General features: G+C 63.8%; 71 protein-coding genes and 1 pseudogene (2 of these 72 running past the window's edge). 38 read left to right on the top strand and 34 right to left on the bottom strand.

Translation table 11 applies throughout. The features are described 5' to 3' along the window. A protein-coding gene (locus FJW10_RS20290; RefSeq protein ID WP_140901376.1) for a DUF1127 domain-containing protein crosses the window boundary here: on the top strand, nt 1–51 show its 3' portion. It extends 108 nt beyond the left edge of the window; the window shows 51 of its 159 coding nt (coding positions 109–159); its start codon lies beyond the left edge, outside the window; the stop codon is at nt 49–51. A 40-nt stretch (nt 52–91) separates the two neighbouring features. Here the strand turns inward: FJW10_RS20290 and FJW10_RS20285 are convergent, their stop codons facing one another. Continuing rightward, entirely contained in the window at nt 92–832 is a 741-nt protein-coding gene (locus FJW10_RS20285; RefSeq protein WP_140901375.1) for a sulfotransferase family protein, read from the bottom strand. A 270-nt stretch (nt 833–1102) separates the two neighbouring features. Between FJW10_RS20285 and FJW10_RS20280 the strand changes: the two genes are divergently transcribed. Continuing rightward, a complete protein-coding gene (locus FJW10_RS20280) occupies nt 1103–2344 on the top strand; it encodes a PLP-dependent aminotransferase family protein (RefSeq protein WP_181177609.1) in 1242 nt (413 codons plus the stop codon). Between the two features lie 213 nt (nt 2345–2557). Continuing rightward, a complete protein-coding gene (locus FJW10_RS20275) occupies nt 2558–3106 on the top strand; it encodes a YbhB/YbcL family Raf kinase inhibitor-like protein (RefSeq protein WP_140901373.1) in 549 nt (182 codons plus the stop codon). A 59-nt stretch (nt 3107–3165) separates the two neighbouring features. On the opposite strand, the gene yghU is transcribed toward FJW10_RS20275, so the two are convergent. After that, nucleotides 3166–4035 (bottom strand): glutathione-dependent disulfide-bond oxidoreductase, encoded by an 870-nt coding sequence (gene yghU, locus FJW10_RS20270; protein WP_140901372.1) that lies wholly within the window; start codon nt 4033–4035, stop codon nt 3166–3168. 337 nt (nt 4036–4372) lie between these two features. On the opposite strand from yghU, the gene FJW10_RS20265 reads away from it, so the two are divergent. Then, complete coding sequence (locus FJW10_RS20265; RefSeq protein WP_140901371.1) at nt 4373–5275, top strand: S1C family serine protease; 903 nt, start codon at nt 4373–4375, stop codon at nt 5273–5275. Nucleotides 5276–5287: 12 nt separating this feature from the next. Here the strand turns inward: FJW10_RS20265 and FJW10_RS20260 are convergent, their stop codons facing one another. Beyond that, nucleotides 5288–5632, bottom strand: a complete 345-nt coding sequence (locus tag FJW10_RS20260; protein WP_140835951.1) for a VOC family protein — start codon at nt 5630–5632, stop codon at nt 5288–5290. Between the two features lie 149 nt (nt 5633–5781). Here FJW10_RS20260 and FJW10_RS20255 point away from each other — a divergent pair, with 149 nt between their 5' ends. Beyond that, complete coding sequence (locus tag FJW10_RS20255) at nt 5782–6384, top strand: YdeI/OmpD-associated family protein (RefSeq protein ID WP_140901390.1); 603 nt, start codon at nt 5782–5784, stop codon at nt 6382–6384. A 115-nt stretch (nt 6385–6499) separates the two neighbouring features. Here the strand turns inward: FJW10_RS20255 and FJW10_RS20250 are convergent, their stop codons facing one another. Next, nucleotides 6500–6829, bottom strand: coding sequence for a hypothetical protein (locus FJW10_RS20250; RefSeq protein WP_140835949.1), 330 nt, complete (start codon nt 6827–6829; stop codon nt 6500–6502). A 164-nt stretch (nt 6830–6993) separates the two neighbouring features. Here FJW10_RS20250 and FJW10_RS20245 point away from each other — a divergent pair, with 164 nt between their 5' ends. The 6 genes from FJW10_RS20245 (at nt 6994) to FJW10_RS20220 (ending at nt 12058) form a co-directional block, all read left to right on the top strand. Continuing rightward, nucleotides 6994–7170: a hypothetical protein gene (locus FJW10_RS20245; RefSeq protein WP_210239811.1), complete on the top strand. Its 177-nt coding sequence runs from the start codon at nt 6994–6996 to the stop codon at nt 7168–7170. A 289-nt stretch (nt 7171–7459) separates the two neighbouring features. Further along, the gene (locus FJW10_RS20240) at nt 7460–8668 is read left to right on the top strand and encodes an ABC transporter substrate-binding protein (RefSeq protein ID WP_140901370.1); all 1209 of its coding nucleotides are present in this window, start codon (nt 7460–7462) and stop codon (nt 8666–8668) included. Nucleotides 8669–8712: 44 nt separating this feature from the next. Then, nucleotides 8713–9477: an ABC transporter ATP-binding protein gene (locus FJW10_RS20235; protein WP_140901389.1), complete on the top strand. Its 765-nt coding sequence runs from the start codon at nt 8713–8715 to the stop codon at nt 9475–9477. Further along, on the top strand, nt 9474–10178 hold the full coding sequence (locus FJW10_RS20230; protein ID WP_140901369.1) for an ABC transporter ATP-binding protein: 705 nt from the start codon (nt 9474–9476) through the stop codon (nt 10176–10178). Before FJW10_RS20235 ends, FJW10_RS20230 begins: the two co-directional genes overlap by 4 nt. Before the next feature lie 7 nt (nt 10179–10185). Further along, nucleotides 10186–11073: a branched-chain amino acid ABC transporter permease gene (locus FJW10_RS20225; RefSeq protein WP_140901368.1), complete on the top strand. Its 888-nt coding sequence runs from the start codon at nt 10186–10188 to the stop codon at nt 11071–11073. A 1-nt stretch (nt 11074) separates the two neighbouring features. Continuing rightward, the gene (locus tag FJW10_RS20220) at nt 11075–12058 is read left to right on the top strand and encodes a branched-chain amino acid ABC transporter permease (RefSeq protein WP_140835945.1); all 984 of its coding nucleotides are present in this window, start codon (nt 11075–11077) and stop codon (nt 12056–12058) included. 32 nt (nt 12059–12090) lie between these two features. On the opposite strand, the gene FJW10_RS20215 is transcribed toward FJW10_RS20220, so the two are convergent. Further along, entirely contained in the window at nt 12091–12783 is a 693-nt protein-coding gene (locus FJW10_RS20215; RefSeq protein ID WP_140785385.1) for a helix-turn-helix domain-containing protein, read from the bottom strand. Nucleotides 12784–12959: 176 nt separating this feature from the next. Between FJW10_RS20215 and FJW10_RS20210 the strand changes: the two genes are divergently transcribed. Together FJW10_RS20210 and FJW10_RS20205 are read left to right on the top strand one after the other, a co-directional pair. Beyond that, complete coding sequence (locus tag FJW10_RS20210; protein ID WP_140835944.1) at nt 12960–13286, top strand: DUF1330 domain-containing protein; 327 nt, start codon at nt 12960–12962, stop codon at nt 13284–13286. Nucleotides 13287–13436: 150 nt separating this feature from the next. Further along, entirely contained in the window at nt 13437–13937 is a 501-nt protein-coding gene (locus tag FJW10_RS20205) for a hypothetical protein (protein ID WP_140901367.1), read from the top strand. 73 nt (nt 13938–14010) lie between these two features. On the opposite strand, the gene FJW10_RS20200 is transcribed toward FJW10_RS20205, so the two are convergent. Then, nucleotides 14011–14484: an Lrp/AsnC family transcriptional regulator gene (locus FJW10_RS20200; protein WP_140901366.1), complete on the bottom strand. Its 474-nt coding sequence runs from the start codon at nt 14482–14484 to the stop codon at nt 14011–14013. Between the two features lie 109 nt (nt 14485–14593). Between FJW10_RS20200 and FJW10_RS20195 the strand changes: the two genes are divergently transcribed. From FJW10_RS20195 to FJW10_RS20175, 5 genes are all read left to right on the top strand, one after another. Then, complete coding sequence (locus tag FJW10_RS20195) at nt 14594–15796, top strand: diaminopropionate ammonia-lyase (protein WP_140901365.1); 1203 nt, start codon at nt 14594–14596, stop codon at nt 15794–15796. Then, on the top strand, nt 15793–17028 hold the full coding sequence (locus FJW10_RS20190) for a Zn-dependent hydrolase (protein WP_140901364.1): 1236 nt from the start codon (nt 15793–15795) through the stop codon (nt 17026–17028). The genes FJW10_RS20195 and FJW10_RS20190 overlap by 4 nt, the downstream gene beginning before the upstream one ends. A gap of 210 nt (nt 17029–17238) precedes the next feature. Continuing rightward, nucleotides 17239–18435 (top strand): diaminopropionate ammonia-lyase, encoded by a 1197-nt coding sequence (locus tag FJW10_RS20185; protein WP_140901363.1) that lies wholly within the window; start codon nt 17239–17241, stop codon nt 18433–18435. 149 nt (nt 18436–18584) lie between these two features. Continuing rightward, nucleotides 18585–19739, top strand: coding sequence for an amidohydrolase (locus FJW10_RS20180; protein ID WP_140901362.1), 1155 nt, complete (start codon nt 18585–18587; stop codon nt 19737–19739). 255 nt (nt 19740–19994) lie between these two features. Beyond that, nucleotides 19995–22091, top strand: coding sequence for an EAL domain-containing protein (locus FJW10_RS20175; protein ID WP_140901361.1), 2097 nt, complete (start codon nt 19995–19997; stop codon nt 22089–22091). 24 nt (nt 22092–22115) lie between these two features. On the opposite strand, the gene FJW10_RS20170 is transcribed toward FJW10_RS20175, so the two are convergent. Together FJW10_RS20170 and FJW10_RS20165 are read right to left on the bottom strand one after the other, a co-directional pair. Next, entirely contained in the window at nt 22116–22418 is a 303-nt protein-coding gene (locus tag FJW10_RS20170; protein WP_140835936.1) for an AzlD family protein, read from the bottom strand. Continuing rightward, nucleotides 22415–23158, bottom strand: a complete 744-nt coding sequence (locus tag FJW10_RS20165; RefSeq protein WP_140901360.1) for an AzlC family ABC transporter permease — start codon at nt 23156–23158, stop codon at nt 22415–22417. Before FJW10_RS20165 ends, FJW10_RS20170 begins: the two co-directional genes overlap by 4 nt. A 169-nt stretch (nt 23159–23327) precedes the next feature. On the opposite strand from FJW10_RS20165, the gene FJW10_RS20160 reads away from it, so the two are divergent. Beyond that, a complete protein-coding gene (locus tag FJW10_RS20160; RefSeq protein ID WP_140901359.1) occupies nt 23328–23786 on the top strand; it encodes an Lrp/AsnC family transcriptional regulator in 459 nt (152 codons plus the stop codon). Between the two features lie 230 nt (nt 23787–24016). Here the strand turns inward: FJW10_RS20160 and FJW10_RS20155 are convergent, their stop codons facing one another. The 5 genes from FJW10_RS20155 to FJW10_RS31065 all read right to left on the bottom strand — a co-directional run bounded on the left by FJW10_RS20155 (nt 24017) and on the right by FJW10_RS31065 (nt 25708). Then, nucleotides 24017–24331: a plasmid stabilization protein gene (locus FJW10_RS20155; RefSeq protein WP_140835934.1), complete on the bottom strand. Its 315-nt coding sequence runs from the start codon at nt 24329–24331 to the stop codon at nt 24017–24019. Nucleotides 24332–24366: 35 nt separating this feature from the next. Continuing rightward, nucleotides 24367–24564 (bottom strand): hypothetical protein, encoded by a 198-nt coding sequence (locus tag FJW10_RS20150; RefSeq protein ID WP_140835933.1) that lies wholly within the window; start codon nt 24562–24564, stop codon nt 24367–24369. A 31-nt stretch (nt 24565–24595) separates the two neighbouring features. Further along, nucleotides 24596–24814, bottom strand: a complete 219-nt coding sequence (locus tag FJW10_RS20145) for a hypothetical protein (protein WP_140640886.1) — start codon at nt 24812–24814, stop codon at nt 24596–24598. A gap of 27 nt (nt 24815–24841) precedes the next feature. Next, on the bottom strand, nt 24842–25330 hold the full coding sequence (locus tag FJW10_RS31070; protein ID WP_140901358.1) for a hypothetical protein: 489 nt from the start codon (nt 25328–25330) through the stop codon (nt 24842–24844). A gap of 162 nt (nt 25331–25492) precedes the next feature. Next, nucleotides 25493–25708 (bottom strand): KGG domain-containing protein, encoded by a 216-nt coding sequence (locus tag FJW10_RS31065; protein WP_348639763.1) that lies wholly within the window; start codon nt 25706–25708, stop codon nt 25493–25495. A gap of 326 nt (nt 25709–26034) precedes the next feature. Between FJW10_RS31065 and FJW10_RS20130 the strand changes: the two genes are divergently transcribed. Beyond that, on the top strand, nt 26035–26259 hold the full coding sequence (locus FJW10_RS20130; RefSeq protein WP_140901357.1) for a hypothetical protein: 225 nt from the start codon (nt 26035–26037) through the stop codon (nt 26257–26259). Nucleotides 26260–26344: 85 nt separating this feature from the next. Here the strand turns inward: FJW10_RS20130 and FJW10_RS20125 are convergent, their stop codons facing one another. Both FJW10_RS20125 and FJW10_RS20120 read right to left on the bottom strand, forming a co-directional pair. Beyond that, the gene (locus FJW10_RS20125; protein ID WP_140901356.1) at nt 26345–27238 is read right to left on the bottom strand and encodes an alpha/beta hydrolase; all 894 of its coding nucleotides are present in this window, start codon (nt 27236–27238) and stop codon (nt 26345–26347) included. A 40-nt stretch (nt 27239–27278) separates the two neighbouring features. After that, nucleotides 27279–27509, bottom strand: a complete 231-nt coding sequence (locus FJW10_RS20120; RefSeq protein ID WP_140835929.1) for a hypothetical protein — start codon at nt 27507–27509, stop codon at nt 27279–27281. 164 nt (nt 27510–27673) lie between these two features. Between FJW10_RS20120 and FJW10_RS20115 the strand changes: the two genes are divergently transcribed. After that, nucleotides 27674–28393, top strand: coding sequence for a Crp/Fnr family transcriptional regulator (locus tag FJW10_RS20115; protein WP_140901355.1), 720 nt, complete (start codon nt 27674–27676; stop codon nt 28391–28393). 4 nt (nt 28394–28397) lie between these two features. On the opposite strand, the gene FJW10_RS20110 is transcribed toward FJW10_RS20115, so the two are convergent. Together FJW10_RS20110 and FJW10_RS30530 are read right to left on the bottom strand one after the other, a co-directional pair. Next, nucleotides 28398–28697: a DUF982 domain-containing protein gene (locus FJW10_RS20110; RefSeq protein ID WP_140901354.1), complete on the bottom strand. Its 300-nt coding sequence runs from the start codon at nt 28695–28697 to the stop codon at nt 28398–28400. 209 nt (nt 28698–28906) lie between these two features. After that, nucleotides 28907–29083 carry a hypothetical protein gene (locus FJW10_RS30530; RefSeq protein WP_181177605.1) on the bottom strand — a complete coding sequence of 59 codons (177 nt, stop codon included), beginning with the start codon at nt 29081–29083 and terminating at the stop codon, nt 28907–28909. Nucleotides 29084–29229: 146 nt separating this feature from the next. Here FJW10_RS30530 and FJW10_RS20105 point away from each other — a divergent pair, with 146 nt between their 5' ends. Together FJW10_RS20105 and FJW10_RS20100 are read left to right on the top strand one after the other, a co-directional pair. After that, a complete protein-coding gene (locus tag FJW10_RS20105; RefSeq protein WP_140901353.1) occupies nt 29230–30249 on the top strand; it encodes an SDR family oxidoreductase in 1020 nt (339 codons plus the stop codon). Between the two features lie 16 nt (nt 30250–30265). Beyond that, complete coding sequence (locus FJW10_RS20100) at nt 30266–30571, top strand: hypothetical protein (protein ID WP_140835925.1); 306 nt, start codon at nt 30266–30268, stop codon at nt 30569–30571. A 261-nt stretch (nt 30572–30832) separates the two neighbouring features. On the opposite strand, the gene FJW10_RS20095 is transcribed toward FJW10_RS20100, so the two are convergent. Beyond that, nucleotides 30833–31423 carry an NAD(P)H-dependent oxidoreductase gene (locus tag FJW10_RS20095; RefSeq protein ID WP_181177604.1) on the bottom strand — a complete coding sequence of 197 codons (591 nt, stop codon included), beginning with the start codon at nt 31421–31423 and terminating at the stop codon, nt 30833–30835. Nucleotides 31424–31693: 270 nt separating this feature from the next. Here FJW10_RS20095 and FJW10_RS20090 point away from each other — a divergent pair, with 270 nt between their 5' ends. Both FJW10_RS20090 and FJW10_RS20085 read left to right on the top strand, forming a co-directional pair. Beyond that, nucleotides 31694–32797: a flavodoxin family protein gene (locus FJW10_RS20090; protein ID WP_140901351.1), complete on the top strand. Its 1104-nt coding sequence runs from the start codon at nt 31694–31696 to the stop codon at nt 32795–32797. 7 nt (nt 32798–32804) lie between these two features. Further along, nucleotides 32805–33860 carry a YihY/virulence factor BrkB family protein gene (locus FJW10_RS20085; protein WP_140901350.1) on the top strand — a complete coding sequence of 352 codons (1056 nt, stop codon included), beginning with the start codon at nt 32805–32807 and terminating at the stop codon, nt 33858–33860. A gap of 33 nt (nt 33861–33893) precedes the next feature. Here the strand turns inward: FJW10_RS20085 and FJW10_RS20080 are convergent, their stop codons facing one another. Further along, nucleotides 33894–34106: a hypothetical protein gene (locus FJW10_RS20080; protein WP_140835921.1), complete on the bottom strand. Its 213-nt coding sequence runs from the start codon at nt 34104–34106 to the stop codon at nt 33894–33896. Nucleotides 34107–34365: 259 nt separating this feature from the next. On the opposite strand from FJW10_RS20080, the gene FJW10_RS20075 reads away from it, so the two are divergent. Next, nucleotides 34366–34686: a hypothetical protein gene (locus FJW10_RS20075; RefSeq protein WP_140901349.1), complete on the top strand. Its 321-nt coding sequence runs from the start codon at nt 34366–34368 to the stop codon at nt 34684–34686. 440 nt (nt 34687–35126) lie between these two features. Here FJW10_RS20075 and FJW10_RS20065 read toward each other — a convergent pair whose 3' ends face one another. From FJW10_RS20065 to FJW10_RS20025, 9 genes and pseudogenes are all read right to left on the bottom strand, one after another. After that, the gene (locus tag FJW10_RS20065; RefSeq protein ID WP_140785403.1) at nt 35127–35414 is read right to left on the bottom strand and encodes a DUF982 domain-containing protein; all 288 of its coding nucleotides are present in this window, start codon (nt 35412–35414) and stop codon (nt 35127–35129) included. 28 nt (nt 35415–35442) lie between these two features. Next, nucleotides 35443–35745 (bottom strand): DUF982 domain-containing protein, encoded by a 303-nt coding sequence (locus FJW10_RS20060; protein ID WP_140835919.1) that lies wholly within the window; start codon nt 35743–35745, stop codon nt 35443–35445. A 319-nt stretch (nt 35746–36064) separates the two neighbouring features. Further along, nucleotides 36065–36577 (bottom strand): ferritin-like domain-containing protein, encoded by a 513-nt coding sequence (locus tag FJW10_RS20055; RefSeq protein WP_140835918.1) that lies wholly within the window; start codon nt 36575–36577, stop codon nt 36065–36067. A 150-nt stretch (nt 36578–36727) separates the two neighbouring features. Then, entirely contained in the window at nt 36728–38038 is a 1311-nt protein-coding gene (locus FJW10_RS20050) for an Nramp family divalent metal transporter (protein WP_140901348.1), read from the bottom strand. Between the two features lie 229 nt (nt 38039–38267). After that, nucleotides 38268–38807: an inorganic diphosphatase gene (locus tag FJW10_RS20045; RefSeq protein ID WP_140835916.1), complete on the bottom strand. Its 540-nt coding sequence runs from the start codon at nt 38805–38807 to the stop codon at nt 38268–38270. Nucleotides 38808–39349: 542 nt separating this feature from the next. Then, on the bottom strand, nt 39350–39643 hold the full coding sequence (locus tag FJW10_RS20040; RefSeq protein WP_140835914.1) for a hypothetical protein: 294 nt from the start codon (nt 39641–39643) through the stop codon (nt 39350–39352). A gap of 199 nt (nt 39644–39842) precedes the next feature. Then, nucleotides 39843–40286, bottom strand: a pseudogene (locus tag FJW10_RS20035) (Crp/Fnr family transcriptional regulator); the annotation flags it as partial. 107 nt (nt 40287–40393) lie between these two features. Then, the gene (locus tag FJW10_RS20030) at nt 40394–40597 is read right to left on the bottom strand and encodes a CsbD family protein (protein ID WP_140835913.1); all 204 of its coding nucleotides are present in this window, start codon (nt 40595–40597) and stop codon (nt 40394–40396) included. 212 nt (nt 40598–40809) lie between these two features. Continuing rightward, nucleotides 40810–41010 carry a hypothetical protein gene (locus FJW10_RS20025; RefSeq protein ID WP_140901347.1) on the bottom strand — a complete coding sequence of 67 codons (201 nt, stop codon included), beginning with the start codon at nt 41008–41010 and terminating at the stop codon, nt 40810–40812. 266 nt (nt 41011–41276) lie between these two features. On the opposite strand from FJW10_RS20025, the gene FJW10_RS20020 reads away from it, so the two are divergent. Then, nucleotides 41277–41690: an HD domain-containing protein gene (locus tag FJW10_RS20020; RefSeq protein WP_140835911.1), complete on the top strand. Its 414-nt coding sequence runs from the start codon at nt 41277–41279 to the stop codon at nt 41688–41690. A 3-nt stretch (nt 41691–41693) separates the two neighbouring features. On the opposite strand, the gene FJW10_RS30525 is transcribed toward FJW10_RS20020, so the two are convergent. Beyond that, on the bottom strand, nt 41694–41870 hold the full coding sequence (locus FJW10_RS30525) for a hypothetical protein (protein ID WP_181177603.1): 177 nt from the start codon (nt 41868–41870) through the stop codon (nt 41694–41696). A gap of 273 nt (nt 41871–42143) precedes the next feature. On the opposite strand from FJW10_RS30525, the gene FJW10_RS20015 reads away from it, so the two are divergent. Together FJW10_RS20015 and FJW10_RS20010 are read left to right on the top strand one after the other, a co-directional pair. Next, nucleotides 42144–42353 carry a cold-shock protein gene (locus FJW10_RS20015; RefSeq protein WP_140681745.1) on the top strand — a complete coding sequence of 70 codons (210 nt, stop codon included), beginning with the start codon at nt 42144–42146 and terminating at the stop codon, nt 42351–42353. Between the two features lie 261 nt (nt 42354–42614). After that, the gene (locus FJW10_RS20010) at nt 42615–42824 is read left to right on the top strand and encodes a hypothetical protein (protein ID WP_140901346.1); all 210 of its coding nucleotides are present in this window, start codon (nt 42615–42617) and stop codon (nt 42822–42824) included. Between the two features lie 138 nt (nt 42825–42962). Here the strand turns inward: FJW10_RS20010 and FJW10_RS20005 are convergent, their stop codons facing one another. Beyond that, nucleotides 42963–43304: a hypothetical protein gene (locus FJW10_RS20005; RefSeq protein ID WP_140835910.1), complete on the bottom strand. Its 342-nt coding sequence runs from the start codon at nt 43302–43304 to the stop codon at nt 42963–42965. 274 nt (nt 43305–43578) lie between these two features. On the opposite strand from FJW10_RS20005, the gene FJW10_RS20000 reads away from it, so the two are divergent. The 7 genes from FJW10_RS20000 to FJW10_RS19975 all read left to right on the top strand — a co-directional run bounded on the left by FJW10_RS20000 (nt 43579) and on the right by FJW10_RS19975 (nt 48468). Continuing rightward, nucleotides 43579–43824, top strand: coding sequence for a hypothetical protein (locus FJW10_RS20000; RefSeq protein WP_140835909.1), 246 nt, complete (start codon nt 43579–43581; stop codon nt 43822–43824). Nucleotides 43825–43913: 89 nt separating this feature from the next. After that, a complete protein-coding gene (locus FJW10_RS19995) occupies nt 43914–44936 on the top strand; it encodes a PAS domain S-box protein (RefSeq protein WP_246674324.1) in 1023 nt (340 codons plus the stop codon). Between the two features lie 143 nt (nt 44937–45079). Further along, entirely contained in the window at nt 45080–45439 is a 360-nt protein-coding gene (locus tag FJW10_RS19990; RefSeq protein WP_140901344.1) for an SPW repeat protein, read from the top strand. Nucleotides 45440–45583: 144 nt separating this feature from the next. Continuing rightward, nucleotides 45584–45751, top strand: coding sequence for a hypothetical protein (locus FJW10_RS30520; RefSeq protein WP_181177602.1), 168 nt, complete (start codon nt 45584–45586; stop codon nt 45749–45751). 224 nt (nt 45752–45975) lie between these two features. After that, nucleotides 45976–46416 carry a hypothetical protein gene (locus tag FJW10_RS19985; RefSeq protein WP_140901343.1) on the top strand — a complete coding sequence of 147 codons (441 nt, stop codon included), beginning with the start codon at nt 45976–45978 and terminating at the stop codon, nt 46414–46416. Beyond that, nucleotides 46400–47305: an HTTM domain-containing protein gene (locus tag FJW10_RS19980; RefSeq protein WP_181177601.1), complete on the top strand. Its 906-nt coding sequence runs from the start codon at nt 46400–46402 to the stop codon at nt 47303–47305. The genes FJW10_RS19985 and FJW10_RS19980 overlap by 17 nt, the downstream gene beginning before the upstream one ends. Next, complete coding sequence (locus tag FJW10_RS19975; protein WP_140901341.1) at nt 47302–48468, top strand: hypothetical protein; 1167 nt, start codon at nt 47302–47304, stop codon at nt 48466–48468. Before FJW10_RS19980 ends, FJW10_RS19975 begins: the two co-directional genes overlap by 4 nt. 109 nt (nt 48469–48577) lie before the next feature. Here FJW10_RS19975 and FJW10_RS30515 read toward each other — a convergent pair whose 3' ends face one another. Together FJW10_RS30515 and FJW10_RS19965 are read right to left on the bottom strand one after the other, a co-directional pair. Continuing rightward, nucleotides 48578–49177: a hypothetical protein gene (locus FJW10_RS30515; RefSeq protein WP_181177600.1), complete on the bottom strand. Its 600-nt coding sequence runs from the start codon at nt 49175–49177 to the stop codon at nt 48578–48580. 184 nt (nt 49178–49361) lie between these two features. Then, nucleotides 49362–49829 carry an Lrp/AsnC family transcriptional regulator gene (locus FJW10_RS19965; protein WP_140901340.1) on the bottom strand — a complete coding sequence of 156 codons (468 nt, stop codon included), beginning with the start codon at nt 49827–49829 and terminating at the stop codon, nt 49362–49364. A 141-nt stretch (nt 49830–49970) separates the two neighbouring features. Between FJW10_RS19965 and FJW10_RS19960 the strand changes: the two genes are divergently transcribed. Together FJW10_RS19960 and FJW10_RS19955 are read left to right on the top strand one after the other, a co-directional pair. Continuing rightward, on the top strand, nt 49971–50711 hold the full coding sequence (locus FJW10_RS19960) for a tryptophan 2,3-dioxygenase family protein (RefSeq protein WP_140901339.1): 741 nt from the start codon (nt 49971–49973) through the stop codon (nt 50709–50711). A gap of 131 nt (nt 50712–50842) precedes the next feature. Next, on the top strand, nt 50843–51265 hold the full coding sequence (locus FJW10_RS19955; protein ID WP_140901338.1) for a DoxX family protein: 423 nt from the start codon (nt 50843–50845) through the stop codon (nt 51263–51265). Between the two features lie 91 nt (nt 51266–51356). On the opposite strand, the gene FJW10_RS19950 is transcribed toward FJW10_RS19955, so the two are convergent. Continuing rightward, entirely contained in the window at nt 51357–51662 is a 306-nt protein-coding gene (locus FJW10_RS19950; RefSeq protein WP_140651970.1) for a hypothetical protein, read from the bottom strand. Nucleotides 51663–51738: 76 nt separating this feature from the next. Continuing rightward, nucleotides 51739–51831, bottom strand: partial view of a hypothetical protein gene (locus FJW10_RS19945; protein ID WP_140901337.1) — the end only. The gene runs 177 nt beyond the window's last position; only the last 93 of its 270 coding nucleotides appear in the window; its start codon lies off the right edge, out of view; it ends in the stop codon at nt 51739–51741.

Here is a 51831-nt window from a genome sequence, read left to right as displayed (position 1 = left end):
GGCTGGCCGGAACAGTCTAACCACCTCGACGAGATCCGGTTGCCGTTCTGATCGCGGCCGCCTGCGGCACTGGCAGACGAATAGGGGGTTGCTATCCCAGCCACCACCATAAACCGCCGACCGCCAGCGCGATCAGGGCCGCAACGCCGGCAAGCATCAGATAGGATCCCATGATCATCTCGTTGATGATCTTCTTGATGCTGGCGCGGTCGTTGAGATTGGGAAAGGGCTCGTTGGGCAGCGCGACCCCGAGGAAACCGCAGAGCGGCGCCCAGCCGTCGCTGACCTTGAACACCAAAAGCTTCTCCGGCGGCACCGCCGCCTTCACCTCTTCGATATAGGAATTGTAGCGCGCCACCGCCTTATCGCGGTCGTTCATCACGCCCTTCAGCGTTCGGCCCCAGATCAGCTTGCGCGACATATCGCCGAACTTGCGGCCGAAGGGTGTGAGCCATTCCAGCACTTTGAATTGCCAGACATTCTCGGTGAAATAGATCGTGTCGATTGTGCTGTCATACCAGGCTTCGCCTCCGCGCGGATGCAGCGTCAACAGCACTTTAGCGTCGGGATAAGCGGCCATCAGCTCACGCCACACACAGCAGCCCGGATTGTCGACGGTTGCCCGGTAGTTGGAAAAGACCCGGTTCCAGTCGTGCTGGCTGCCCGGCGGGCTGTTAGCAACGTTGCGCCAGAAGTCGAGGTGGCCCTTGTTGGCCTTGTTGATGATGACTTCCTGCATGTGGTAGCTCGGAAAGCCCAGCCGGTTCAGCGCGGCGAAAGTCGACCACGTGCCGGTGCGGCCGAAACCGGCCCCGATGACTTCGAGTGTCATGCGCGTCCCCCTTGGTCCGGATTGATTTTCTCTCGACGTCCGGTTCTTTGGTCATCATCGTGCGCGCGGCCGGCCGATCGTGCAATGGCTTTCCATTAGCATTTGCGAAAATCTGTGGGCCAAATGTCGCCTCGACGATGCGCCATGACCGTTTTGTGTATTCACGCGAAAGGCGCGGCCTGATAATAGGTCAACCAAGCTGACCTAAATAAGCACTGCGGGAGGTGCGCCTTGACCCTGTTGAACCTTCTGGCCTCGCGCTCCTCGCGCATGAAGGCTTCGGAAATCCGCGAGCTGTTGAAGTTGCTCGACCAGCCGGACATCATCTCCTTCGCCGGCGGCATTCCCGACCCGTCGCTGTTTCCGGCCGAAGCCATCGCCGATGCCTACCAGGCGGTGCTGGGCGGCAAGGAGGCGGGGGCCGCGCTGCAGTACCAGGTCAGCGAAGGTTTCCTGCCGCTGCGCAAATGGTTGGCAGCCTATATGGGCAAGCTCGGCGTTCAATGCGACGAGGGCAACATCTTCATCACCTCCGGCTCGCAGCAGGCGCTCGACTATCTCGGCAAGCTGTTCCTGTCGCCCGGCGACACGGCGCTTGTTACCTGGCCGACCTATCTCGGCGCGCTGCAGGCCTTCAACGCCTATGAGCCGCGTTATGACCGGCTGAACACAGCCGGCGGCAACATGACGCCGGAGGCTTATCGCGCCGCGGCGGCCGTCCCCTCTGTTTTTTCGAAAGGGGGCGGCAAGGTGAAGTTCGCCTATCTGGTGCCGGATTTCGCCAATCCGACCGGCAACACGCTGGACGCCAAGCAGCGCGAGGCGGTGCTCGACCTCGCCGGCGAGCTCGACATCGCCGTCATCGAGGACGCGGCCTACCGCGCGTTGCGCTATGACGGCGAAGGCATGCCGCCGATCCTGGCGCTCGACTGCGCCCGCTCCGGCGGCATCGATCATGCGCGCACGCTCTATTGCGGCTCCTTCTCGAAAATCCTGTCGCCCGGCATGCGTGTCGGCTGGGTGTGCGCGCCGCGCCATGTGGTGGAGAAGCTGGTGCTGATGAAGCAGGCTTCCGACCTCCACAGCCCCTCGATCAACCAGATGGTCATGCACCGCGTCGCCGAGACCATCTTCGACGCCCAGGTGGACAAGCTGATCGACGCCTACCGCAAGCGCCGCGACGCGCTGCTTTCCGCGCTGGAAGCCAACATGCCCGACGGCATTACCTGGAGCCGCCCGGACGGCGGCATGTTCGTCTGGCTGACGCTGCCGGATGGCGCTGACGCCACCGAGCTTTTGGCGCGCTCGGTCAAGGAGGCGCGCGTCGCCTTCGTGCCGGGCAACGCCTTCTACGCCGACGGCACCGGCCGCAACACGCTGCGCATGTCGTTCACCCTTGCCGACGACCGCGCGGTGAACGAAGGCGTGCCGAGACTGGCGAAGCTGCTGCGGGGGGTAAGCCGGCTATCACCTCATTCTCGCGCAGGCGTGATTGGTAGTGCGCAGCCGTGATTGTCCGCGCGGCCGATTCCTCGGCTAGTGTCGCGACCGATCCAACACCCCCTGGATCGACCTGACCTTGGGGTCCCACCTCCATGGTCCGAACGAAGAGCCCCGACGGCCTCCACCGGCGGGGCTTTTTCGTCGTCCAGGCAGGCCGGTCGCGGCAGCTTGCCCTTTTTCGGGCCGCTTTTCCGCTACGCTGCGTTCTCCAGGGAGGATCAAATGACAACCTTGCGTCTCGGCTTCACCATGCTTGTCCTTGTCGCCTCCGCCGGCCATGCGGCGGCCTTCGAGATCTCCAGCCCGTCGGTTTCGGACGGCAAATGGGACGCGAAATATCTCGGCGACAAGGCCGGCTGCGGTGGGCAAAGCGTCTCGATCGCCCTTGCCTGGAAGGATCCGCCCGCCGGCACCAAGAGTTACGCGCTGACCATGTTCGACACCGACGCCAATGGCGGCAAGGGTTTCTGGCACTGGCTGGCCTGGAACATCCCGGCGAGCGCCAAGGGTCTGAAAGAAGGCGCCGGCGCGCAGGGCGGCAAGCGCATGCCCAAGGGGGCGGTGCTCGGCAAGGGCGGCGTCGACCGCGCCGGCTATTTCGGCCCATGCCCGCCGCCGGGCAGCGGCCAGCATCACTATGTCTTCACGCTCTATGCGCTGGGCGAAAGGACGCTGCGCACGCCGGACAATCCGTTACCGGACATGGTCTCGGTCGCCGCCAAGAGCTCCGCGCTCGGCGTGGCGACGGTGACGTATACGTATGGAAGGTAGCAGGGCGCTGGCGATAGCCAATCTCCCTCACGAGGCGGGAGATCGGCAGCTTCAACGCCTCACTCCGCCGCCTCCAGCTTATCCTGCGTCTTCGTCTCGAAGTCGCTGGCGTCATGGCGCTCGCGCAACTGGAAGGCCGGATCGCCGGACATGCGGTTGACCATGCGGCCGCGGCTTACCGCCGGCCTGGCGTCGATCGCGTCGGCCCAGCGCTGCACGTTCTCGTATTCATGCACCGAGAGGAACTGCGCGGCGTCGTTGTAGCTGCGGCCCTTGGCTAGCCCGCCATACCAGGGCCACACTGCCATGTCGGCGATGGTGTAGTCCGGGCCGGCAAGATACTCGCTCTCGGCCAGCCGGCGGTCGAGCACGTCCATCTGCCGCTTGGTCTCCATGGCGAAGCGGTCGATCGCATATTCGATCTTGTGCGGCGCATAGGCGTAGAAATGGCCGAAGCCGCCGCCGAGATAGGGCGCCGAGCCCATCTGCCAGAACAGCCACGAAAAGGTCTCTGCCCGCGCCGCGCGCTCGGTCGGCAGGAACGCGCCGAATTTTTCCGCGAGATAGGTGAGGATCGAGCCGGATTCGAACACGCGCACCGGCTTCGGCTCGCTGCGGTCCATCAGCGCCGGGATCTTCGAGTTCGGGTTGACCCCGACGAATCCGCTGCCGAACTGGTCGCCGTCGCCGATCTTGATCAGCCAGGCATCATACTCTGCGCCCTTGTGGCCGAGCGCCAGCAACTCCTCCAGCATGATCGTAACCTTCTGGCCGTTGGGCGTGGCCAGTGAATAGAGCTGCAGCGGGTGCTTGCCGACCGGCAGTTCCTTCTCATGCGTCGGGCCTGCGATCGGCCGGTTGATCGAGGCGAACTGACCACCATTGGGCTTGTTCCAGGTCCAGACTTTCGGTGGGGTGTATTCGTCCATGTTGGCGGCCCTGTGTTTCGTAAGCGGCGGGAAGTCCGCCACGGATGCCGCTAGACTTAGGTGCGGTTCCGCGCGCGTCAAAGAAAAAAGTTCAATCTTCGTTGAACTTGCGCTGTGCCAGCGCCTTTCCCTTCTCCCCTTGTGGAAATGGGTCGGCGCGGGGCGCCGAGACAAATGAAGGGCGTTTCCAGCAGAGCGCGGCGTCTGTGCTCTCTAGAGCCCCTCATCAGCCGCCTTCGGCGACACCCTCTCCAAGGGGCAAGGGGGAAATCCGCCCTTGCGCCGCGCTCCTTCGGCCATACTTATAGGCAAAGACCCCGCAATGCAGGATGGATCGATGACCATCGAGAGAATTTCGCGCTCCGTCGTCGCCGTGCGCGTCACGGTGCCGGACGACGCTTTCACCGCCAATGCGCTGGGCACGCGCCGCGAAGGCAGCGGGGTGGTGATCCGCGACAATGGCCTGGTGCTCACCATCGGCTATCTCATCACCGAGGCCGAGGAAGTGTGGCTGACCGACCAGGACGGCCGCGTGGTCGCCGCGCACGCGCTTGCCTATGACCAGGAAACCGGCTTCGGCCTTGTTCAGGCGCTGTCGCCGCTCAACCTTCCGGCTGTGCAGTTCGGCAATGCCAGGAAGACCAATATCGGCGATGCCGTGACGCTCGCCGACGGCATCGGCCAGCAGGTCGACGCTCACATCGTCACCAAGCAGGAATTCGCCGGCTACTGGGAGTATCTGATCGACGAGGCGATCTTCATTGCGCCCGCCCACCCGTCCTGGGGCGGGGCCGCGTTGTTCGATCGCAACGGCAAGCTGCTCGGCGTCGGATCGCTGCGCCTGCAGATGAGCCGCGCCGGCGAGGTGGCCGACATCAACATGGTCGTGCCGATCGATCTTCTGACGCCGATTCTCGACGATCTTATCAAGCGCGGCCAGGCGGCCAAGGCGCCGCGTCCGTGGCTCGGCGCCTTCTCGGCCGAGTCGAACGGCATGGTGGTGGTGATGAGTGTGGCCGAAGGCGGCCCGGCCGCCCAGGCCGGCCTGCGCCAGGGCGATATCATCTCCGACGTGCGCGACGGCGAAGTCGACGGCCTGGCCGATTTCTACAGAAAACTCTGGCAGAACCCGGCTGGCGCTGAAATTCCGCTGCGCGTCGTGCGCGACGGCCGCGAGACCTGGCTGCGCGTCAAATCCGCCGACCGCAATTCCTTCCTGAAGAAGCCGCAGCTGCAGTAGGCTTGAAGCGCTTCAGTTCAGCCGCGCGCTGGCGAGAACGACGAGGTTGTTGTCGGGGTCGCGCATGCGCATAATGTAGAAGTCCTTCGCATCCTCGACCGGGCCCGGATTCAGGCCGGCATCGGTCAGGCGTTTGCGCTCCGGTTCGAGTGGCAACACTCCGATGGTCAGCGTGCTTGTGCCCGCCTTGTCCTTGTCCTCGAAGAGTTGCACTTCCGCGCTGTCGGTGAACTGCCATTCCACCAGCCCAGCCATCGGTCGGCGGGCAGGGGCCTTGCCGAACAGTTTTTGGTACCACTTCACGCTGGCTTCCAGATTGGAACAACTGACGTGGGCGAAGATCGTCTCGATACCCATTTGGCGCTTCCTCGGTTTGGATTAGGCAGGAACGCGGCGCCGAGCCGGTGCGTTCCGAAAAGCGTCACTGCCGACAGAAACTGGCACCAGCCGTCGCTACAACCGCTGCGGAATCGTCCACACTGGTGGCGACGAAAGACGAGGTGACGATGGCTCCGATCAAGGTCGACCCGGACAAGGTGCGCGAGTTCCCCGATGCCGAAAGCTTCCATGCCTGGCTGGCCGACAACCACGCCTGCGAAAGCGAGGTCTGGATCAAGGTCCACAAGGTCGGGTCGGGGCTGGCGTCGATCACGCCGAAGGAGGCGATCGACGTCGTGCTCTGCTTCGGCTGGATCGACGCGGTGCGCAAGTCGCTCGACGAGAAGAGTTTCCTGCAGCGCTACACCCCGCGCGGCAGGAAGAGCATCTGGAGCAAGATCAACATCGACAATGTCGCGCGCCTGATCGAGGCGGGCCGCATGACCAGCCACGGCTTGCGCGAGGTCGAGGCGGCCAAGGCCGACGGCCGCTGGGAGCGGGCCTATGGCGGGTCGAAGGAGATGACAATCCCGCCCGACCTGCAGGCAGCGATCGATGCCGAGCCGAAGGCGAAAGCGATGCTGGAAAAGCTTTCGGCGCAGAACCGCTTCGCACTCGCTTTTCGCACCCACAACATGAAGACCGAGGCGGGCCGAAAGAAGAAGATCGCCGATCTGGTGGCGATGCTGAAGCGCGGCGAGATGATCCACCCGCAGAAGAAGAAGCCGTAGACGCAAACAAAAACGCCGCCCGGAAGGAGGGCGGCGTTTTCGGGAAGCGATGATCCTGAACCCTTTGCAAGCGGTCCCGGATCATCCGGTCATGAAGTTCGAAACGCGTCAGGCCTTATGCGGCCTTCTTCGCAACATGCTTCTTCACATGGTGCTTGCGCACGTGATGCTTCTTCACGTGATGCTTCTTGGCGTGATGCTTCGAGTGCTTCTTCACGTGATGATGCTTGCGGGCATGATGACGGTGATGCTTCTTGTGCGGGCCATTGCTGGCCGGCTTGGCGGCATCGGTCGCTGCCGGCTTCGCGGCTTCAGTGGTCGCGGCCGGAGCAGTCGTGGTGGTGGTGGTCGTCGCGGCGGCGTTGGCTTCGGTGGTGCCCAGCGCAGGCACCGCGAAAGCGAGCGCGACGGCAAGGCCGAGCGCGGAAAGAACGGTCTTTTTCATAATCGGCATTCCTTGGTTAAGAACAATGTCCTGTGTCGCGCGCCGCAAATCATCGGCTGCTCCGCTGCCGCTTATGACAGGCGCTCTTTTCGCGAGTTTTTCCCGACTGTTGAATCTTGTTTCTGGATTGTGTCCGGTAAAACTGGCGCGCCTTCTCGACGGTGATGTGGACGACGCTGGGCAACGAGGCGCATCGCGCCGGCGACCGCATCGGCGACGATGCCGGAGCGCTGGCGCTTGCGGAGCGGCTGGTGACGGACGCCGGCTTCGACCCGGTCGTCGTCGGCACGCTGTCCGAAGCCAAGCGTTTCGACCCCGGCAGGTCTTCGACAGCAACATGAGCGGACGCGGGGTGAGGGCGTTGCTCGGCCTCGGTTGAGGCTGCCGGAAGGTCACGCTGCCGTGACCCAACGCCATGCTACGAAAATAGCATTCTCGGCCTGTGAAAGGTGGTGCTAGGCTCGTGCCCGTGCACCCAGGCACGCCGCGGCCCAGTCCGCAAAACAGGAGGGCCCGCGAGAGGAGGAGCGGCAAGGCGGGATCGAGGCTCCAATCCAAAATCCGAAGGAACTGTTGAACCATCGCGAGGCAGCCGCGTTTCCGTGGTTGGCCACAAGGGAGGAACCACCAGTGAAAGCATCCTATCTCGTCTCGGCCGCGCTCTTTGCGGCATCCGCCATGCCGGCGGCGGCTGGCGAAATCTCCGACGGCAAGGTCAAGATCGGCATCCTCAACGACCAGTCGGGTGTCTATGCCGATTTCGGCGGCAAGTGGTCGGTCGAGGCCGCCAAGATGGCGGTCGAGGATTTCGGCGGCAAGGTGCAGGGCGCGCCGATCGAGATCGTCAGCGCCGACCATCAGAACAAGCCCGACATCGCCTCCAACATCGCGCGCCAGTGGTACGACACCGAGCAGGTCGACGCGATCATGGAGCTCACGACGTCCTCCGTGGCCTTGGCCGTCCAGGGGCTTTCCAAGGAAAAGAAGAAGATCGACATCGTCACGGGTGCTGCCGCCACCGACCTCACCGGCAAGCAGTGCTCGCCCTACGGTTTCCACTGGGCCTATGACACCCATTCGCAGGCCGTTGGCACAGGCGGCGAGCTCGTCAAGCAAGGCGGCGACAGCTGGTACTTCATCACCGTCGACTACGCCTTCGGCTATTCGCTGAAGGACCAGACCGCCAAGCTCGTCGAAGCCAGCGGCGGCAAGGTGCTGGGCGAGGTGCGCTATCCGCTCGGCTCCACCGACTATTCCTCCTTCCTTTTGCAGGCGCAGTCTTCAGGTGCCAAGATCGTGGGCTTGGCCAATGCCGGCCTCGACACTTCCAATTCGATCAAGCAGGCGGCCGAATTCGGCATCGTCGCCGGCGGCCAGCGGCTGGCGGCACTTCTCTTCACGCTCGCCGAAGTGCATGGGCTCGGCCTGCAGGCGGCGCAGGGCGTGGTGCTGACCGAAGGCTTTTACTGGGACCGCGACGACAAGAGCCGCGAATTCGCCCAACGCTTCTTCAAGCGCACCAACCGCATGCCGAACATGATCCAGGCCGGCACCTACTCGGCGGTGACGCAGTATCTGAAGGCCATCGACAAGGCCGGCACCGACGAGACCGAGGCGGTGGCCAAGGAACTGCATGAAATGCCGGTCAACGACGTCTTCACCGCCAATGGCAAGGTGCAGGCCGACGGCTCCATGGTGCACGACATGTATCTCTACCAGGTCAAGAAGCCGGAAGAGTCTAAGAAGGACTGGGACTACTACACCTATCTGGCGACCATTCCGGGCGACAAGGCCTTCATGAAGGCCGAAGACAGCGGCTGCCCGCTCGTCACCAAGTGACGCTCGACACCGCTACCGCCGTCCGGCCGGACAGCGCGGATCAGATGCCGCGGGTGGTGCTTTCCGCCCGCGGCCTCAGGCGCGACTTCGCCGGCTTCGTCGCGGTGAAGGATGTCGACCTCGACGTCCATCATGCAAAAATCCATGCGCTGATCGGCCCGAACGGCGCCGGCAAGACCACGATCTTCAACCTGTTGACCAAATTCCTGCAGCCGACCAGCGGCAGGATCGAATTGCTCGGCACCGACATCACCCGCACGTCGCCGGCTAAAGTGGCGCGCATGGGCCTCGTCCGTTCCTTCCAGATATCGGCGATCTTTCCGCATCTCTCCGTGCTCGACAATGTGCGCGTGGCGCTGCAGCGTCCGGGCGGGCTCGGCTACCAGTTCTGGCGCCCGGTCGCCGCACTGGATCAGCTCACGCCAAGGGCGAGCGAGCTGCTCGCCATCGTAGGTCTTGACGACGCGGCGTATAGGCTCGCCGGCGATCTTTCCTACGGCCGCAAGCGCGTGCTGGAGATCGCGACCACGCTGGCGCTCGACCCGAAAGTGCTTCTGCTCGACGAGCCGATGGCCGGCATGGGACATGAGGATGTCGGCATGATCTCCGGCATCATCCGCTCGTTGGCGAAGGACTGCGCCGTGTTGATGGTCGAGCACAATCTCACCGTGGTTGCCGACCTCTGCGACTGGATAACCGTCATGCAGCGCGGCCAGGTGCTGGCGGCCGGCGACTACGCCACCGTCAGCCAGGACGAGCGCGTGCGCGTCGCTTACATGGGGACAGCGCACGAAGAGGGCGGGGCATGAGTGAGCCGCTGCTTGCCGTGCGCGACCTCCACGCCTGGTATGGCGAAGGTCATGCGCTGCACGGCGTCGACCTCGATGTCAGGCGCGGCGAGACCGTCACGTTGCTCGGCCGCAACGGCGTCGGCAAGACGACGACGTTGCGCGCCATCATGGGCCTGATCCGCAAGCGCACCGGCTCCGTCACCTTCAACGGCAAGGACCTGATCGGCCTGCCGCTTCACCGCGTCGCGCATCAGGGCATCGGCTTCGTGCCGGAAGAGCGCGGCATCTTCGCCACCCTTACCGTTGACGAGAACCTGATCCTGCCGCCGGTCGTGGCCAAGGGCGGCATGAGCGTGGAAGAAATCTTCGAGCTCTTCCCGAACCTCAAGGAACGCCGCGACAGCCAAGGGACAAAATTGTCCGGCGGCGAACAGCAGATGCTGGCGATTGCACGCATCCTGCGCACCGGCGTCGAGATGCTTTTGCTCGACGAGCCGACCGAAGGCCTGGCGCCGGTCATCGTCCAGCGCATCGGCGAATTGCTGGCGACGCTGAAGAAGCGCGGCATGACCATCCTTCTGGTGGAACAGAACTTCCGCTTCGCCGCCCGCATCGCCGACCGCTTCTACCTGATGGACCACGGCAAGGTGGTGGAAGGATTCCCGATCGGGCAGCTTTCCGCGCACACCGACAAGCTGCACGAGGTGCTGGGGGTATGAGCGCGCCATGCTGACGGTCTTCGGCATCCCAATCCAGGCCTTGCTCGGACAGCTGCTTGTCGGCCTGATCAACGGCTCCTTCTACGCCATGCTCAGCCTCGGCCTCGCTGTTATCTTCGGCCTGCTGCGCATCATCAATTTCGCCCATGGCGCGCTCTATATGCTGGGTGCCTTCATCGGCTATCTGCTGCTGGTGCATCTGGGCATCGGCTACTGGCCGGCGCTGGTCCTTGTGCCGCTTATCGTCGGCCTGTTCGGCATGGCGGTCGAGCGCGTTGCCTTGTCGCGGCTCTACCGCCTCGACCCGCTTTACGGCCTGCTCTTCACCTTCGGCCTCGCCTTGGTGATCGAAGGCGTGTTCCGCTATTACTACGGCGTCTCGGGCAATCCCTATGCCGTGCCGGCGCTGCTCGCCGGCGGAACCAATCTAGGCTTCATGTTCCTGCCCAACTACCGCGGCTGGGTGGTGGTGGCTTCGCTCATCGTCTGCATCGGCACCTGGCTGCTGATCGAAAGGACGAGGCTCGGCTCCTACCTGCGCGCCGCCACCGAGAACCCGCAACTGGTGCAGGCCTTCGGCGTCAACGTGCCGCTGCTGCTCACGCTCACCTACGGGCTGGGCGCGGCCCTTGCGGGGCTCGCCGGCATTCTCGCCGCTCCGGTCTACCAGGTCAGCCCGCTGATGGGCTCGGACCTGATCATCGTCGTCTTCGCCGTCGTCGTGGTCGGCGGCATGGGCTCGATCCTGGGCGCAATCGTCACCGGCTACATGCTCGGCCTCGCCGAGGGCCTGACCAAGGTTTTCTATCCCGAGGCCTCGAACCTCGTCGTCTTCGTCATCATGGTGATCGTATTGCTGCTCAGGCCCGCCGGCCTGTTCGGAAGGGATGCCTGAGATGAGCGAGGCGACCCTTCACGCAGAACGCGCCGCCACCTCGCTCAGGCTCGAACGGGCACTGATCGCGCTGGGCATCGTGGCGCTGATCGCCGCGCCCTTCTTCGTCTATCCGATCTTCGTCATGAAGATGCTCTGCTTCGCCTTGTTCGCCTGCGCCTTCAACCTCTTGCTCGGCTACACCGGCCTGCTCTCCTTCGGCCACGCCGCCTTCTTCGGCGGTGCGGCCTATTTCTGCGCCTACGCGGTGAAAGCCTGGGGCTGGCCGCCGGAGGCAGCCATCCTGCTCGGCACCGCGGGTGCCGCAGGCATGGGTCTCGTCATGGGCTTCCTCGCCATCCGAAGGCAGGGCATCTATTTCTCGATGATCACCCTTGCGCTGGCGCAGATGTTTTATTTCTTCTGCGTCCAGGCGCCCTTCACCGAGGGCGAGGACGGCATCCAGGGCGTGCCTCGCGGCCACCTCTTCGGCGTCGTCGACCTCAACGTCACCATGAACATGTATTTCTTCGTGCTTGCCGTCTTCCTGATCGGCGTCTTCGCCATCTGGCGCATCGTCAATTCGCCCTTCGGCATGATCCTGCGCTCGATAAGAGAGAACGAGAACCGCGCCATTTCGCTCGGCTATTCCGTCGGCCGCTACAAGCTCGCCGCCTTCGTCATGTCGGCGGCCCTTGCCGGCTTCGCCGGCGCGACCAAGGCGATCGTCTTCCAGTTCGCGACCCTCACCGACGTCACCTGGCAGATGTCGGGCGAGGTGATCCTGATGACGCTGCTCGGCGGCATCGGCACCATGGTCGGTCCGGTGGCCGGCGCCGGCCTTGTCGTCGGCCTGGAGAATACGCTTGCCACCTCCGGCTTCCCGGTGACCATCGCCACCGGGCTGATCTTCATGATCTGCGTGCTGATCTTTAGGCGCGGGATTGTCGGGGAGATTTATGCAAGATGGCTGGGGCGCGCCGAAGCCGGCAGCGACACGCATTGATGCCATGAGCGATCAACTGGCGACGTCAGGAATTAGGCCGCGCGCTTCGGTTCGACCGCAAATGGACTGAGCCCGAGCCAGGTTTGCATCTTCCTGCCGATGGCCTTGTCGCCGGTCAGGACGACCTTCACGCCGGCCGTCTCGACGGTCAGCAGGCCCATCCAGATTGCGGTCATCGTATGGAGATCGGTCGACACGTAGAGGTCGACCTCGAAGCCCGGATCGTACCAGCAAAGATCGACCTCGCCGTGCTTCTCGACGATCAGCCACCACGAGCGTTTCGAAGCCGGGAGATCCTGATACAGAAATTGTATCACGGTTCTTCCCTCGGGCAGCGGCGAGGGGTTCAGATTACGCCGCATATCCCACATCAGCAGGGACGGATCGAGGTTCTTCAACGACAGCCGCGACTCGACCCATTTCTGTCCCCAAAAGCCCATTGCCTCGACGACCGGGCGCAAATCGCGTCCCGCCTCGGTCAACCGATAGTCGAAGATACCCTTCTCGCCGGGGACTTCCCGGCGCTCCACGATCCCCGCCAGCTCCAACTCCTTCAGCCGTTGTGACAGAAGGGTCGGCGACATTTTCGGCACGCCACGGCGCAGGTCGTTGAAGCGGGTCGAGCCTGCCACCAGCTCGCGCATCAGCACCATCGTCCAGCGGGTGCACAGCACCTCGGCGGCCATCGATAGCGGGCAGAACTGCTTGTATCCGTGCTGGGCCATGATCTGTGTCCTCCCTCGAAGTTGGGTGGAACATTAGACGTTCATGAATGAAGCGGCGAGTACAGAAACTGTACCGGCCCGGTACAGATCGCGGACTGGTTGGCGCGAGCCCTGCCGTGCGAGCCGTTTTGGCCGACGCACGGGATACCCTGTGCGCAGCAACCAGGAGACTGACCATGACTGCTTACCTTATCGCGGATATCAAGGTGAAAGATCCGAAATGGATACCGGACTACGCCGCGACCGTGCACGACCTCGTTCACAAGCACGGCGGCAGATATCTGGCGCGCAGCGGCAATGTGAAGACGCTCGAGGGCAAGCCGCTCGACACGACGCTGATCGCCCTGATGGCCTTCCCGTCGGAAGCGGCGGCGCACGCCTTCACCAGCGATCCGGCCTACGCCCCCTTCGTGTCGGCCCGCCAGGGCGGCAGCGACAGCCGCTTCCAGCTGATCGACAACACCGACCTGGCCGGAACGATTTCGTACCTGCCGAAGGGATGATCGGCAGCCGCCGCATCCAATCCGGGATCATCAAGCACAAACAGCTACGGCGCTTGCCTGTCGCGCCGCCGTATTGTCGGCGGCCGGCCAGCCGTGCTTTTCAGGAAGAACGGAACGAAAATGACACCACACTTTTGTAACAGGCTTCTCATGGCAGCGGCCGCGCTGACGGCCTTTACGACCTTCGCCCAGGCGCATCAGGACGCAGCTGCGTCCGTGTCCGGCGCCAGCCCGCTGGCCGACAAGGTGCGAGCGGCCAACAGCCGGTTTCTCGACGTCAAGGCCGCTACGGCCGAGGGCTATGCGCCCATTCCTTGCGCCAGCGGCGTCACCGGCGGCGCCATGGGCATCCACTACGTCAACGGCGAGTATCTGAAGGACGACAAGATCGATATCGCCCGTCCGGAAGCGGTCATGTACGAGCCGATGGCCGACGGCGCGCTGAAGCTGGTGACGGTCGAATACATCACCTCGAAGGGACCGGCGTCGCTCGACGGCCAGCTGTTCAACTTCAACAGCGCGCCCAATCGCTACGGTCTGGGCGAGTTCTACGAACTGCATGTCTGGGCCTGGAAGGGCAACCCGACCGGCACCTTTGCCGACATGAACCCGAAAGTGTCGTGCGAACACGCGGCGTCGCCGACCCAGTAGACGCTGGAGATCGGCGAAAGCCAGGACGACAGCCGATCTCCCCCTTGTTGGGGAGGTCGGCAGCTTTGGCGCCTCACTCCACCGGCACTTCCAACCCTACCTTCACCCGATCCATCGCGACAAACGTCCGGAACCGTTTCACATTGTTGTTCTCGAAGAACAGCCGCCGGGTCAGCGCTTCGTAGTCGGCCATCGTCGCCACGGTGACGACGAGGATGAAATCGGCCTCGCCGGTGACGTAATAGCATTGCTGCACCTCGGGCACTTCGGCAAAGCCGCGCTTGGCGGCATCGATCAGCTCGGCGCGCTCGCTCTCCACCTCGAGCTCGACGAAGATGGTGATCGGATGGCCGACCTTGGCCGGATCGACCAGCGCGACATTGGCGCGGATGACACCGGTCTCCTCCATGCGCTTGATGCGCCGCTGCACGGCCGGCGCCGAGAGGTTCACTGCTTCGCCGATCGCGCGCTGCGGCGTGGTGTTGTCCTTCTGCAGGATGGCGAGAATGGCGCGGTCGAAGGCGTCGAGGTCGGGCAAAACAGGCATGGCAGCGTTCCAGACGAAACAAACTTGCATTTCAAGCGCCAAAACAGAGCGCTTCTCTCGCCTCGCTTGCAATAAATTTCAACGCATCGAGATGGAGAAAGGCCGACCCATGTTCCTGCTCAACCGCCACCCGGATCATCGCCAGTCGCTGACCGAGGAAGACGCCGCGACGCTTGGGCTCGCCGGCGCCGGGGAGGCCGAGCGCTTCCTTGCCGCGCGCGACAACAATGCCGAGACGCCGCTTCATGCCTTGCCGGCGCTGGCGGGCGAACTCGGCATCGGCGCCCTTTACCTCAAGGACGAGGGCAAGCGCCTTGGCCTCGGCAGCTTCAAGGTGCTCGGCGGCGCCTATGCCGTCATGCATCTGGTGCTGGAGGAGGCCGGCAGGCTGCTAGGCCGCGCCGTCGATGTCGAGGAACTGCACAAGCCGGAGGTGAGGGCGATCGCCGCGCAAATGACCTTCGCCTGCGCCACCGACGGCAATCATGGACGCTCGGTGGCGCAGGGCGCCGGCCTTGTCGGCGCGCGCTCCGTCATCTTCGTCCATTCGGGCGTCAGCAACGAACGCGTGGCGGCCATCGCCCGCTTCGGCGCCGAGATGGCGCGCGTTGCCGGCGACTACGACCAGTCGGTCAGGGAAGCCGCCCGCGTCGCCGCCGAGCGCGGCTGGACCGTCGTCTCCGACACCTCCTGGCCGGGCTATGAGCGCATTCCGGGACTGGTGATGCAGGGCTATACCGTGATCGTGGGCGAAGCGCTGAAGCGTTTGCCTGGGCCGCCCACCCACGTCTTCCTGCAGGCTGGCGTCGGCGGCTTCGCCGCGGCGGTGGCCGGCCATCTCGCCATCAGGCTTGGCGAGGATCGGCCGAAGACAATCGTGGTCGAGCCCGCGCGGGCGGCGTGCGTCTACGCCACCGCCAAGGCCGGCCGCCCGGTGGCCATCGCGCACAGCAAGCCCACGGTGATGGCGATGCTCGAATGCTATGAGCCGTCCTTGGTCGCCTGGCGGGTGCTGTCGCGGATCGGCGATGCTTTCATGACGGTCGAGGAAGAGGATGCGATCTCGGTGATGAACCGCCTGGCGCGACCCAAGGCGAATGATCCGGCGATTGTCTCCGGCGAGAGCGGCGGGGCGGGGCTCGCCGGCCTGATCCGCGCTGCCGGCGACAGGAAGATACGGGCGGCGCTCGGTCTCGACTTCAGCTCCCGCGTGCTGATCGTCAACTCCGAAGGCGCGACGGATCCCGGCCGCTATGCCGAGCTGGTCGGCATGGCGCCGGACGAAGTCGCAAACGCAAGGCAGCCGGCATGAGCAATCTGACGATTAACGCCGACCGGCTTCTAGGCCGTATCGAGGAACTCGGCGGCATCGGCCGCGACGCTCAGGGACGGCTCGTGCGCGTCGCCGCTTCCGACATGGACAAGCTTGGCCGCGACCGCCTCGTCGGCTGGCTGGAAGAGGCAGGGCTTGAGGTCGCCGTCGACCGCATCGGCAACATTTTCGGCATCTGGAAGGATGGCGCCAACGAAAGCCGGGCGCCGCTCTTGCTCGGCTCCCACATCGACACGGTGATCGACGCCGGCATCTATGACGGCTGCTATGGCGTGCTTGCCGGCCTCGAAGCGATCGAGAGCCTGAAGGAGGCCGGCTTCGCGCCGGCGCGCCCGCTCGTCGTTGCCGCCTTCACCAATGAGGAGGGCGTGCGCTTTTCGCCCGACATGATGGGTTCGCTGGTCTTTGCCGGCGGCCGCGACCTCGGGGAAGCGCTGGCCTCGGTCGGCACCGACGGCACGGTGCTGGGCAAGGAGCTTGAGCGCATCGGCTATGCCGGTAACCACGAGCCCGGCTTCCTCAAGCCGCATGCCTATGTCGAATTGCATGTCGAACAGGGGCCGGTGCTCGAACGCGAAGGCATCGCCGTCGGCGCGGTCGAAAACCTGCAGGGCATTTCGTGGCAGGGCGTCACCATCGACGGCGAGGCCAACCATGCCGGCACCACGCCCATGTCGATGCGCCGCGATGCCGGCGTCGCCGCCGCGCGGGTGATCGGCTTTCTCGCGGACCGGGCCAGTGCGTCGTCGACGCGCACGGTCGCGACCGTCGGCACCATCGCTTTCGAGCCCAACGCCATCAACGTCATCCCGTCGCGGGCGACCTTCACCATCGACCTGCGCGACCCGGTCGAAACGCACCTTCGCGAGGAGGAAACCGCGCTCGCCACGTTCCTCGACCAGCTTGCCGCAAGCACCGGTGTCACCATCCATGCCGAAAGCCTGGCGCGATTCGAGCCGGTGACCTTCGATGCCCGCATCGTCTCGCTGATCGAGGATGGCGCCAAGGCCGCCGGCCTTTCGTGCCGGCGCATGACCTCGGGCGCCGGACACGACGCGCAGATGATCGCGCGCATCGCGCCGTCGGCGATGATCTTCGTGCCGAGCCGGGGCGGCATCAGCCACAACCCGGCCGAGTTCACCGCCGCCAGCGAACTTGTTGCCGGCGCCAACATTCTGCTCAGCGTCGCCGCCAGGCTGGCGGCCGATTGACAGGGGGCGGGCGTCTACGGCGTTTCGGCGGCAGGCCGTCAGGCCAATACCACCAAAAATAGTCAAGTTGACTATATCGAGTCCTTCCGAAGCGAACATTCGGCGACATCCAATTGAAACAAACTTCAATCACTTAGCCAATTAAAGCGCGCGGAATCGCGCCGGAATCGCATCCGCCAACAGAATTCAGTGCCTAGCAGGAAGACTAGCATGCTGCTTCTCAACCAACGCCCAGAACACAACCAGCCGTTGGTTGCCGCCGATGCCGAGTCCCTCGGCATGGCCGGCGGCGCGCGGGCCGAGCATTACCTCAAGGCGCGCGACAACGATGCGGAAACGCCGCTGCATGCCTTGCCGGCGCTGGCCCAGACGCTCGGCATCGCGGCGCTTCACGTCAAGGATGAGGGTCAGCGTCTTGGCCTGGGCTCCTTCAAGGCGCTGGGCGGCGCCTATGCCGTTATGCGGCTGGTGCTGGAGGAGGCCGGCAAGTGGCTCGGGCGCGATGTCGATATCAGTGAGATAAACGACGCCAGGGTGCGCGAGATCGCGTCGAGCATGATCTTCGTCTGCGCCACCGACGGCAACCACGGCCGCTCCGTGGCGCAGGGCGCCAGTCTCGTCGGCGCTCGCTCGGTGATCTTCGTCCATGCCGGCGTAAGCCGCGAGCGTGTCGCGGCCATCGCCCGCTTCGGCGCCGAGATCGTCGAGGTCGAAGGCGGCTATGACCATGCGGTGCGCGAAGTCGCCCGCGTCGGCGCCGAGCGCGGCTGGAAGATCGTCTCCAACACGTCCTGGCTGGGCTATGAGCGCGTCCCCGGACTGGTCATGCAGGGCTATACGGTGATCGTGCGCGAGACGTTGCGGCGCATGGCCGAGCCGCCCACGCATGTCTTCCTGCAGGCCGGCGTCGGCGGCTTTGCCGCGGCGGTCGCCGGCCATATGGCTGTCATGCTTGGCTCCAGGCGGCCGAAGGCCGTGGTGGTGGAGCCGCGGCGCTCGGCCTGCGTCTACGCTTCGGTTGAGGCCGGACGTCCGGCAACGATCGCAAATCAGGAGTCGACCGTGATGACGATGCTCGAATGCGCCGAGCCGTCCTTGGTCGCCTGGCGCGTGCTGGCGCGCGTCGGCGATGCCTTCATGACGGTGGAAGAGGAGGACGCGGTCGCGGTGATGAAGCGGCTGGCGCGGCCTCTGGGCAACGATCCGGCCATCGTCTCCGGCGAAAGCGGCGGAGCAGGCCTCGCCGGGCTGGTCCGCGCCGCAGGCGACAGGCACATGCGCGCGGCGCTCGGCCTCGATGCGCATTCGCGCGTGCTCGTCATCAACTCGGAGGGCGCGACCGACCACGGCCGCTTTGCCGAGCTGGTCGGGATGGCGCCGGAAGAAGTGTTCCTGCAGACTGCGTGAAAGCAATTCAGGACAAGTGCGGGCCGGTTTTCCGTCCGGGATTGCGTCGAGAAAAGAGCAATTCCAGGAAAAGTGCGCAGCCGTTATGCTCGGCGACTTCGCCGTAGCCTTCCGGAATTGGGTCGAGAAAAGGGGCTTGAGGGGCGACGATGGCTGAACTCGACCAACAGGCTTTGCACAGCGAGATGACGGCGTGGCGGCGCGATCTCCATGCCCATCCCGAGTTCGGCTTCGAGGAAAAACGCACAGCCGCGTTCGTCGCGCAAAAGCTGCGCGACTTCGGACTTGAGGTGGCCGAAGGCGTCGGCGGCACCGGTGTCGTCGGCACGCTGACCCGCGGCAGCGGCAACCGCGCCATCGCACTGCGCGCCGACATGGATGCGCTGCGCATCGCCGAACAGGGCACGCAAGTCTGGCGCTCGCAAACATCCGGCACCATGCATGCCTGCGGCCATGACGGCCACACCGCGATGCTGCTCGGCGCGGCAAAGCTGCTTGCCGCCGAAGGCGGCTTCGACGGCACGGTGCGCTTCATCTTCCAGCCGGCCGAGGAATGGGGCAGGGGCGCGCTGGCTATGCTGGACGACGGCCTGCTCGAGCGCTTTCCCTTCGAGGAGATATTCGGGCTGCACAACATGCCGGGCCTGCCCATCGGCCATTTCGAAACCCGCGGCGGTCCGGTCATGTCGGCCGAGGATAATTTCGAGATCGTGCTCAAAGGCCTCGGTGGCCACGCGGCGCGGCCGCATGCCGGCCGGGAGACGCTGGTCGCCGCCTGCGCGCTGGTGGTCAACCTGCAGACCATCGTCTCGCGGCGCCTGAGCCCGGCCGACATCGGCGTCGTCTCGGTGACCGAGCTCATCACCGACGGCGTCCGCAACGCGCTGCCGGGGCTGGCGCGCATCCTCGGTGATTGCCGCAGCTTCCGGCCCGAGGTGAGCGCCGCGATCGAAAAGGAGATGCGCCGCATCGCCGAGGGCACGGCGCAGGCCTATAACGTCGCGGCTGAAGTCGCTTACACCCGCGAGTTCGTGCCTTTGATCAACGACGCGGCGCTGGTGGACGAGGCGCTTGCGGCGGCCCGTACGGTGCTGGCCGACGACGTGGTTCGCGTCGCTGCCGAGCCCATGACCGCCTCGGAGGATTTCGCCCGCTTCCTCGACCAGGTCCCCGGTTGCTTCGTCTTCATGGGCAATGGCGGCACCGCGCCGCTGCACAACCCGGCCTATGATTTCAACGACGAGGGCCTGCTGCACGGCGCGCGGTTTCATGCGGCGGTGGTGAGGAGACGGCTGGGCGGTTAGCCATCTCCCCCCTTGTGGGGGAGATGCCCGGCAGGGCAGAGGGGGCGCTGTCCCGCCAGCGTTTCAGGCTGTCGCAGGCGAACAGCTTTGCCAGCAGCCTTGATCGAAATTCCTGCAACGCCGCGATCCTTCACGCCCCCCTCTGGCCTGCCGGCCATCTCCCCCACAAGGGGGAAGATTGGCTGAACCGCCCCGGTAACTCTTTCTTCTCTGCTTTCATGCAGTATTGCCGGGACAGGACGGCAAGAACAAAGAATGGCGGACGACGATAAACGCAACGGCAAGTTCTGGGCGCTGGCGCTCGACCGGGCTCATCTCGGCCTATGGGACTGGAATCTGTCGACCGGCGATTGCTACTATTCGCCGACCTGGTCGAAGATGCTGGGCTATGAAGCTGGCGAACTCGCCAACACGCCCGATCTCTGGCTGAAGCTTACCCATCCCGACGATCGCCAGCGCGCGCAGGAGAGCGGCGACCGGCATATTGCGGGCATCGTCGATTCCATCGAGACCGAGCTGCGCCTGCGCCACAAGGACGGCCATTGGATCTGGGTGCTCGACCGCGGCGGCATTGTCGAGCGCGACGCCGACGGCAAGCCGCTCAGGCTGATGGGCGTGCAGACCGACATCACCCGGCAGAAAGAGGCGGAGGCGGCGCTCGAGCAGGTCAATGTCCGCTTCCGTCTTGCGCTTGCCGCCAGCGGCACCGGCATCTGGCACCACGATATCGGCACCAGGAAAAGCTATTGGGACGCGCGCACGCGCGAGATATTCGGCCTCGTTGCCGATACCGATGAGGTGGCGGCCGACCTGTGGCACACCTACCTTCATCCTGATGACAAGGACGCCGCCGAGCGGGCCCACAAGATCGAGCCCGGCTCGAGCAGCGTCGTCGCCTCGCAATACCGGATCGTCCTGCGTGACGGCCAGGTCCGCCATGTCGAGTCGCTGGTGCGTTTCATTGCCGGCGTCGGCTCGGCCGGCCAGATTTTGGGCACGGTGCGCGACATCACCGAGGAGAAGAGGCGCGCCGAGGAGCTTGCCTTCGCCGCGCGTCACGACGCCCTGACCGGGCTGCTCAACCGTTCGGCCTTCGACCGGCTGCTTGCCGAGAACATCGCCATGGCTGGGCGGCTGCCGCTTGCCGTGTTCTATGTCGACCTCGACTACTTCAAGGCGCTCAACGACTATGCCGGCCATGCCGCCGGAGACCTGGCGCTGAAGAGCGTCGCGGCTGGCATACTCGCCAGCCTGCCCGTGTCGGCGCAGGCGGCCCGCCTCGGCGGCGACGAATTCGCGCTGCTGGTGCCGAACTGCAATGACGCCTGTGCCGAGCACCTTGCCCGCGCGGTGCTCGCCGCGGTGCGCAACGCCGATCTCGGCTCTGCCATCACCTCGCGCAGGCTTGCCGCCAGCATCGGCATCGCCTTCGTGCGCGACCGCAACATGACGGTGGCCGACGCGCTCGCCTGCGCCGACGATGCCTGCTACGCCGCCAAGGCCGGCGGTCGGGACCGCTTCGCGGTGTTTTCGCCGGAAACGACGTCGGGCGCCGGCGGCCTCAACGCCGCTCGGCTGGCCGCCGACCTGGTCGACGCGATGGACGACGGCCGGCAGAAGCTGTTCGGCCAGGAGATCCACCGGCTCGGCCGGCCATGGGAAGACAGCCGCCACGTCGAGGTGCTGGCCAGGCTCGTGGCTCGCAACGGCAAGATGATCCCGCCCGGCGATTTCATGCCGGTCGCCGAACGCTTCGGCCTTGCCGCCCGGCTCGACCGCTGGATCATCCGCACCGCGCTGACGCGCCACGGCGAGGCGATGCGCGCGGGCGCCATCTCGCTCGACTTCAACCTGTCGGCGCAGACGCTTTCCGATCCGCAGCTCTGGGATTTCGTCGACGAGGCCATCGCCGACAGTGGCGCGCCGGCGTCGGCCATCGGCTTCGAGATCACCGAGACCGCCGCCGTCACCAATTTCGATGCCGCGGCGGAGTTCGTGCGCAAGGCGAGGCAACGCCGCTGCCGCGTCAGCCTCGACGATTTCGGCGCCGGCATGAGTTCGTTCGAATATCTCAGGCGCTTCCCCATCGACGCCATCAAGATCGACGGTTCCTTCGTCGAGCACATCGCCGAAAGCCGGTTCGACCGTGAGATCGTTTCGGCGATCACCGGCATCGCCCGCTCGATGGGCGCCGCGGTGGTGGCCGAAAAGGTCGAGGAGAAAAACGCGCTGGAGATTCTCATGGGCATGGGCGTCGCCTATGGCCAGGGCTATTTCCTGCACCGGCCCGAGCCGCTGGAAGCGATCGTTGCAAGGGCGACGGGCGGCGCGTTGGGAATGCGGGCTGGTTAAGCGTCTCCTCCGTCGGGGGAGAGATCAGCCACCCATCAGCCACCGCAACGCTCCGGCCGAAGCCACCCCGACCACCACCGTCGGCAGCATCGACAGCCTCGTCGCGGCAAGCACGGTTATGGCGAGCGCGGCTAGGTCGGCCGGGTTCTTCGAGACGAAGTCCGGCGCGATCACCGAGATCAGCACGCAGCCGGGGGCGGCCTCCATCACCGCCATGGCGCGCGGGCTGAGCGTGCGATTCCTCAAGACCACATAGCCGCCAATGCGGGTGAGGTACGTCACGCCGGCCATCGCCAGGATGGCGAGCACGGTCATCGGATCGATCATCTCTCACCTGCCAGGAACCACGCGGCCACCAGGCCGGACAGCGCGCCGGCCGCCACATACCAGGCGCCGGGGACGACGAGATAGACGAGCGCCGCCACCACCAGGCTGACCAGCCAGGGCCGGGCCGCGGCAAAGCCCTTCCACATGCCGCGAAGCAGCACCAGGAAGACGGCCGGGAAGGCCATTGCAAAGCCGTATGTCTCGACGTCGCCAAGCACCGGCCCGAGTGCCGCGCCGCAAGTCGTGAACGCCACCCAGGCGAGGTAGAAGGGAAGGCCGGCGCCCAGATAGAAAGGCAGGCTGAAGGCCGGCCGCAGGCCGGCGGCGGCGCGGCGCTGTGCATCGGCCAGGCCCACGGCCCAGCTCTCGTCGCACATCAGGAACAGCGCCGGAAACACCTGTCGCTTCGGCAGATGCTTGATGAACGGTGCAAGTGCCGCGCCCATCAGGAAATGCCGGCTGTTGACCAGGAAGGTGATGGCAGCGATCAGCAGGATATGCGGCGGCGAGGTCCAGAGCTGGATGGCCGCGAATTCCGAGCCACCGGCGAAGTTGAGCCCGGTCATCAGCGGCACCTCGACGACGCCGAGGCCTTTCTGGGAGGCCTGCGCGCCAAGCACCAGCGCGTAGGGGATGATGCCGAGCAGCACCGGCGTCGAGGCGGCGAGCCCGCGCCGGAATTCGGCGCCGCGGCCATTGCCGGTTTGCTCCCCGGCAAGGGCGATCTCGGAAATGCTCATGACTTTGCCTTCGGCTGGCTTCGCGGCCGCCGTTCTCCCGGTCGGTTGTCGGTTATCGGTTGCCGGACCATAGCCGAAACGCCCGGCAATCGGGTTGCGAAGATACGCCGTTTCTGCAAATATTTGGTATCAGATGGCGTATTTTGACGGAAGGTTGGAATCTGACACCATGAAGCTGGATGAGACCGACAGGCGCATCCTTCGCGCCTTGCAGCGCGACGGGCGCATGGCCAACAACGATCTAGCCAGGGAGGTGGGCCTTTCGCCGTCGCCCTGCCTGCGCCGCGTCAAGCTTTTGGAGGAGGCCGGCGTCATCGATCGCTATGTCGCGGTTCTCAATCCGGCCAAGATCGGCCGCGGCCAGACCTTCTTCACCCGCATCTGGCTGAAGCAGCAGGACGAGGACACGATCGAGCATTTCGCCGCCGAGGTGGCGAAGTTCCCGGAAGTGATGGAGTGCTATCTGATGCTGGGCGACTGCGACGCCATGGTGCGGATCGTCGCCGCCGGCATCGACGATTACCGCCGCTTCCAGTCGGAGCATCTAAGCCGCATCAGGGGCGTGCAGAACGTCAAGACGGACGTGCCCAGCCAGACGATCAAGCAGACGTCCGAGATGCCGCTGTAAGGGGCTTTTCCCATCTCCCTGTTCAACTGGAAGAAGGTGCTCCAAGGGCGGATGAGGGGTGGCGCGGCGTTCGGCGTCCCGAGAGCTTGGCGCCAGCAACGACAAACTCGAGCGGCAGTTCTGCCCTCATTGCCCTGCCGGGCATTTCTCCCCGTATAGTCACGGGGAGAAATGGGGGGCGGCGCCGCCGATTTCGCCAATTGCGGACGCCTGCAATCCAATCGCCATCGCTAATGCGCGTGGCTTTCATTCCTCTTGCGCGTCGCAGCCGCCTTCTTGGCCGACGCCGAACGCGCGGCCGCGGAGCGCTCGCCGGAGGCCTTGCCGCCCGTCCTGCCGCCCTTGTGCGCGGCCGGATTGCCGGTGTGCTTGCCGCGACCGGAGCCGCCTTCCTTCTTGCCGCCGCCGTCATCCTTGTTGACGGTCGCCCAGGCCCGCCGCTCGGCTTCCTTCTCGGAGACGCCGCGCTTCTCGTAACCTTCGGCGATGTGGTCGGCCTTGCGTTCCTGCTTGTCGGTGTATTTCGATTTCTCGCCACGTGGCATTTGTTTGCTCCTTGTTGCCCTGAGTGTATTCGGCCTCAGGAACGCTTCTTCTTGGCGACGTCGCCGAGGTCGGACCGTTCCGGATCCTTGTTGTTCTCGCCGGCCGCGTCGCGGTTCCTGTCGGGATCGTCCTTCGGCCTCAGATAACCGGGTGGGCGGTTGCCCTTCGGGCCCTCCCAGCGCGGCCATTGTTCGGTTGTTCCGGGCCGTCCTGGACGTGGTTCGTTGCTCATGGTCTGCCTCGCTTTCGATTTGTAGGGAGGGTCAGCCCTCCGCTTTCATGGTCCGTGCGATCTCGAGCAGCTTGTCGCGGTCGTGCCCGTGCTCGCGTATCAACTCCCGCGCCTGCTTCGGCGAAAGATCGGTGTGCTCCGCCAGGAAGCGCACATCGGGATCGTCGCCGCCCTTGGTCGGCAAATTGCCGGTTGCCGGCGCATCGGCGGCGCCCGGCCGGTTCGGTATATTGTTATTCGCCTGAGTCATCGCAGGGCTCCTTCGATTTCCGCCGTATCAGTTCGCCGTCTGCTTGCGGCGTGCTTGCTTCTTGCGGCGCAGCACCTCGTCGGTGCCGACGATGTCCTTCGAGCCGCCGGTGATCGCGGTCGAGACCACGGCTGGCGGATCGCTCGCTGGAAAGGAGTCCTCAAGACCGGACTGCAACTGCTCTTCCAGCGTGTCCGGATCTTCCGAACGGCCCTCGGCGCGGCGTCCGTCGATTTCTTCCAGATCTTGCTTGGCGTCGGGATGCTCGCGCGCATTGCGCAGCGTCGACACCACGAGCTCGACGGCGAATTCCTTCATCTCCTCGCCCTGCGGCGCGGCGACGTCGGTCTCCTCGATCAGCCGCACCAGCGATTGTTCGAGCTTGTCCAGTTCGCGCGTGCCCTGGCACAGCGCCAGTTTCTGCGCCAACGAGTGGATCAGCAACGGGCCGAAGGTCGAATAGGCCCGCATGCGGGTCTCATCGACGCGTTCGGGATGAAGTGTATGCAAGGACATCGGTGCCTCCGTGTAACGTCCTGCGGCGACGGCTTCGCTTGAGGCCGATCCCTAAGGGAACTGGAGGAGGGGGAAGAGGTTCCATCCGGGCTGAAGTCGCGGGACAGCTGGAAGTCGCCGGACAGAAAAATGGCGTCCGCGAACGCGGACGCCATTTTGAACTCAGCGCTGACCGCCTTTGCGGCCTGCCTCGGAGGCGCGCTGGGGGTCTTCGGCGAAGTTGCCGCTGCCACCTCGATGCTGGCCGGCGCTGCGCTGACCCATGTTGCGGTCCTCGGCCTGCTGCTGCCCGCTGCCGCGATGCTGGTCTTCGCGGTTCTTGTGGCTCTGCTGGCCGGCCTTGACGTGCTGTTCGTGGGTTCCGCCTTGATTGGGCATATCGAATTCTCCGTTGATTCGGATTTTTGTTGAGGGTGAATTCAAGGACGCGTCAACATCCCTGAGTAAGGAGAACAGGTGCCGGCAACCGATGTTCCGGCCGAAACATTTCGTGACTCGGTCAGACTGAAGTCCGACCCGGCCAGCGCATTGGGCTGGCCTGTGCAACCAAATCTCTTTTTGGGAATTGGTGAGCGGCCGACGAAAAAGCCCCCTCCATCGCCGGCCGTCAATGGTGCCCGCCGGTCGCCCCCCGCGCAATTCCGGCGGGCACCAATATCCATAAACAAGAAGGCCGCGCAGCCGGCTTCGGAGCGAGAGACGTTTTGACCTATATCTCTGCAAAGCCCGCCCGGCAGGATGCCGAAAGCCTGCCTGCCAACGACAACCAGCGTACCACCCGTATCGATCTTTCGTTCCTCGATATCATCAACGACGAGGACGAGGTCGCCGACATTGCCAGACGCGCGGAGCGTCTCGGCCACGCCGCGCTCATTGCAATGGCAATCGGCCTTGCGGCCCTGCCGTTGCTCTACCTAGTGCTGGTATAAGCCCGGCTGGCCGGCCGCTTGGCCGGCCGGCGCCATCTGCCGGAAAGCGTGTCGCTATCTTCTGGAGAAGATGGAGAAGAGGGCGTCATCTTCCGGAGAAGAAGGCGTCGAGCGTGGCCGCCGTTTCGATCGGCGACTCCTCCGGAAAGAAGTGGCCGCCGGGCATCGCTCCGCCGCTGGTATCGTCGGCCCAGTTCCGCCATATGCCCAGCGGTCCGTCTTCGTCCCGATACCATTCGGCCAGCGCCCCGTGTTCGCTCCACAGCGCCAGCACGGGGCAGCATATGCGCCGGCCGGCCTCCCGGTCCGCATGGTCGTGCACACGGTCGAGCGAAGCCGCCGCGCGATACTCTTCGCAGATGGCGTGAATATGCGCCGGATCGCGCAGGGCATCGACATAGGCCTGCCGCACGCCGGGCGGGAACGCGTCGGCTGCGGATCCCCAGCCGGAAAGGGCATTGTCGAGGATGGCTTCGGCCGCCGCCGCCAGTATCGTCTCCGGCAGGGGCTCAGGCTGCGCCAGCAGCGACCACGGCCAAAAGCTTAGCGCCAGCCTCGCATCGGCCCGGTCCCAGGCTTCGGCGGTAGGGACGATGTCGAGGACGGCGAGCTTCTCGACGCGGTCCGGATGATCGAGCGCCAGCCGGTAGGCGACGCGCCCGCCGCGATCATGGCCGGCGACCAGGAAACGTTTGAAGCCGAGTTCTTCCATAAGCATGACCATGTCGGCGGCCATGGCGCGCTTGCCGTAGGCCGCATGGTCGGCGGCCGATGGCGGGCAGGAGCTTTGCCCATAACCGCGCAGATCGGCGCAGACGACGGTGAAATCCCGCGCCAGGCTGGGCGCCACGTCGCGCCACATCGCATGCGTCTGGGGAAAGCCGTGCAGCAGGAGCAGGCCCGGCCCGCTGCCGCCATGGCGGGCGAAGATACGCGCCCCGCCGGTGTCGATTTCCGATGCCTCAAAATCGGCGAACATGCTTGCCTCCGGCGGGGTGCGGCGCTGAGGGTCAAAGGCCTCAGTTCCAGGTCGAGTCCAGCGTCAGCGACGCCTCGAAGATCTGTGCCTTCTCGGTGCGCAGCTTCACGGTGATCTTCAACTGTTCGGTCCCGGGTGCCTCGTCTCGGGCGATGTCCTGCAGGATGCGCAACGCCTCAAGGCGGGCGCGCTCGCGGTTGGCAAAAAGCTGCCCCTGGTCGTCAACCTGGCCATGCTCGGCGTTATAGAGGTCAAAGTAATAGCGTTCCATCGATGATCCACTCCAGGCGATTCGCAAGTTCAATCCCTGGCCGCGATCATGGTTCCAAGCGGTTGATCCTGAGGGGAAATCCGAAGCGCGTCCGCCCTTCCTGCGCGGTCGCCCGCAACCGGCCCCGCCCTGCGGCGTTAGCTGTTGCGGATGGAGAACCCCGAATGCTGGAATCGCTCTACCTCAACCTCGGCCAGCATGATGCCTTGTCGGAACAAGAGAAGGCGCTGCTCGCCGACGCCATGTCGCTCGAAAGATACGTCGCCGCCGGCGAGGATATCGTCACGGAAGGCACGCGGCCGATCTACAGCACGCTGATCGTCGACGGGCTCGCCGCCCGCTACAAGGTGCTGGAGGATGGCGGACGCCAGTTCACCTCGCTGCAGCTCGCCGGCGATTTCGTCGACCTGCACGCCTTCCTGCTTAAAACGATGGATCACGGCATCGTCGCGCTCTCGCCTTGCCACGTGCTGGCCGCCGAGCACGGCAAGCTGAAGACGATCACCGAGCAGGCGCCGCACCTCACCCGGCTGTTGTGGCTCGACACGCTGGTCGATGGCGCCATTCACCGCGAGTGGATCGTGGCCATGGGCCGGCGCTCCAAGATCTCCCACCTCGCGCATCTGATATGCGAGATCTTCGTCAGGCTGCAGGTGGTGAAAAAGACCCGCGAGATGAGCTTCCATCTGCCGCTCTCGCAGGCCGAGCTCGCCGATGTGCTCGGCCTCTCCGTTGTCCATATGAACCGGGTCATCGGCACCCTGCGCCGCATGAACGTGATCAACTGGACGAGCCATATGATCACGATCCTCGACTGGGAGCGGCTGGTTATGATCGCCGAATTCGATCCAACCTATCTCAGCATGACGCGCGAACCGAGATAGGCATCTAGCTGGGCGGGGTCTTGGAGCGCGACCACAACTGGTCCAGCATGGTGAGCGCGGCACTCGGCTGGGCAGGCCTCAGCAAGCCTTGCTGCGCGGCGACCTTCTTGAATGCGGCAAAGGCGATGGCTGGACGGCAGGTGCCCGCGATCGCGTCGTCCACCAGCCGGACCGCTTCGAGATAGGCTGGCGCCTCCTTGTTCTTCCATGTGCCTCCGAGCGCCTTCTTGGCCTCCGCGACGGTGGTGACCACCATCGTGCCGCCGCTGACGAAGCGTATGGTGAGGGGCAGGAAACGGCTCATCGGTCTTTCACCATCCGAGCCATTCGCGCGTGCGCCAGGCTAGGCCGACAAAGGGCGCGGCCGTGATCATGGCGGCGGCGAGGATAAAAAGCGGGCTGTTGATAGACAAGGATTTCATGTTTCACCGTAAGAATTTCGGATGGCGATAAACGATGACTTCGCCAGTCGGTTGCATCCGGCCGGCCAGTCCGAGGCTACAAATTTTGAGGCTACATATTGCTCGCGGGCCGGGTCGGCGGCGCCGGCCGGTGCGGCGGACGCGGGCGCGGCCTGAGCGGCACATCCGCCAGCGAGGCCCGGATCACCCTGATGGGGATTGGCGGCGCGGCGCCGCGCCGGCGCAGCAATGCGACCGAGAGGCTGCCGATGAGAGTTCGAACGTCCATGGGACTCCTCCTGAAGAGTCCCCCCAATGACAAAAGGTTAGCACCACGGCCGGGCGGCCGCATTTAACTTTGATGTATGTCCAGGCGTCTCGGCGAGGGCCAACCTTTTCCGTTGGCATGCGTTGTCCTCTGAAAAGGAGACCACCATGCCGACCACCAGCCGAACGAAAACCGACACGCCCAAAAAATCATCCGCCGGCAAGAAGACAGATACGGCCAAGACCGCGCGCAGGCAGCGCGGCGTCCAGCGCAAGGTCGATGCCACGGACCGCGGCAAGCCGAAGCCGAAAGCCCCGGGCGCCATGCAGGCCGGTGCCCGAAGATATCCCACGCCGCCTTTCCCAAGGCAGCATCACCCCAAGCCCGGCGAGGAATGGGCGATCGAGCCGGCGCCGCTCTATGACGCACCGTTCTGGCAAGGCTCCGGCAAGCTCAAGGACAAGGTCGCGCTGGTCACCGGCGGCGATTCCGGCATCGGCCGCGCGGTGGCCGTGCTGTTCGCGCGCGAGGGCGCCGATGTCGCCATCGTCTATCTCAGCGAGGATCGCGACGCCAAGGCGACGAAGCAGGCGGTGGAGGCGGAGGGCAGGCGTTGCATCACCTTGCGCGGCGACGTCGCCAAGCGCGGCTTCTGCCGCAAGGCGGTGGCTGAGACGGTGAAGGCTTTCGGCAGGCTGGACGTGCTGGTCAACAACGCCGCCTTCCAGGTCCACTCGGCCGACTTCGCCGATCTCACCGAAGCGCATTTCGACACCACGCTGAAGACCAATCTCTACGGCTATTTCCACATGGCGCAGGAAGCCGTGCCGCACATGAAGCCGGGGTCGGCGATCGTCAACACCGGTTCGGTCACCGGCATAGAAGGCTCGAAGGAGCTGGTCGATTACTCGATGACCAAGGGCGGCATCCACGCCTTCACCCGCGCGCTCTCCGGCAACCTCATCTCCAAGGGCATCCGCGTCAACGCGGTGGCGCCCGGTCCGGTCTGGACGCCGCTCAACCCGTCGGAGAAGGAAGCGGAGGACGTTTCGCAATTCGGCGCCAAGACGCCGATGAAGCGGCCCGCCCAGCCGGAGGAAATCGCGCCGGCCTATGTGTTCCTGGCCTCGCCGCAATGCTCCAGCTACATCACCGGCGAGATCCTGCCGATCATCGGAGGCTACTGACCATCAGGAGGATCCCATGAAGAAAGCACTTCTTATCGCGGCCCTGACGCTGATCCCGGCGATGCCTGCGGCGGCGCAGGTCGTCGCCCAACCGAAGGATCGGCTGACGCAGAACTGCCAGGTCAAGCCCGACGCCAACGATCAGGCGCAAAAACAGAAGCAGCAGGCCGATACGGATGAGCTGTCGGAACAGCTCGGCAATTGCGGCGGCGTCCTGAAGCCGCCGCCGACCGGCGACCAGAACGCGACGACGCCACCGCCGACCGGCAATGACATGCCGGTGATAAAGCCGGGCGAAGTGCCACCGCAGACCGGTCAATGAGACCATCAAAGATCAGCGCTGCGCTTCTCCCGCCGCTGGCTTGACGACCGGCGAGCCGTGGGCCTCGCGCGTTATCTGGAGTGCCTCGGGGTGAGGCCGCATTTGCGGGCAAAAAAGCTGCCTCGTGGATCTCGGCGCGGGAGGCTTCCGCAACGCCGGACGAGGTCTTTCTGCTTTTCTTCTTGGCCATCGGTTCACCGCGCCACAAACTTAGTCAGCTAAATATATGTCCCTCATTGCAAATTCCGGAGACGGACCTGCTCAAAATCGTTCGAACCGCCGCTCTACCTTGCGGGCGAATTTTTCCCGCTCCTCGCGGGTGATGTTCTCCACCGAATATTTAGCCAAATAGAGGTGTTTCTCCGTGCGTCCACACATGGATTTCAAGCCGCGCAAAAGCACCTTTCTGCCCGGGTCCTGCATATAGAGCCTGGTGTACCACCATGGCGAGCCGAAGGTGGTGACCACGCCCATCCGGCGGATGTTCAGAAGCGCCGGTTTGATCGTGCCGCCATCCGTCGGTAGTTCGAAGGCAACGCCCGGCCGCCACACGCGGTCGAAATATCCCTTGAGAACAGCGGGCATGCCCGACCACCAGGTCGGGAAGCAGAACACGCACGCTTCCGCCCATTGCAGTGCGTCGATGTAAACCTGCAGATCCGCCGGCGCGGGCGACGGACCGGCGTGCCCCTTCAACTCATCGACCCGCATGACGGGGTCGAATTTCATGGCGTAGAGATCGAAGTCGACGACCTCGTCGCCCCTGGCCTTCAGTATCTCCACGACGCGCCGGTGCAGCGACGCCAGGTAGCTGTCCTGCGCCGGATGCGCGTAGACGACATTGACCTTCATCGCATGCCCCCCGCGCCTTTGATCCCGGCCTGAGGCTAGTTGAGCGCCATTGCTTTGCCTAGGCTTGAGCATTGGTCGTACGCGGCCACTCATCGATAGGTGGCCGGAACCATCGCGCCGGCACCGGGTTGTGTTCAGCGGGCCGCGTCAGCCGGACCCGGTGGCAAAGAGAACACGGCCTGGTTTCTCCGGCTTCACGCCCTGGCCAACCAAAAAGGCAGTCGAGCTCTTGTCCCACCCGGCCCGCTCCGTATTGGGCTTGGGCAGCAAATGGCAGAACAGACACAATCCGACAAAGCCGCCATAGAACCGCGTAAGGGCATGCCAAGCCCGCGCCTCGGCGAGGCGGAATTCAAACAGCGCTACAGGAAATTGTTCTACGACCCGGCCTTCGAGGCGGAAGCCGACGCCATCGGCCGGCTGGCCCAGATCGCCTGGCGGGCCTATAGCGACGAACGCAAGAGTCCGGTGACCCGGAAGGCGGGGCAGGGCTTCCACGACCCCGGTTACGACCTTTCGGTCGAATGGATCGCCGCGCATGAAGCGGTCGAGGCCGCGCAGCGCCGGAATGAGGATAAGGCCGCGCCCTCACGCATCCTGATCATCAACGGCTCCTCGCGCAGCGAGCATACCTGTCCGGGCGAGATGTCGAAGAGCTTTCGCCTGGTCGAGCTGGCGCGACGCTCCATTGCCGACAGGCAGGGCTTTTCGGTCGAGGTGCTCGATTTGTCGCGGCTCGCTTCGGAATACGGCCGCAGGATCTACCCTTGCAAGGCGTGCTTCTCGACGGCGGCGGCCCTCTGCCACTGGCCGTGCTCATGCTATCCGAACCACTCTCTCGGCCAGGTGCAGGACTGGATGAACGACATCTATCCGCTGTGGGTCGAAGCGCATGGCGTGATGATTGTCACGCCCGTCAACTGGTACCAGACGTCATCGCCGCTAAAGTTGATGATGGATCGGCTGGTCTGCGCCGATGGGGGCAATCCTGACCCGACGCTGACGCAGGGCAAGGATGCAGAGCTTGCCAAAAGGGTTGAACTGGCCGGCTGGGACTATCCGCGCCATCTCGCCGGCCGGCTGTTTTCGGTCGTGGTCCATGGCGACACCGAAGGCGCCGCCAATGTGCGGCACGCGCTCGCCGACTGGCTGCGTTCGATGAAGCTCGACGCGATCGGCGAGGTGGCGGAGCTCGACCGCTATATCGGCTACTGGAAGCCCTATGCGAAAAGCCATGACGAACTCGACGCCGACAAGGACATCCAGGCCGAAGTGATCAACGCCGCTTTGGCCCTGGCCGAAGCAGTCGGGAAGCGTCGGGCAGGCGACTTTCCCACCATCGGCGCCCGGTTCGAGGATCCGCGTCAGAAGTGAGGGGAAGATGCCGCGCTGGCTCGACGAAGGCTGGATATTGCTGAAGGAAAGCCTCACCGGCTACGTCAATGACAATGCGCTGAGCCACGGCGCGGCGATCGCTTTCTACGCCACCACGTCGCTGGCGCCGATCCTTTTGATCGTCGTGGCGATCGCCGGTGTCGTCATCGGCAATGATGCGGCCCAGATCGCGCTGTCGGCCGAGATTTCGGGCGTGATGGGGCCGCAAAGCGCCGACCTTCTGAAGGCCACTGTCGAGAGCGCCGCGCAGCGCTGGTCGAGCACGCTTGCCACGCTGATCGGGCTGGTAACGCTTTTCGTCACGGCGTCGGGCGTCTTCGGCGAGATGCAGCAATCGCTCAACGAAATCTGGAAGGTGGAGCCCAATGGCGTGTCGCTGTCGCGCCTTGTGCGGGTGAGGGCGGCGAGCCTCGGTCTCGTGGCGGCGCTCGGCTTCCTGTTGCTGGTATCGCTGGCGGCAAGCACGGCGATCTCGGCACTGGGTGAATTGATCAACCGGCGCCTGCCGTTCGGTGGCGTGATCATCAGCGGCATCAATACGATCGTCTCTTTTGTCCTGATCGCGCTGCTCTTCGCCGCGATCTACAAGGTCCTGCCGGACCGCACGCTCAAATGGCGCGATGTCGGCATCGGCGCCGTGGTGACCGCGCTGCTTTTCACCATCGGCAAATCGCTGATCGGCTGGTACATCGGCACCAGCGCCATCGCCACCTCCTACGGGGCGGCGGGCGCGCTGATGGTCGTGCTGGTATGGGTCTATTACTCGGCGCAGATTTTCCTCTTCGGCGCCGAGATCACGCGCGCCTATTCGGTGCGCCGCGGCAGCCGGCGCGACCTCGCGCCGGTCATGGCAGACGCAAACGACCGGGCTGCGCAGCGCCATGCCGAAGAAGTAGCCAAACCCGAGACGGCGATGCCGGCCAACGCTAGCGCAGGTCTCGGCACGGCCGCTCGGCCAACCGCTTCCGGCGGCGGGATTATCGTATGGATTGTCCTCAGCAGCCTGATCACTCTGCTTGTCACGCGGGTTTCACGCCACTGAGGCTGATACGACTTCGTCCCCAGGCTCGGGGGGTTAGCGCCGTTCTTCCTGCCGTTTCTCGATTTCGTAGGATAGCCAGCGGCAGAACATACCGATTACCGAGGTGGCGGCTCCGCCGAGCAGGCAAGCGATCAGCAACGGACTTTTCGATGCGCCGTCCCAGCTAACGATCGCCAGCAGGGTGACGCTCACCGTGGAAATGAGATACCCTGTACCCTTGAGCAGATGAAGCGACGATCTGGTCATGCTGGCCCGCCTTGCAATGGAACTGACAACCCCGGTCGATGTTCCATGTACCGATGTTCTTCCACGACAGTTGCTGCATGACGCACCCAAGCGGCATCTCGGGGCGGTCGGGTGTAACCGCTTGTTGGCCTGCCGCCGGTTCGACAGGGCGGCGGGCTTGGACTCCGGACTCGGCCCTCAGCCCAACCGAATTTGCTCGTAGCTGACTTTTTTTGGGTGTATTCTCTCTCAGTCGTCGTAGCTGGCGGGAGCAAGGAGGATGTTTGGAACCGGCTATCATGTGTTCGCCTCAGACCGGGAGGCAGGCATGATGGGTTACGGAATAGCCGAACCTGCCGAACTGGCAATTCTGGCGAATGCACTCGATACTTTCTGCGTGAAACACGGCATTGCCGGCGAGATCGAGCGCGAACAGGTTGCGCTGAAAATCATGTGCCTTTTCAGGCGGGGCGTCGGTGACCCTGGCCAGCTATCGGCGGAACTCGAAAGCTGGGCCGGCAACAACCGACGTGCCGGGTGGCCGGCAAGGCGAGCCCTGCAACCTCACGCCGACGAGGCGGATTCTTGTGGGACGATTTGACGAAGATTTGACTCCCTTCATCGTCAGCAGTTTGAACGCCCACCATTCGCTATTGGTGGGCGTCCGTTCGAAGACAGGTCATCCAGTTCAAGGGAAGAGACCGGATGATATGCTGCACCGCATGTCAGGTGGCCGCAGTCGGCATACGCGATATTCGCTGCTCGCGGTCCTACTAGCTTTCGGCACGTGCATTGAGGCGCTTTGCCGCAAGATACATCACTGCCGACGCGGCACGATTCCTGTCCCAGCCCGCAGCTTCCGCCTGTGCTAGCAGGCCATCGAGAGAGCCGGCCAACGCCTCCTGGCAATCGCTGTCGTATCGGGCGGCGTTTACCTCGTGAACGGGTTTTCTAATGGCTAGTTCTGCCATCAAAGGTTCCTCATCATTTATCCAGATTTGGTGCGAGGCGCCCCGACAATGATGGTGGGCGCCCCGATCATCATTGGTGATGTGACGGCTGGGCTTTTCCGATGGCGGGAGGGATTGCTCCGTCCTCGACCAGGATGTCCTTCCTGCGCGCGAACGCGGCGAAAACACCTCGCGCGGTTTCCGCGTCGACGTCGCCAACCAAGGCCGCCTTGCAGGCGCGGATCGCCGCTTTCTGCTCCGGGCTATTGCCGCACCAGTCGATCGCGAACTGATAGGCATCGACGACGGTGTTTAGTTGCCGGGGAAAGCCCAGTCCGACCCAAACGCGAAGGGGTTTCTCGAAAGGTTTGGAAAGCATCGCGAACTCCCATATAACCGCGATACTTTCAAGCAGTCAGTCCGCCGCCGCGGCCGCCTTTGCCGGTCATCCATGGCAAGGGGACACTCACGTCCTCAAGAATTTTGACCGACTTTGCGAAACCGCAAAAGGCATCTCTGGCGGCAGTCAGCGGATAGCCGCTGTCGAATGCCCGCTGGCAGGCACGAAGGGCCGTTTCAAATATAATTCCGCGCCTGTTTCTGGGCCACGCGTAGAGAAATTCCAAGGCATCTTCCAGGCACGCGATTTCCTGGATCAGGCTGTTTTCGGTCTTCACGAAAACAGGGCTGTCGAATATCCGATCGTTCATAACGTCCTCCAATCGAACGAACAATTGAGTTTCAGGCGAAGGCTCGGGACCGACAGAGGCCAAGCCCTGCGGCGATATGGGTTTGTGGATTTTGACCGTCAAGAGCTTCCCGGGTCGCTACAAGAACCGGCGCGCCAATTCTGTTATCCGCAACGGCTTTGTCGGTCCTGCAACCCGGCGTGATCGTTGGGTGGCGTGGGCAAGGGCGGTCGCCATTCGATTGAACGTGGGTCCAACAAGCAGCAGCGAGCCCCGGCAATCTGCCGGGGCTCGCTGGAAGCTGGACCGAGGGAAGGCTGCGCCCGTGCGCGGATCGTCGCTACGCGGCTTCAGCCGCGACATTGACCGCGGATTCGGCGAGCTGGGTGAGCGCTGCGTCCGTTTCCTTTTCTTCGGTCAGCGTCTTGTCGAGCAGGGTGACGGCTTCGGTCAGGCCGAGTTCCTGCGCCCAGGTCCTCAACGTGCCGTAGCGCGAAATCTCATAGTGCTCGACGGCTTGAGCGGCGGCCAGCAGACCTGCGTCGAGCGAAGGAGATCCCTTGTACTCGTCCATGATCTCGGCGCCTTCCTCGGTGATGCCCATAATGGCGGCACAAGTCTTGCCGACCGGCTTCTTGTCGATCACCTCGAAGACTTCCTCGAGACGCGCGACATGTTCTTCGGTCTGGTCCCGATGTTTTTCGAACGCGGCCTTCAGCGCGTCATCCTGCGCCGCCTTGGCCATCTTCGGCAGCGTGGCGAGAATCTTCTTCTCGGCGAAATAGATGTCCTTGAGCGTGTCGTGGAAAAGTTCGTTCAGGCCCTTGTTCGAGGCCGCCTTCGTCGTCGCCATTTCTGCATCTCCTGGTGAGGTTGGATCATCACCAACACGGCCTGGCTGAACTTGTTCCGAAAGAAATTTTATGCGGGGATTCCGCCCCGAACATCAATTGTTATTGACCTTGCTCCGTATGGAAACAGGGCTGGCGGTGAGGCGGGTCCTCTAGAGGAACCACTGCGCCACGAGGCCCACCGACGAGGCCGCCATTGTCAACGTCGATAGCCAGCCAAGCGCCAGCAGCCAGCCTTGCAACGGGAACTCCCCCATCACGTCCTTGCGGCCGGCCAACAGCATCATGACGATCATCACGGGAACGGCGCATATGCCATTGATGATGGCGCTCCAGTAAAGCGCCTTGATCGGGTCTATCGGTGTGAACATGATCCCGGTGCCAAGAGCGGTCGCGGCGGCGAGCGTCGTGTAGAACGCCACGGCTTCCTTCGGCTTGCGCTGCAGCCCGACCGGCCAGCGCAGCGCTTCGCCGACCGCGAAAGCCGCTGACCCAGCCAGCACCGGCACAGCCAGAAGACCGGTGCCGATAATTCCCATCGAGAAAATAATGAAGGCGAATTTTCCGGCCACCGGCTCCAGCGCCTTTGCCGCGTCGGTGGACGAAGCAATGTCCGTCACCCCTGCCTTGTGGAGGGTCGCTGCCGTAGTGAAGATGATCGCGATGGCGATCAGATTCGAAAAGGCCATTCCGATCAGAGTATCGGCGCGTATCCGCCGGAAGGCTCTGGGCGCCTGCCACGGCGCCCACCTCAGCGGCCTGGCGGTTGGCTTGAGCTCTTCCTCCTCGACCTCCTGCGAGGCTTGCCAGAAGAACAGATAAGGCGAGATCGTCGTGCCGAGGATTGCCAGCAGCGTGGTGAAGAAGGCGCCGCTCCATTCGATGTGCGGAATGAACAGCCCTTTGGCCGCGTCCGCCCAAGGCACATTCGCGGCGAACATCGCGGCGACATAGGCGAACAGGCTCAAGGTGGTCCATTTGAGGAATTTCACATAGCGGGTGTAGTCGAGGAAGACGATCGCGCCGATACAGACGATCGCGAAAGCGATCACATAGAGCGGGCTCGGCCCGCCAACCAGCAGCTTCAATGCATCTGCCATGGCGCTGAGATCGGCGCCGATATTGATGACGTTGGCGAGGAACAGCAGCATGACGACCGCGTAAAGCATCGAGGCAGGATAGTGCCGGCTGAGATTGCCGGAAATACCTTCGCCCGTGGTGCGCCCGATACGGGCGGCGATCTCCTGGATCGCGGCCATCAGCGGGAAGGTGAACAGCATGACCCAGCCGATGTTGAAGCCGAGTTGGGCGCCGGCCTGGCTGTAAGTTCCGATGCCGGACGGATCGTCGTCGGACGCGCCGGTAATGAAGCCTGGCCCGATCGTGCGGAGGAACCGCTGGAACGGGCCCTTTGCCAGCGTGTTGCTTTGTTCTCCCTCGACCTGGGAACCGACCTCGCTCATCGAACGGCCGGCAATGCGAGCGTCACGGGTTGCCTGAAGGAGTGGGTTTTTCGCATCACATAAGCATCGGCTAATAAAGACACAGGGTAATTGGCGAAGAGGAGATAGGTTCCCACGATGATCGTCATCCTGGCATCGCGAGCCCAGCTTCTCATCCACATTTGTTAGCGGTCCGGCTTGGCAGCCGATTGGATCTGCGAAACGGGCGGGGCATGCACTCGCCGTCCGTTCACCTCGAGAATTTTCGCTTGAAGGTTTTCATCCCCTTCGCCAGGGAGGTCTTGGCCTCGGCGGCGTTCTGCCAGCCCTTCAGCTTGATCTTCTTGCCGGTACCAAGCACCGACGAGAAGAAGAACTGCTCAATCTCCCGGCGAAGATCCTGTGGCACATCGGTGACGGCCAAGGGCTCGTCAGGCGCGTCTTCCTTGTGAGGGCAGAAGATATACCTGTCGTTACGAACCTTCGAGCCGTCGGGATCATGCTGGTTCACCCTAAGCGCGCCCAGCAGGTCGCATTTTATGACCACGCCCGGAGCGGCGGCAGCCTGATGGATGACGAGACCGTCCAGCGGATCGCCATCGTCTCCTAATGTCGATGGCACGAAGCCCCAGTCGTAGGGATAAGTGTTGCCCACAGGAAGCGGGCGGGAATATTCGAACACGCCGGTCCTCGGTTCATAAGCCAGTTTAGCGGCCGATCCCCGCGGCGTCTCGATGACCACACGGAACAGCTTACGAGAGGTAGCCGGAAGTCTGAGATAGTCAGCCATTGTAAGTCGGGAGCCGCCAGTCATGTTGCCTAAAGTGAACTTCCACCGACAAGGGAAGGTTCCACTGCGCGGAAGATTGGCGGGTGCGGATCGTTGAGCCGTGCGCGTCGGGCCGACCCTAGGCAATGCTGTGGCAAAAACTGCCCGACAACCCTGGGACGAAGCCGCGTCGGCGGCTTGTCGGTCAGCTCGACGACCCGGATTCATTTCGCGGCGTCGCCGCGCGCGTGACCTCGACCCCGAGCGCCTTTCGGCAGCCTCGAACGGCGCCATCGCCTCGACCGCGTGGCTTGCGCCGTCCAATTCCTCGACGCGATAGGCCTCATTGCGCTGGGTCCCCGCAGCCGCGAGTTTGAGCGACAACGCGAGGCGTTGAAAGTACATTTGATATGAGGGGCGGCTAATTCGTCACGAATTGCAACGAGTAAGGTCGCGACACCGCTATTCTTGGCTCGGGCCTTGCATAGGCCCGGCCGCTCTTTCAGTACAGCAAGTGTCGGACGCTCGCTCCGGTGCGGGGCGAGCGTTCTTCCGAGGGGCGCTCAGTTATTGCCGGCGAGGTCCCTGGTCGCCTTGCAGAATTCATCGTGGGACTTCGCGATGGTCTCGTCTGCGCAGTCTTTCTTCATGGACGCGCGATCCTCTTCAGTAAGCGCCATCCAGGCTTTCTTGAACTCATCGCCCGACCGCATGGTTTTCATGCCGGCATCGGTGAAGAAGGGCGACATTTTCTGGGGATCGTCCAGCGCGGAGGTTCCGGTGCCCGCGCCGGCAAATGCCGAGCATGTCATGACCGAAATCGTGAACGCGCTCATCAAGATCACTTTGGCTTTCATGGTACTCGTCTCCCTGCCTAATTCAGAAAATCCGCATCCAGATAGCGTTCTTGACGTGAAATAGTTCCAGCAACGAGACGAAAAACAAGAAAGGCAATCGACTATCATTCCATCGCCTGCCTGGCGCACGGCGGTCCGGCAGGTTGTTCGCAGTTTCACTGACGAATAAGACGGTGAGGATTTGACGCGTGGTGTCCGGCTAACGCGGCTCGCGTGTCATCGAGAGATAGGTCGGGTCGAACTCGGCGATCTGCTGCAGTTTCTGCCAGTCGAGGATCGTCACCGTATGGCTCGCCCAGCCGATCGCGCCGCTGTTGCGCAGCGCGCTGATGACGCGGTTCATATGCACCACCGACGGACCGAGCACATCGGAGAGCTCGGCTTGCGAAACGGGCAGATGGAAGGCCATGCCGTTGGTGCGCTTGACCACCTGCAGCCTGACGAACAGCTTGCAGAACAGATGCGCCAGATGCAAGACCTTCGAGCGCCGCCCCATGGCGACGATCCACTCGCGGTGGATGGCGCCGTCGATCGGCGTGTCGAGCCACAACAGCCGCGTCGGGTGCGGCGCCCGCTCGGTGATGCTGCGCAGTTTCGAATGATCTGCCAGGATGACGCCGCAAGGCGAGAGCGCGATGACGCCGCGACACCGCGGCGCTGACGGAACTCGGCCTTGGCCGGACGGCGGAACGGCCAAAGGAAAAGGGCGCTGCCGCGCGGCAACGCCCTTCGTTTTCGGGAAGCCGGCTGCTACCAGCGCTGCATGCTGTACCAGTCGTCGATGTCGCGGCGCACACGATCCTTCTCCAGGCCGTAGCGTTCCTGGATCTTGCCTTCGAGCTGGTCGCGCTTTCCTGCAATGCGGTCGAGGTCGTCGTCGGTGAGCTTGCCCCACTGTTCCTTGACCTTGCCCTTCATCTGCTTCCAATTGCCTTCGACGCGGTTCCAATCCATTGCCGGACCTCCTGTTGACACGGAAGGCTAACGGCAACGCCGTCGCGAGGTTCCTGCCGAAAAGCTTTTCTACGCCAGGCATGGGCATACGGCACCGCGGGCTTTCATCTGGCCGTCATGATGAACCGGCAAATTGGCAAGCGCTGAACCAGGCTCCTCCGGTCAGCATGTTCCCAAGACCACTCTTGCCCGGCTCATAGCCGGGCTTCTTTTTAAATGCCGGGGTCCAGCTTTAAACGGATCGTGCCGATGGCGTGCATGACGGCGTCCGCGGCCTGTCTGTCGAGCGCGATTTCCAGGATACCTTCGGTCGTCCTGATTGAAAGGATGCCAAGCGTGCCGCTGTCGTCATCAACCGTCACGACATGGATTTCGGTTGGAACGAAAGGTGCTGCCTTGTCCCTGCGCTTCATCGTTCACCTACGTTGATGCGAACGACCCTTGCAGAAAGCCGGTGTCACATTCAAGGGAGCTAAAGGTTAACCCGGGGAACGTCTTGGAGCCTCTCAAAAATCCGCGAGCAGCGGAACATTTGACCGGCGCTTTTGTTCTTGAATGCAGGATGGCGCGCAGCCCGCTTCCCCCGCGAAAAGCGCGCCACCCGGGGCTCAGGCCCGAGCAAGCCCGCCTCGGCCGTCCCTCGCCGGGGCGGGCTTTATTGTGACGAGATTGGAAGACCATGCTCCACGAAGCAGCAAGGATCGCTGAAGAAGCCCATCGCGGACAAACGGACAAGACCGGCCGGCCCTATATCGAACACTTGCGACGCGTGGCCGAGGCCGTCGAAACGCTGGATGAAAAGACCGTCGCTTACCTGCATGACGTCATTGAGAAAGGCCAGGGCTGGACGCTCGACCGGCTACAGTCGGCGGGTTTTGGATTCGTCGTCGTGGCTGCCGTCGATGCGCTGACGAGGCGTCTGGACGAGAGCGAAGAGGGCTTCATCTGTCGCGCCGTCTCCAATGAACTGGCACGGCCGGTAAAGGAAGCGGACCTCAAGGACAATCTTTGGCAGGCTCACCAAGCGGGTGCTCCGGCGGATAGATATGAAACCGGCTTGGCCATCCTTGACCGTCTGGATGCAAGAGGCTGACCCTCAAGGCTGCGCTGCGATCGCCTTGGCCTCGCGAACCAGCGAGCTCCAGTTCAAGCCGACCAGATAGATGAGTTCGAGCGCCTGCGCTTCGCTGATTCCAGTCTCGCTCACCAACCGCTGCACGAACTCGTCCAGGGTAGGGTGGTTCTCATTCCAGATCGGGTCGTCGTCCGCCATTGCTGTTTCCCTTCCAAGGTCCAACGCCTTGTCGGGTCGCTCGTTCCCCTCGACTGGTTGGCGCTCGATCGCAACCATCTTGGGTAGTATTATTCCGAAAAGCCTTGTCGATCAGGAAATTTAGCGCTATATGTGCCAAATCGATCTTGCTGAAAGAACGTTGTTTTCGCGCAAATTTGCGCACTTACGATCTTCCCTCTCAATTTCGAAGATTGCGTCGCTCGGCGGTTGTCGGGCGCGTATAATTTTGCGTCGATTTGTAAGGAGATCGCAATGACTACTGGAACGGTTAAGTTCTTCAATGCCACCAAGGGTTTCGGCTTTATCGAGCAGGGCGGCGGCCAGCCGGACGTGTTCGTCCATATCTCGGCCGTGGAGCGCGCAGGAATGCGCTCTCTCGTCGAGGGCCAGAAGGTCAGCTTCGACATCGTGAAAGATGCCCGCAACGGCAAGAGCTCGGCAGACAATCTGCAAGCCGCCTGATCGCAGCGCCTCGGGGTCCTTTGACCACGGATGTACTGGCATCGGCCGCACAGGCGCGTTGGAGAAGGTCGGGCTGTGCCCGGCCTTTTTTGTTCTAATGCATGTCGCTCAAAAGTGACCTCGGTTTTGCGACAACGACATGCATCAAGCAACGACCTAAAGCGCGTCGCGTGAATCCGTTTCGACGCGACGCGCTTTAGACAATTCCTGGAAAAGCGACGCGCTTTTTCGTCCGGAATTGCGTGAAACAAGGAGAAAACAATGAAGTCGCTACCGGATACCGGCCTGTTCAAGCCGGTCCCATCCCGCACGGAAGCCAAGACCGACACGACGTCCCGCGTCGCGCGACAGATACAGGACCTGGAAGCGTCTGCTAGGGCTGCCAAGACAAAGCGGTTGCGTGAAGCCAGGCTGGCGCAAGAGGCCGACGCGCCTCCCGTCGCGCCGAAGAAACCAGCCCGCAAGCGCTAGCCGGCAAAGGCTGGCCGGCAGGTCATACTGCGAGAGCAGGCAGGAGGAAGGTTCCAGGGCGCCTCGATTGGTTGAACGCAGCGGCCTCACCGAAGTTCGCCAATCGCGTGACGCGAGTGACAGGGCAGGGCGAGGCTCTTACCCGTCGCGATCCACCTGAAGCAGGTGTTCCATGGACCCGCCCGGTGAGGATCGCTCGCTGAGCGCTCTTTCCAGATCGTTTCGATTGTCGCGGCCGCTGGCATCGGGAAGGTCGAGCGCGGTGAGCGCCAGTTCATCGAATTCCACGATTGCCCCATAGAACTGCGCGACTTGCAGAACCAACTCCTCGATGTCCTCGCGAGCGATGTTTTCGGCGAGATTTCGGAGCCTTATCTCCTCAGCCACCACGACCAGGTTCACGACGCCGTGGGCCCGCAGGGCCGTCTGTACCCGGCAATGCGCGTCGTCTCTCAGCTTGTTTGGATATCTCACCTGCATGGAAAACCCTCCCTTTCACGGACGGTTTGTCCCTCTGGTTCGATGATGCTCCCCTGGCCCTGGAATGGCAAGTGGAAAGTAAAAAAAATCGCAATGATATCAGTAAGTTATCATAGAGCACGTAATGCTTGGTAGACGCATCGTTGGCATCGTTGGTCTTTTGCGTTTTTGACCCACAGGGCGACCTTGACGTTTCATTGGACGAATCCTAACTACTTGTAAAGTAAGACACATACTAACTCGTTGCATTTGTAGCCTTTGAAGGGTGGCACACGTGGCTGAACTCGAGCGTCCTCAGCGGTTGCAGATCATGCTCAATGACGAAGAACTCGCGGCTCTGGAGAACTGGCGCTTTGAAAAGCGCATGCCTAGCCGCTCCGCGGCGGTGCGCGAGCTTTTGCGCCGCGGCCTTGCCGCCGAAGGGTTCCTGACGGCGGAAGCCGGGATCAAGTCGCAGGATTTCGGCGTCGTGCTGTCGTCGGCGAGAGCGAATGGCGACGCCGAGAACTCGGCCGATTAGGATGTTGCCTTTATGCAGTCCGGCGCTACGTTCAGCACATGACAAAAATCGGGGGGGTTATCCGTCAGGACGCAGGCGCTGACGCACGCTTGGCGGCCATCGTCGATTCTTCCTATGACGCCATCATCGGCAAGGATCTGAACAGCATCATCACCGATTGGAACCAGGCGGCCGAGCGCGTCTTCGGCTACAGCGCTGAAGAGGCCATCGGCCAGTCGATCCTGATGCTGATCCCCGAGCATATGCAGAACGAGGAGAACGAGATCATTGTTCGGATCCGTAGGGGTGAGCGCATCCCCAGCTTCGAGACCACCCGGAGGCGCAAGGACGGATCGCTGGTCGCCGTTTCGCTGACCATCTCGCCGATCAAGAACGGTGCCGGCGACATCGTCGGCGCATCGAAAATCGCCCGCGACATCACCGCCGCCAAGGAAAGCGAGCGCCGCATCCGGCTTCTGATGCGCGAAGTCAACCATCGGGTGAAGAACCAGTTCGCGGTGATCCTGTCGATGGTCAGGGAAACCAGCAAACGCTCGACTGATCCTGTCGAGTTCGAGCAGATGATCCGCTCGCGCATCATGGCGCTGTCGCGCTCGCACGATTTGCTTGTCACCTCGGAATGGGCCGGCGCCAGCCTTTTCGACCTGATCCAGGAGCATCTGAAGCCCTTCGGTCACGAAGAGCGCATCTCGCTTTCGGGGCCGCTGCTTACGCTGCAGTCGAATGCGGTCCAGAATCTCGGCATGGCCTTCCATGAGCTCGGCACCAACTCGGCCAAATACGGTGCGCTGGCGGCCGAGGGCGGCCGTGTCGAAATCACCTGGAAGGTCGAGGCAGGCCCAGAGGCGCAGCGGCGCTTTCATCTTCTGTGGCACGAGACCTCCGGGGCGACAACAAGCGAAGCCGGGCGGAACGCGAGCAACCGCAAGGGTTTCGCCGATCGCAAGGGTTTTGGCACGGTGGTCCTGCAACGGGTGGCGCCGCAGTCGCTGAGCGGTTCCTCGAGCCTCGAACGCGCTCCCGGCAGCGTGAAGTGGGAGCTCGACGCCCCGCTCGAGGCGATCGTCGTGCCGCAGCTGGGGGCGGAGAACGAAACCGACTTCAGCGTCTGAGAGCCCGCGCCACCCGGCGCGCGGGACTGTCCGCCCGGCCGGCACCTTGCAGCTTCATAAAAGCGTAATTACATCAACAACTAAGCGTGCGATGTCGACGCGAACGCTGTTGCTTTGGTCAAGCTTCATCCATGGAGGTTGTCATGGCAAGCAAACTGATGGAAGCAAGAAAGAGCCAGGACTGGATCACTCTGGTCCTCGCGATCTGCCTGTTCATCTCACCTTGGGTCATCGGATTCGCCGCGGCGATGGTGCCCGCGTGGAACGCCTGGATCGTCGGCGTTCTGCTCGGCGCGCTGGCGCTGGCGACGCTTTTGGTGTTCGCCGAATGGGAGGAATGGGTAAACGTCGTCCTCTGGCTCTGGCTGATCGTGTCACCCTGGCTGCTGGGCTTTGCGGCTGACACGCATGTCATGGCCACGCACGTCGTGCTCGGCGTGCTGGTGGTCGCGGCATCGGCCTGGGCCGTGTGGGACTTCCGTCATCCCCACGCGCATGCGTGAGCGGTGACCGGGCGGGAGCCCGCCGCGCCAGCGGCGGGCTCCTGATATTGCGGTATCGGGGTATCGGGCTGGGCGGTGATTGCGGCGTCTTCACGTAATTGCTGCAACCGGAAACCTTTTCGTGCATTCTTGGGAATGGCCTCGATGCTCAACCCCGACACCCCCGCCAAATGCTGCTCCTATTGCGGCGGCCGCGACCATGATTTCGAGGAGTGCCCGAAACGCAAGGCGGACGCGGAGAAGGAAAAGGTGGCGCGGGCGGCTGACGCCATGCCTTTGTTCGCCAGCGAAGATGTATCGATAAAATCCTGAGGCCGCGATCCTTCGCGCCCGCAGTCCCGCCGAGATCCGCGTTGTTCCGCTCCAGCACTCATCCGCTCGGGAATGCCTCCGCAGCCTCCGCAAAAAATCTTGCCCTTGATCCTGCCTCGCGCCATCGAGGCACGGTGGGGCGCCCGCGCGCCGCGCCCTGACTTTTTCTGGGATGGTCACGGAACGGCGTTGATCCGGTCTATAGTCGCGACGGGGGTGCGCGGGTGGCGGACATCATCTCAATCAGAACAGGCGCGGAGCCTGCCGGACGGCTGTCGGCGGGACGCTTGCGGCTGGTCGCCTTCACGGCGATCGCCGCATTCATGATCGCCGGTCCGGCCACGGAGCAAATCTTCGGGGTGCAGACGCCATGGCTGCGCTCCTGGACCATGTTCAGCGCGATCGGGCTGGGCGTCATCGACGCTTCCTTCGAAATCCGCCAGCCGGACGGTGTGCTCATCCCGCTCGACCGGTTCGAGATGCTCGGCGCTCCTCGCGACGGCGGGCTGAAGCGGATCGAAAGCCGCGAGGAACTGGCATCCGTCGTCAAGCGGCTCTGCACGGTCGCCGGGCAGGGCGCCGACATCCGTGTCCACGCCCGGCTAGGCACGCGCAATGGCTGGCAGATCATTCATACCGATGCCGAAAATGCCTGCGCCGGCTGACGCGATCGCCGACTGGATGGGCTGGCGTTCGGCGCACGCCGTGGCGGTGTGCTTCGTCGGCTGGGCGGTCGATACGGAGGGATCGTCGCGCTCGTCCGCATTGATCCGCATCGGCCTGGCCATGCTGTTCTGGTCGCGCTGGGCGGGCGAGTTGCTGCTCTACAGGGACCAGTCGGCGATCGGCCTGTTTCTGGCAGCCAACTTCTTCGTCGCCACCGCGCTGCTGTTCGTCGGCTATCAGAGCCGCGCCGCTGCTGTCTGGGCCGGCTCGGTCGGGCTGGTGATGTACTATTATTTCGGCCACCAGCTTGGGCGCGAGCCCTGGACCCACCATCACGCCTATCTGCTCGCCGTCGCGGCACTTCTGGTCGCGCTCACCCCATGCGGCCGCTCCTATTCGCTGGACCGCTACCTGGCCGTGGCGCACGCCGAGCGCGTGGGCGTTTCGCCGCCGGCGGAGCGCGGCAATCTGTGGGGGCTGCGGCTGATCGTGGTGCAGCTCTCGGTGCTCTATTTCTTCGCCGCCTTCGACAAGTCGAACCATGCCTTTCTGAGCGGCGCGCGGCTCGAGCAGATCTTCCTCTGGTTCTATGCGGGTTCGGATTACCCGGCCGGCCTTGCCTTGCCCGCCACGATCATATCCTTCGGCGTGGTCGCGCTTGAATATGGCCTTGCCTTTGGCCTGCCGTTCCGTGCGACGAGACGCTATCTAATCGCGCCGGGCCTGGCCTTTCACGCCATCATCTATCTGACGCTCCCGGTCTACACGTTCAGCGCGACCATGGCATTGCTCTATCTCGCCTATTTCGATGCGGATGCCGTGGACAGGATCATCGCGCGGCTCCAGGGCCTCGGACCGACACCGACTGCCAGAGGGGGAATTTCGTGAAGCGTGGTTTGTCGCTCCCCGGCGCCGTCGTCGCGGCCGCCGGCCTGGCCATGGTCTGCGGCTCGGCGCGTGCCGGCAGCGCGGCGGACTATTATCCCAGGCGCGCGTGGGATGCCTTCAACGGCGGCCAGATGAACACATCGATCCTGGTGTTCCGCGACCGCAACAGGAACGGGATCTACGATCTCGGCGACCGGCCGATGTCGCATGTTGCCGTCGAGCTCGGCAGGCCCAATGGCGACACCATCATGCGATGGAGCAATGTCAGCGGCTTTGCCAACTTCCGGATGTCGGTTCTCCAGCGCAATCTCGAGGTTGTCGATCCCGGACATTATTCGTTCCGGGTCGTGCCTCCGCCGGGCTTTTCCGTCACCACCGCAAACGCGTTCCAGGAAAGCGATTATGCGGCTTCCCCCGGCGCGCCGGGCGACATGACCGCGCAACGCACGACGCATCCGGTCGGCCTTGCGGCGGACCTGACGATCAGCGGCGCGGCCGCCCCCGGGGCGCGGATTTCCCTCACCGGGCCCGACGGGGCAGGCGCCGCCGCCAAGGTCGATCCGGATGGGCGCTTCAGCGCGCCCGTGACATCAGGCGAATGGCTGGTCGAGGTTTCGGCCGACGGGGCGACCGAACGGCGCAAGATCGCGGTCGGCGAGGCGCCGGTCGTGCTCTCCGCGTTTTCGGGCAAGGGCGGGCTCGCCGAGGCGCCGCTGCCCCGAGAGCATGTCGTCGGCTTCGACGACCTTTTGACGACGTCGGGCGTGTTCGAAATTCCGTCCGGCTATGGCGGGCTCGACTGGTACAATCTCGTTGTCATGCACCAGCGTTTCACCGACGGCCCGGGTTACATCAACACGACGACGTCCGGCGAATTCATCGCCTATAACAGCTCAGGCCACCCCGGGCAGGTGTTCAGCGACAAGCCGTTCGATTTCATGGGCGCCTATTTCGGCGTCGGCTGGAACGACGCCGAGGGCGAGACGCTTGTTCTCAAGGCCTGGCGGGGCGACCAGCCGGCCTATGAGGATCAGCTTGTGCTGTCCGCGAGCGGCCCGGTCTATTTCGCGGCCGACTACACGCGCATCACACGGCTCGAGATCCGGACGCAGCACTCCTGGCAGGCTGCAATGGACGACTTCGCCTACCGCACCGGTCCGTAGAGCAATTCCAGGAAAAGTGCGCAGCGGTTTTCCGTCCGCGCGCAAACAAAGGCTTGCTGCAGGTCCGTTTGATCCGCTTCGGCGCGCCGCGCCTCCAGGTCAAGCCGCGTCAGCAAGACGATCGCCAGGAAGCGCCGCAGGAACCGACGTTGCCGGAATGACCGGAACCGGTGCTGTGATGGCCGGCGCCGCCACCGCCGCCCGAACTGCCATTGCCGCCGGTTCCACCATTGCCGGTGCCACCGTTGCCGCTGTCGCCGCCATTCCCGGCGGAGCCGCCATTGCCGGTTCCACCGTTGCCGCCGTCGCCGCCATTCCCCCCATTGCCGCCGTTACCACCGTCGCCGCCATTTCCGCCGGAGCCGCCATTGCCGGCGCCACCGTTGCCGCCATTCCCCCCGTTGCCGCCATTGCCGGCTCCACCGTTGCCGCCATTCCCCCCATTGCCACCATTTCCGCCGTTGCCACCTGCGGCCTGAGCCAGAAGAGCGCGGTTGGCGTCCTGGATGAGCGCAGCCGGGTCCATCGACCGGTGGACTCCGTCGCGCGGCTCCGGCAGGACCGGCGCGGCATAGGTTGCCATGGCCGTCGCCAGCGGCATGGTCGACGCAAGCAGCACCGCTGCCAAGCTGCTTCTGAACTGTGGGAAGATACGGCGCGCGATGTCGGCATTCGCCGCCGATGTGAACCGCGGACGCCCAGCCGACAAGGCAGGCTCCGCACCGATTCTGCTTGAGATGATATCAGCCACCCGCATACCCCCCGATCCCGACTTATAGACCGGTTCGACGCCCGTCCTTCGACCATGCCAGAAAAAGTCAGGGTCGGCGGTGCCCGTGCGGCTGGCATCCACGGTTCGGTTTGGGGAGAGCCCGTCGGGCACCTTGCAGCTCCTAAAGCGACGCACGCGCCGCCGCCTCGGCAAAGGAGATGTCGCCCTTGATCTCGCGCATCGCCATCGAGGTGACGGTGCGGCGAACGCCAGGCAGCCGGCTGAGCTCCTCGCGCAGCATCCTGTCCAGCGCCCTCATGTCGACGGTGACGATCTGCAGGAGATAGTCGGCCTCGCCGGTCGTGGCGTAGCAGCGGCGGATCAGCGGATGTTTCCTCACCGCCGCCTCGAAGGCGTCCGACACCTCGAAGTCGATCGACACCTGGATGAAAGCCTCGATGCCGAAACCGATCGAAGCGGGATCGACACGGGTGGAATAGCCGCGGATGACGCCGGCCTCTTCCAGCGCCTTCACCCGTTTCCAGCACGGCGTCTTGCTCAAGCCGACCTCCTCGGCGAGCTCGCCGAAGGAGATGCGCGCGTCGCGCTCCAAGGCCGCCACGATCTTGCGGTCGAACATATCTAGCATGAACCGTTCTCCAAATACCCATAAAAGACGAAATATCGTCCTCCAATCCAGGCATATTGGATAACAGAAAGGAACAATGTTCAAGCACGAACGCGCTATCCTCGGCGCCTGCCCAGCCATGCCCGGGCCAGGAGATGAGCCATGGACAAGACGGACTACCACGCCCGCATCGAAGCGCCGGAGATGCGCGACTACGGCGTCTATCTGCAATGCGACAAGCTGCTCGCGTGCCAGAAACCGCTCTCCGACATGGTCAACGCCGACGAGTTGCAGTTCCAGATCGTGCACCAGGTCGAGGAATTGTGGATGAAGCTGATCGCCTACACGCTGGTCGATGTCCTCGACCATCTGGAGAAACAGGACACGCACCGCATCGTCACGCTGATGGGCCGCGTCCACCGGCTAATGCGCATGATGACGGCGCAGCTCGATCTCCTGGAGACCATGTCGCCCAAGGAGTACCAGCAGATCCGCTTGCAGCTCGGCAATGGCAGCGGCCAGGAATCGCCGGGCTTCAAGCTTTTGCTGCGCCTGCCGCCGGATCTTTGGCGGGCCTTCAAACATGCCTATCTCGACGGCCGCGGGCTGACCGTGCAGGACATCTATGACGAGCACTACGACCACGGCGATCCCTATGTCGTGGCCGAGGCGCTGATCGAATTCGACGAGCTGTTCCAGAAGTTTCGCGCCAATCACCTCTATCTGATCCACCGCTCGATCGGGCTCGGCGCAAAGTCGCTGAAAGGCAGGCCGGTGGAAATCCTCGAAGGCGGCGCCCGCCACCGCTTCTTCCCCGAACTCTGGGACATCCGCTGCGACATGACCGACCGCTGGGGCGCCGAATACGGCACCGTGCGGGAATCGATCAGCCATCCGGGCTGAGCCTTCTTCCTCGCCCCCCGCCTGCGGCGGGGGCGAGGAAGAGGGCACTCCAAACAATTTCCCCACCCCTGTCGGAATCCGCTCCCTCCGCCCGTCCTTGGGCCATCGACAGACAAACCGGAGGGATACTCGTGGAAAACACTCAATCGACCTGGCAGACCGCCGCCATTCTCGTCGCTCGCCTGATCTTCGCCGCCATGTTCGCCATGGGCGTCGCCTTCAAGCTGATGGACATGGGCGCCACCGCCGGCTACATCGCCGCCGCCGGCTTCCCGTTCCCGTTGTTTCTGGCCTGGTGCGCGGCGATCCTTGAAACGCTCCTGGTCGTCGCCTTCCTCACCGGCGCCTTCATGACGCCGCTGGCGCTGATCGGCGCGGTTTATGTCGTCTTCCTTGGCTTTGCCTTTCACGGTCCGTCGCACTGGACGGCGGACCAGGCCGAGTTCGGCGCCTTCATGTCGCATTTCCCATTCGCCGCCGGCCTGCTCTACGCCGCGGTCCACGGCCCGGGCAGCGTGCTCGCGCTCAAGCGGGGCTGGCCGGGCCGGGCATGACCCTTCCTTCTCCCCGTTCTACGGGGAGAAGGCCCGAAGGGCGGATGAGGGGCGGCGCCTGTATCTCCAGGCAAGGCAGCCTCCCGCCGCCTCACATCTGGTCGTTATACGGCTCCTTCATCTGCCCGACCATGCGGGCCAGCTTGGAGAAGGACGGCATGTCCGCTTCCGGCTGGCACTGGTTGGCAAGCTCGAGCAGGCGGATCGGGAAATTGATGGCGTCGCGGTTCGACGCCGAGATCGCCTCCGAGCGCTCCTCGCCGGTCTCGCCGGCTTCGGCCTTGCGCAGCGCGATGTCGATCTCCTCGACGCTGAGCACGCCTTTCTTGACGAGCACATGGTTGATTGCGGCGACAGCCATCAGCAGGCCCTCGAGCTGAAGATTGGCGACGTTCATGGCGTTCCTCCCATTGACCTCGCCTCAAGAACGCGTGAGCGGCGTTTCCGATCCGGACGGGGAAAGCCGGCGCGGTTCAGACCTCCATCCACCGCTCGCCATATTCGCTCCAGAGCTGCCTGATCTCGCGGTTGCCGAGCGGCGGCGTCTGGCGGTCGCCATAGAAGAC

This window comes from Mesorhizobium sp. B4-1-1 (assembly GCF_006439375.1).
Lineage (GTDB): Bacteria > Pseudomonadota > Alphaproteobacteria > Rhizobiales > Rhizobiaceae > Mesorhizobium.
The sequence above is the reverse complement of the archived record's forward strand: the minus strand, read 5'-3'. Positions and strand labels throughout refer to the sequence as shown.

Bases quoted from the DNA above. Each gene is read 5' to 3' on its own strand.
- FJW10_RS20285 (WP_140901375.1), bottom strand. From the start codon at position 832: ATGACACTCGAAGTCATCGGGGCCGGTTTCGGCCGCACCGGCACGTGG.
- FJW10_RS20280 (WP_181177609.1), top strand. From the start codon at position 1,103: ATGAAGGCTTCGGAAATCCGCGAGCTGTTGAAGTTGCTCGACCAGCCG.
- FJW10_RS20275 (WP_140901373.1), top strand. From the start codon at position 2,558: ATGACAACCTTGCGTCTCGGCTTCACCATGCTTGTCCTTGTCGCCTCC.
- yghU (WP_140901372.1), bottom strand. From the start codon at position 4,035: ATGGACGAATACACCCCACCGAAAGTCTGGACCTGGAACAAGCCCAAT.
- FJW10_RS20265 (WP_140901371.1), top strand. From the start codon at position 4,373: ATGACCATCGAGAGAATTTCGCGCTCCGTCGTCGCCGTGCGCGTCACG.
- FJW10_RS20260 (WP_140835951.1), bottom strand. From the start codon at position 5,632: ATGGGTATCGAGACGATCTTCGCCCACGTCAGTTGTTCCAATCTGGAA.
- FJW10_RS20255 (WP_140901390.1), top strand. From the start codon at position 5,782: ATGGCTCCGATCAAGGTCGACCCGGACAAGGTGCGCGAGTTCCCCGAT.
- FJW10_RS20250 (WP_140835949.1), bottom strand. From the start codon at position 6,829: ATGAAAAAGACCGTTCTTTCCGCGCTCGGCCTTGCCGTCGCGCTCGCT.
- FJW10_RS20245 (WP_210239811.1), top strand. From the start codon at position 6,994: ATGTGGACGACGCTGGGCAACGAGGCGCATCGCGCCGGCGACCGCATC.
- FJW10_RS20235 (WP_140901389.1), top strand. From the start codon at position 8,713: ATGCCGCGGGTGGTGCTTTCCGCCCGCGGCCTCAGGCGCGACTTCGCC.
- FJW10_RS20230 (WP_140901369.1), top strand. From the start codon at position 9,474: ATGAGTGAGCCGCTGCTTGCCGTGCGCGACCTCCACGCCTGGTATGGC.
- FJW10_RS20225 (WP_140901368.1), top strand. From the start codon at position 10,186: ATGCTGACGGTCTTCGGCATCCCAATCCAGGCCTTGCTCGGACAGCTG.
- FJW10_RS20220 (WP_140835945.1), top strand. From the start codon at position 11,075: ATGAGCGAGGCGACCCTTCACGCAGAACGCGCCGCCACCTCGCTCAGG.
- FJW10_RS20215 (WP_140785385.1), bottom strand. From the start codon at position 12,783: ATGGCCCAGCACGGATACAAGCAGTTCTGCCCGCTATCGATGGCCGCC.
- FJW10_RS20210 (WP_140835944.1), top strand. From the start codon at position 12,960: ATGACTGCTTACCTTATCGCGGATATCAAGGTGAAAGATCCGAAATGG.
- FJW10_RS20205 (WP_140901367.1), top strand. From the start codon at position 13,437: ATGGCAGCGGCCGCGCTGACGGCCTTTACGACCTTCGCCCAGGCGCAT.
- FJW10_RS20200 (WP_140901366.1), bottom strand. From the start codon at position 14,484: ATGCCTGTTTTGCCCGACCTCGACGCCTTCGACCGCGCCATTCTCGCC.
- FJW10_RS20195 (WP_140901365.1), top strand. From the start codon at position 14,594: ATGTTCCTGCTCAACCGCCACCCGGATCATCGCCAGTCGCTGACCGAG.
- FJW10_RS20190 (WP_140901364.1), top strand. From the start codon at position 15,793: ATGAGCAATCTGACGATTAACGCCGACCGGCTTCTAGGCCGTATCGAG.
- FJW10_RS20185 (WP_140901363.1), top strand. From the start codon at position 17,239: ATGCTGCTTCTCAACCAACGCCCAGAACACAACCAGCCGTTGGTTGCC.
- FJW10_RS20180 (WP_140901362.1), top strand. From the start codon at position 18,585: ATGGCTGAACTCGACCAACAGGCTTTGCACAGCGAGATGACGGCGTGG.
- FJW10_RS20175 (WP_140901361.1), top strand. From the start codon at position 19,995: ATGGCGGACGACGATAAACGCAACGGCAAGTTCTGGGCGCTGGCGCTC.
- FJW10_RS20170 (WP_140835936.1), bottom strand. From the start codon at position 22,418: ATGATCGATCCGATGACCGTGCTCGCCATCCTGGCGATGGCCGGCGTG.
- FJW10_RS20165 (WP_140901360.1), bottom strand. From the start codon at position 23,158: ATGAGCATTTCCGAGATCGCCCTTGCCGGGGAGCAAACCGGCAATGGC.
- FJW10_RS20160 (WP_140901359.1), top strand. From the start codon at position 23,328: ATGAAGCTGGATGAGACCGACAGGCGCATCCTTCGCGCCTTGCAGCGC.
- FJW10_RS20155 (WP_140835934.1), bottom strand. From the start codon at position 24,331: ATGCCACGTGGCGAGAAATCGAAATACACCGACAAGCAGGAACGCAAG.
- FJW10_RS20150 (WP_140835933.1), bottom strand. From the start codon at position 24,564: ATGAGCAACGAACCACGTCCAGGACGGCCCGGAACAACCGAACAATGG.
- FJW10_RS20145 (WP_140640886.1), bottom strand. From the start codon at position 24,814: ATGACTCAGGCGAATAACAATATACCGAACCGGCCGGGCGCCGCCGAT.
- FJW10_RS31070 (WP_140901358.1), bottom strand. From the start codon at position 25,330: ATGTCCTTGCATACACTTCATCCCGAACGCGTCGATGAGACCCGCATG.
- FJW10_RS31065 (WP_348639763.1), bottom strand. From the start codon at position 25,708: ATGCCCAATCAAGGCGGAACCCACGAACAGCACGTCAAGGCCGGCCAG.
- FJW10_RS20125 (WP_140901356.1), bottom strand. From the start codon at position 27,238: ATGTTCGCCGATTTTGAGGCATCGGAAATCGACACCGGCGGGGCGCGT.
- FJW10_RS20120 (WP_140835929.1), bottom strand. From the start codon at position 27,509: ATGGAACGCTATTACTTTGACCTCTATAACGCCGAGCATGGCCAGGTT.
- FJW10_RS20115 (WP_140901355.1), top strand. From the start codon at position 27,674: ATGCTGGAATCGCTCTACCTCAACCTCGGCCAGCATGATGCCTTGTCG.
- FJW10_RS20110 (WP_140901354.1), bottom strand. From the start codon at position 28,697: ATGAGCCGTTTCCTGCCCCTCACCATACGCTTCGTCAGCGGCGGCACG.
- FJW10_RS30530 (WP_181177605.1), bottom strand. From the start codon at position 29,083: ATGGACGTTCGAACTCTCATCGGCAGCCTCTCGGTCGCATTGCTGCGC.
- FJW10_RS20105 (WP_140901353.1), top strand. From the start codon at position 29,230: ATGCCGACCACCAGCCGAACGAAAACCGACACGCCCAAAAAATCATCC.
- FJW10_RS20100 (WP_140835925.1), top strand. From the start codon at position 30,266: ATGAAGAAAGCACTTCTTATCGCGGCCCTGACGCTGATCCCGGCGATG.
- FJW10_RS20095 (WP_181177604.1), bottom strand. From the start codon at position 31,423: ATGAAGGTCAATGTCGTCTACGCGCATCCGGCGCAGGACAGCTACCTG.
- FJW10_RS20090 (WP_140901351.1), top strand. From the start codon at position 31,694: ATGGCAGAACAGACACAATCCGACAAAGCCGCCATAGAACCGCGTAAG.
- FJW10_RS20085 (WP_140901350.1), top strand. From the start codon at position 32,805: ATGCCGCGCTGGCTCGACGAAGGCTGGATATTGCTGAAGGAAAGCCTC.
- FJW10_RS20080 (WP_140835921.1), bottom strand. From the start codon at position 34,106: ATGACCAGATCGTCGCTTCATCTGCTCAAGGGTACAGGGTATCTCATT.
- FJW10_RS20075 (WP_140901349.1), top strand. From the start codon at position 34,366: ATGTTTGGAACCGGCTATCATGTGTTCGCCTCAGACCGGGAGGCAGGC.
- FJW10_RS20065 (WP_140785403.1), bottom strand. From the start codon at position 35,414: ATGCTTTCCAAACCTTTCGAGAAACCCCTTCGCGTTTGGGTCGGACTG.
- FJW10_RS20060 (WP_140835919.1), bottom strand. From the start codon at position 35,745: ATGAACGATCGGATATTCGACAGCCCTGTTTTCGTGAAGACCGAAAAC.
- FJW10_RS20055 (WP_140835918.1), bottom strand. From the start codon at position 36,577: ATGGCGACGACGAAGGCGGCCTCGAACAAGGGCCTGAACGAACTTTTC.
- FJW10_RS20050 (WP_140901348.1), bottom strand. From the start codon at position 38,038: ATGAGCGAGGTCGGTTCCCAGGTCGAGGGAGAACAAAGCAACACGCTG.
- FJW10_RS20045 (WP_140835916.1), bottom strand. From the start codon at position 38,807: ATGGCTGACTATCTCAGACTTCCGGCTACCTCTCGTAAGCTGTTCCGT.
- FJW10_RS20040 (WP_140835914.1), bottom strand. From the start codon at position 39,643: ATGAAAGCCAAAGTGATCTTGATGAGCGCGTTCACGATTTCGGTCATG.
- FJW10_RS20030 (WP_140835913.1), bottom strand. From the start codon at position 40,597: ATGGATTGGAACCGCGTCGAAGGCAATTGGAAGCAGATGAAGGGCAAG.
- FJW10_RS20025 (WP_140901347.1), bottom strand. From the start codon at position 41,010: ATGAAGCGCAGGGACAAGGCAGCACCTTTCGTTCCAACCGAAATCCAT.
- FJW10_RS20020 (WP_140835911.1), top strand. From the start codon at position 41,277: ATGCTCCACGAAGCAGCAAGGATCGCTGAAGAAGCCCATCGCGGACAA.
- FJW10_RS30525 (WP_181177603.1), bottom strand. From the start codon at position 41,870: ATGGCGGACGACGACCCGATCTGGAATGAGAACCACCCTACCCTGGAC.
- FJW10_RS20015 (WP_140681745.1), top strand. From the start codon at position 42,144: ATGACTACTGGAACGGTTAAGTTCTTCAATGCCACCAAGGGTTTCGGC.
- FJW10_RS20010 (WP_140901346.1), top strand. From the start codon at position 42,615: ATGAAGTCGCTACCGGATACCGGCCTGTTCAAGCCGGTCCCATCCCGC.
- FJW10_RS20005 (WP_140835910.1), bottom strand. From the start codon at position 43,304: ATGCAGGTGAGATATCCAAACAAGCTGAGAGACGACGCGCATTGCCGG.
- FJW10_RS19990 (WP_140901344.1), top strand. From the start codon at position 45,080: ATGGCAAGCAAACTGATGGAAGCAAGAAAGAGCCAGGACTGGATCACT.
- FJW10_RS30520 (WP_181177602.1), top strand. From the start codon at position 45,584: ATGCTCAACCCCGACACCCCCGCCAAATGCTGCTCCTATTGCGGCGGC.
- FJW10_RS19980 (WP_181177601.1), top strand. From the start codon at position 46,400: ATGCCTGCGCCGGCTGACGCGATCGCCGACTGGATGGGCTGGCGTTCG.
- FJW10_RS19965 (WP_140901340.1), bottom strand. From the start codon at position 49,829: ATGCTAGATATGTTCGACCGCAAGATCGTGGCGGCCTTGGAGCGCGAC.
- FJW10_RS19960 (WP_140901339.1), top strand. From the start codon at position 49,971: ATGGACAAGACGGACTACCACGCCCGCATCGAAGCGCCGGAGATGCGC.
- FJW10_RS19950 (WP_140651970.1), bottom strand. From the start codon at position 51,662: ATGAACGTCGCCAATCTTCAGCTCGAGGGCCTGCTGATGGCTGTCGCC.